The following is a 57671-nucleotide window of genomic DNA, read 5'->3' on the forward strand; positions in this document are numbered from 1 at the left end:
CCCTTCAGTCCGGCCGCGGCCATGGCCCGCGCCTGCGGCCCGGATCCAGTTCCGCAGCGTCTCCGGGTTCACCCCCAGATCGGTGGCGATCGCCTTGATCGTCGCTCCCGGCCTCGACCGGTACAACGCGACCGCGTCCGCTTTGAACTCCGGCGGGTAGTGCTTCATCACCATCTGTGCAGGACTCCTGTCCACCCGGACCATCAAGATCCAAGTGTCTCCGGTGTCCAACATCCGGGGTCAAGGCCCGAAGCGCTATGCCCCCGGAAATCACGCACGGTGACCCGCGGTCAGCGACGGATGCGGGAAGCCGGTCACGCACGACCTTCGTCGCCTCGCAGGTACGCTCCCGCACGCGCTGCAGCCACTGCGGCCTCCGCGGCCTGGTCTGCGGCGGCTGCGTCGAGGCAGTCGCTGCTGGTCAGCAGGCGGTAGTAGAGGGGGGCAGAGACAGCACGGATCACCTCGTGGACATCGGTGCCCTCGGGCACCTCGCCCCGGTCGACGGCCTGTTGGACGCAGGGTGCCCACTCCTTGACGCGGATGTCGTAAAAGCGGTGCAGGGCCTCGGCAGTCTTCGCCTCGCAGGTGGCGGCGGCGATCACTGCCTTGAACAGCGCTCCTTGCCGCGGGTCGGCCAAGGTGCGCTGCACGAGCCGGGCGTTGGCCTTGAGGTCACCGAGCAGCGAGCCGGTCTCGGTACGCGGCAGTGACTGCTCGGCCATGTCCAGCAGCAAATCGGCCACCAGGCTGGTCACCGTTCCCCAGCGGCGGTAGACGGTGGTCTTGCCCACCTCGGCACGGCGCGCGATGTCGGCGAGGTCCAGATGGGCAAAGCCATGCTCCGCCAAGGCATCCCCAGCCGCTTGCAGCACCGCCGACCGCACCCGCGCCGTGCGCCCTCCAGGACGGACGGTCCCCGGATCCGCACCCTCAAACCCCATAACGGGACTCCAGTTTCGTTAATCACTCGCGCCTGCTACGTTGAGGCTCCACACTAACGGAACTCCAAGCCCATTAGTTAGGTACGGGCGGCGAGAGAGGAACAGTCATGGAATACAGGCGGCTGGGTGCATCCGGTCTCAAGGTCCCCGCGTTGAGTTTCGGCGCCGGCACCTTCGGCGGCCAAGGGCCGCTGTTCGGTGCCTGGGGCAACACCGATGCGCAAGAAGCCCGCCGTCTCGTGGACATCTGCCTCGACGCCGGGATCACGATGTTCGACACCGCCGACGTCTATTCCAGCGGGGCCTCCGAGGAGGTGCTGGGCGAAGCGATCAAAGGCCGCAGGGACCAGGTGATCGTGTCCACCAAGACCAGCCTGCCGATGGGCGACGGTCCAGGCGATGCGGGCTCCTCTCGTTCGCGCCTGATCACCGCATGTGAGGACGCCCTGCGCCGGCTCGGCACCGACTACATCGACCTGTTCCAGCTGCACGCCTTCGATGCCGGCACGCCGATCGAGGAAGTACTGTCCACGCTCGACGATCTCGTACGAGCAGGGAAGGTCCGCTACCTCGGCATCTCCAACTTCTCCGGCTGGCAGGCGATGAAGTCCCTTGCGAGCGCGGAGAGATACGGCCACCCGCGCTATGTCGCACATCAGGTCTACTACTCCCTCATCGGCCGCGACTACGAATGGGAGCTGATGCCCCTCGGGCTCGATCAGGGCCTCGGAGCCCTCGTCTGGAGCCCCCTCGGCTGGGGACGGCTCACCGGCAAAGTCCGCCGCGGCCAGCCGCTACCGACCAACAGCCGACTGCACCACACCGCGGACTACGGCCCGCCGGTCGAGGACGAACACCTCTACCGCGTCGTCGACGCCCTCGACGAGATCGTGCAGGAGACCGGCAAAAGCATTCCGCAGATCGCCATCAACTGGCTGCTGCAGCGACCGACCGTCTCCTCCGTCATCATCGGCGCCCGCGACGAGAACCAGCTTCGCCAGAACCTCGGTGCCGTCGGCTGGACGCTCACGCCCGAGCAGATGGCGAAACTCGATGCGGCGAGCGGCAAGACAGCGCCCTACCCGTACTTCCCTTACCAGCGCCAGGAAGGCTTCGCCCGCCTCAACCCACCAGCTGTCGCGCCTCCGCCCGCTGCATGACATCCGCGTCAAGTAGCTGGAGCGGTATAGCCGCGCGTCCCAGACTCGGACTGGGGGCTGTCTCGATCAACGCCTGCCCGGGCCTGGACAGCTGCGGTGACAGCCTCTCCCCCCTGTTGCCAACTTGGCGGCACGACCACAGACGGTCACCAGCGAACCTCATGCAGAGAGGAATACGCGACAGCCGAATACGCGAGGTCGCCAGTGAGGAGCTGCCGCCGTAGGTGAGGTCCGCCTTCGCCTTGTGCGGGAAGGCGAGTGTGCCGCCAGTCGCCGCGTCGCCGCCCAGCTCGCTCAGGGCCGGGCAGCTGATGACGGTGACGTCGTCGTGCTGGGCCGGGCGCGCCGGCTTGGGAAGGTAGCCGCTGCCGAGGTCGCTCGGGTCGAGCAGGCGGGACTCGAGCGCGGCCGAGGAGAGCGCGGCCGGTTTTCCCGTACGGGAGGAGGGGGTCTGGTGCTTGGACCCGGTGGTGTCGGTGGAGCAGGCGGGCACGGCGAGGAGGGCGGTGATGCCGAGTGCGGATTGCGGGCGAAGCGGTGGCACTGTCCCTTCTCTCGGTGATGCGCTGAGGCAGCGTGCCGGCACCCGGCGGGCTCACAGGGTCTTACGCGATGTGTCCTCTCCGCTGCGCTGCCTGCCGGGCGCGGAGGGCCTGGTGGTCGTCCCGCGCGTTGCGGACCGGCGCCTTGCGGTGCTGGTCTCGGGCAGGTGGGAGGCGTCGGCGGGCAGATCGGCGGTCCGCCGCATCCGCCACACGAGCACGTCGCTGACGGAGTCCGCGGTGCCGAGTTCGCGGCGGCCGGCAACGTCGGACAGAAGGACGGCCGCGTCGTGTCCGGCGGCTTCGGCTTCCGCGATGGTCGCCGCCAGGGCGTACCAGCCGGGTTCGGCGAGGATCTGCTCGGCCAGCTCCGGCAGCGCCTCGCGCAGCAGCACGGTCTGCCGCTGGAGCATCGGCCGGCTCAGGCGTCGGCCGCGCTGGTGGAGCACGCCTAGGGGCTGGGCGGCGGCGGCCTGGTAGGCGGTGCGCAGGTGCGCGGCGGCCCGGGTAGCGGCCTCGGCCTGCTGGGCGTGCCCCTTCCTGGCGTGCCAGTGCGCGGCGGCGGTGATGAGGAAGAACAGCATGTCGATGGCCATGGCCGTGGTGGCTCCGTCCTCGCCGCGGCCGAGGGCCGGGCCGCTTTGGACGAGGTCGCGGGCGGCCTGCCGCAGGGCTCGATCGTGCCCGCGCACGGCGCGGACGTGAGAGCGCGAGGCCCGTTCGAAAGCCGTTGCAGCGTCGCGCAGTTCGCGGCGGGTGTGGGCGGCGGAGGTCTTCGCGAGGGCATCCAGGACCTCGCCGGCCGCTGCGATGTGGGCGGCGGCGACCGCGTCCTCGCCGTGCTCGACGACGAGCACGGCCTGCCACACAGCCGAGGCCGTCCCGCGGCGTGCGGCGGCCGGACTGCCCGGCCCGGTACGGATCGCATCCTCTCGCCGGGCAGCCGGAACGTCCTGCGCGTCACCGGCCCAGCGCTCGCGGATGCGGGGCAGCGACAGGTCGGGGGCCAGGCGCACGCCGGGGTAGAACACCGGCTCGCCGTCCTTGTTCAGGTCATCGGGCAGGGCGACCTTGTATCCGAGCAGATCGCCAGAGGGAGCGACCCGCTTCCGGATCAGGAGGCCGGCGGCGGCGAGCCGGTCGAAGAACTCCTCGTCGCTCCTCGCGCCGGCCACCGCCCGTCGTACGGCTTCGCGCAGTTCCTCGCGGGCGGTGCGCTCGCGACCCTGCCGCTCGGCTTTGTGGCGTTCGGCGCTGGTGGGCCGTTGGGCTGCGGTGCCGTCGCCGGGTGCGACCTGGCGGAGGACGAGTTCCTTCTCGATGAGCCGGGCTTCTGCCTGAGCGCGGGCGCCGGAGCGGAAGTCGTCGGGGCGGTGACCGTCCTCGGTGACGAGGGTGGCGACGATGTGGATGTGGTCATCGGCGTGGCGTACGGCGGCCCAGCGGCAGCCGGGCTGTCCGTCGCCGGGGTCGATGCCGGTGGCGGCGACGATGCGGCGGGCGATGCCGACCCACTCCTCGTCGGACAGGATCCGGTCGCCGGGGCCGGCGCGTACGGAGGTGTGCCACACGTGCTTGGCGGGGCGGGCATGCTTAGCGAGGGCCATCACGGGCTGGTCGAGGAGCTGCTGGAGGTCCTTGAGGGTGGCGTTCGGGTCGCGGCCGGGGTCGGGGGACATGCCGTCGAAGGAGGCGACGAGATGGGGGTCGGTGTGATCCTCGTACTTGCCGGTCTCGTAGAGGTAGTAGAGGAGACCTCTGGTGTCCGACCCGGACGGGTTGACGCTGGGGATCATGAGCAGTGATGCTCGATCAGCCGTGTGGCGGCTTCGTGGGCGGTATCGGCGGCACGCCGTACGGCGGCGACGGTCGCTTCGAGCTGAGGAACGTCTGCACCGGAGTTGAGTGCCTTGACTGCCTGGTTGAGATTGCTGCCGGCCCAGCCGAGCCGGCGTCGGCTGTCGAACAGGGCTGTGATGACTTCGCGTTCGTCGGCGATCTCGGCGCTGGTGCGGTTGAGGTCGCGGGCGGCGGCGAGCGCGGAGCGGGCGAGGAACCCGGCGACGGACAGATTGCACTGGGCGGGTCACGTCGGGCCTGCGGATCGGCACTCCCGCCCTGGCCACCCGTGGCTTCCAGGCCGAGGACTTCACCGAGGTCGCGGATGTGATCGCCGAGGCACTCAAGGCGCCTTCTCCCTTCAGGGCGGCCGACGCCGCAGCGCTGAAGCCCGGGTCAAGGCGCTCGCCGACAAGCACCCGCTCTACCCCGGCCTGTAACCGACACCCTCTCGCTGGGGCGTGCCATGACCGCTCGGCACGCCCCACCAATCCCACGGAGTATGGCGTGGCAATCAGCGTCTTCGACCTGTTCTCCATAGGCATCGGCCCGTCCAGTTCGCATACCGTCGGCCCGATGCGCGCCGCGGGGATGTTCGTCTCCCGGCTGAAGCAGGACGGCGTGCTCGCCCAGACCGCCGCGGTGAGGGCCGAGCTGTTCGGCTCTCTCGGCGCCACGGGCCACGGCACCCTCAAGGCGGTGCTGCTCGGCCTGGAGGGCTATGAGCCGCACACGGTCGACGTCGCCCAGGCCGACCTGGACGTCGAACGAATCCGCAGCACCGGACGCATCCGCCTCCTGGGTGCCGAGATCGGCCCGGCCCACGAGATCGACTTCGACGCCTCGACCCAACTGGTCCTGCACCGCAGGCGGTCGCTGCCGTACCACGCCAACGGCATGATCCTCTTTGCGTACGACGGCGACGGCGTGCCGCTGCTGGAGAAGACGTACTACTCCGTGGGCGGCGGCTTCGTGGTAGACGAGGACGCGGTTGGCGCGGACCGCATCAAGGCCGACGACACGGCGCTGGCCCACCCGTTCAGCACCGGCGACGAACTGCTGCGCCTGACGAAGGAGACCGGTCTGTCGATCTCCGCGCTGATGCTGGAGAACGAGAAGGCCTGGCGCTCCGAGGAGGAGATCCGCGCCGGCCTGCTGGAGATATGGCGGGTCATGGCGGCCTGTGTCGCCCGCGGACTGGGCCGCGAGGGCATCCTTCCCGGCGGTGCCGTGAGCACGCGCCCCGACACGCTGGTGGCGGAGGAGCCACTGGAGATCCGGCTCGGCGGCAAGCCGCTGGCCATCACCATGCGCACGCCCGGGGACGACTTCGCGCTCGCCGCAGGCTTCCTGGTGAGCGAGGGCGTCGTGAGCCGGGCCCAGGATGTGGCGAACATCGTGTACTGCTCGGGCGCCACGGACGACGGTTCGAACACATACAACGTGGTCGATGTGCAGCTCGCCCCCGGCGCGCCGCTGCCCGACATCACGCTTGAGCGGAACGTCTACACCACGTCGTCGTGCGGCCTGTGCGGCAAGGCCAGCCTGGACGCCGTACGGACCACGGCCCGGTGGCCGATCGCCGACACGCCCCCGGTCCGGGTCACCCCCGAGCTGCTGGCTGCTCTGCCGGACCGACTGCGGGCCGCGCAGGGGGTGTTCGACCGCACTGGTGGACTGCATGCCGCCGGACTTTTCTCGCCCGAGGGCCACCTGCTGGACCTACGGGAGGACGTCGGTCGGCACAACGCCGTCGACAAGCTGATCGGCCACGCGCTCCGGTCCGGCCGACTGCCGTTGTCCCGGACCATTCTGCTGGTGTCCGGGCGGGCGTCCTTCGAGCTGGCACAGAAGGCGGTCATGGCGGGCATTCCCGTGCTGGCGGCGGTCTCGGCGCCGTCCTCCCTCGCGGTGGACCTGGCGACGGAGACCGGGCTCACTCTTGTCGGCTTCCTGCGCGGCGGCTCCATGAACGTGTACGCGGGCGAGCAGCGGGTCGACGTGTATGCCGGGGCCCCGGACGGAGGGCTGACCAGGTGAGCAAGTTCGTGACCCGTTTCGAAGGACTCCACAGCCGTACCCCCGGCCCGACCCACAGCAAGACCCTCGTCGGCCCGCCCAGGCCGGGGCCACCCGGCGCCCACAGCCGGCCCCGCCGTGTCGCGATGCTCAGCGTGCACACCTCACCGCTGGACCAGCCCGGCACCGGCGACGCCGGCGGCATGAACGTCTACATCGTCGAGCTCGCCAAGCGACTTGCCGTCACCGGAATCGATGTGGACATCTTCACGCGGGCGACCTCCGCCGCGCCCCGCCCGTCGTGGAGCTCGCCCCCGGCGTCCTGGTACGGCATGTGGACGCCGGACCCTACGAGGGCCTGGCCAAGGAGGACCTCGCCGCCCACCTGTGCACCTTCACGCACGGCGTGACCCGGGCCTGGGCCGGCCACTACGACCTGGTCCATTCCCACTACTGGCTCTCCGGCCACGTCGGCCGGCTGACCGCCCAGCGCTGGGGCGTCCCACTCGTTCACACCATGCACACCATGGCCAAGGTCAAGAACGCCTCCCTCGCCGAGGGCGACACCCCCGAGTCGGCGGCCCGCGTTCTCGGCGAGACTCAAGTCGTACGGGCCGCCGACCGGTTGATAGCCAACACGGAGAAGGAGGCGGGGGAACTCCTCCGCCACTACGACGCCGACACGGCCCGGGTCGCCGTCGTCCACCCCGGTGTCAACCTCGAGCGCTTCCGAACTGACGTCCTGGGTGTCGAGGCCGGACGGGCCGCGGCCCGCTCCCGCCTCGGCCTACCGCAGGACGCGTTGATCCCCCTGTTCGTGGGCCGCATACAGCCGTTGAAGGCGCCGGACGTCCTGCTGCGCGCGGTGGCCAGGTTGCTGGCGGAGCGGCCATGGCTGCGCGAACGGATCGTGGTGCCGGTCGTGGGCGGGCCCAGCGGCAGCGGCCTGGCGAGGCCGGGAGGGCTGCAGAAGCTCGCGGCCTTTCTCGGCATTTCCGAGGTGGTGCTGTTTCAGCCGCCGGTCAGCCAATACCGGCTCGCCGACTGGTATCGGGCGGCGTCCGTCCTGGTCATGCCCTCCTACAGCGAGTCCTTCGGCCTGGTGGCCGTCGAGGCGCAGGCCTGCGGCACCCCGGTGATCGCTGCTGAAGTCGGCGGTTTGCCGGTGGCGGTGAGGGACGGGCTGAGCGGCGCCCTCGTACCGGGGCACGACCCGGTGGACTACGCGGCGGCGCTGTCGGGCTTCGCCGACGACCCCGCACGCTCCACCCGGATGGGCGAGGCCGCGGCCCGGCACGCCCGCTCCTTCGGCTGGGATACGGCCGCGGCGACGACGGCGGACGAGTACGCCGCGGTCCTGCACGAGCGTAGGCTCCATCACGTCTCATGACTCTCCCCTGCGGGGAGATGTGTACCGGCAGGTCGTACAGAGCGTCGTAACCGATCACGCCTGGTTCGCCCCGGACAGGAGTTCGCCGGCCTCAACCCGGCACCGTTCCTCAACGAGGAACGGACCGTTGCCACCCGGCCGTCCTTGCCGACGGCACCTCGTCATGCCGTTGGCGGGGCTGGGCACCACGGCACTCACCGCGCATCTCCACGTCCATCCGCTCCCCACACCGGACGAGTCGATCGACGCGGCTGGAGTTCATGTCATGCCCGCTGTCCGGCGAACCGGACGCGGTGGACGAGGACTTCCCGGGACTCGGTCCACACGCCGACCAAGCGCCCGGTGAACCCGCCCGCCACTTCTGTGGAGAGATAACGTCCGTCGAGGCGGGCGAGGACATCAGTAGCGGTTCCGACACCGATGATCAGTTCGATGTCGTCCGGTCCGTTCCAGGTCGGCTCCGTGGACCGGATGCGGAGGGGGACAGGGGAGTCGGGCAGCGGGCGGGAGCCGAGAACCGTCTGGATCTGTCCGATCCGTGCGACGGCCGTGACTTCGCCGTCGGCGACGCGCAGCCCGTACCAATGAGCACCGTCGAGCCGTAGCGCGACGGTGAACGTGCCCTCTCCCGGATCGACGAGGAAGTCGGCCTCCCAGTGGTCTCCGCCGACGCGGGTGAACAGGCCCGAAGGCCCACCGGTCCCGCTCGGTGCGTGACCCACGACCACCCCTTCCGGCACGCTGTGGACGAACCGGTCGGGACGCTGCCCTGGTGAGACCCACCTGGGATCCAGTCCGGGCGCGGAGAAGTCGTCCTCGAAGTCCCGCTGTCCCGTGGGGACATGGCCTCTGGCCGGTTCGAACCGCGGCCAGTCGTCCACCCAGGTGACATCGGCGAGGAACGTCTCACGCCCGTTGACGTGGAAGCGGGGACTGCGGCCCCGCGGCCGTGTGCCGAGATACACCGCTGCCCACGTCCCGTCGGTGCGCTCGACCAAATCGGCATGACCGACGTTCTGGACGGGATGAGCCGTGCTGCGGTGGCTGAAGACCGGATTGTTCGGGGCGGCCTCGAACGGCCCGCGGGGGCTGCGCGAGCGTGCCACCGACACCACGTGGCCCCGGTCGGTTCCGCCCTCGGCGATGACCAGGTACCACCATTCGCCGCGCCGGTACAGGTGCGGCCCCTCGGAATGGGCCAGGCCGGTGCCGTGCCAGACCCACCGCGGCTTCTCGAGGACCACGCCCCGCTCCGGATCGACCGCGACCTGCCTGATGCCGATCGCGGTCTCCGACCACGAGCAGTACGTGACCAGGCACGTACCCTCGTCATCCCAGGCGAGGTCCGGGTCGATGCCGTCGAGTTCGGTCAGACACACCGGCGCGGACCACGGCCCGGCCGGGTCGGTCGCGTGGTAGATCTGGTGACCACCGCGAGCATCGTCGATGTTGGTGGTGATCAGCCAGAACCGTCCCCCGTGGTGGCGCAGCGTCGGGGCGTAGATGCCGCGGCTCGATGGCGACCGGCCCGCGGGGAACTGGTCGTCCCTCGTCAGGGCGTTGCCGATCTGATGCCAGGACACCAGGTCCCGGGAATGCCAGACAGGGATGCCGGGACTGTACTCGAAGGACGAATTCGCCAGGAAGTAGTCCTCGCCGCACCGGCACACCGACGGATCGGGATACATCCCTGACAAGATCGGGGCGGTCGCCGCGTCGGCGCTCCTACCGCTTTCCGGCAGCATCGAACCCATGCGAAAACACCTTCCTTGATTCGAACCCGGGCAGCTCAGCAGCCGTTCGTGGGCACGTTCGCTGGTGAGGCGTCACTGAGGCCCGGCCGATGTGCCGGCCCGGCGGGCCGGGTCGTAGGCGCGCAGGAAACCGCACATGCCCAGGGTCTGCCGGGGCGGTTGGGCGATACGTGAGACGGTCGCCTGGTACAGGTGGTTGAGGTCGCCGTTGCGCAGCGAATCGATCTGCCGCAGCGCCGCCTGCGCGGCGGCCAGCGCACCGTCCTCGACGGTTTTCTCCCAGGCGTCCAGACGCGGCTTGACGAGTTCCACGGCTGCCGCGCAGAAGTCCTCGTAGGCCGAGCGGTTGCCGCGCCGCCACTGCCGCGTCAGCTCCCTGAACCCCTCGACGGCCAGGTCCCTGCGCGCCTGGGCGCGCCCGGGGTCGGGGGCCCCGTCGGCGTCGAGGAGCGAGGCCGCGCCCGGGTAGGTCGCGGGGGAGAGGTACGCGGGCGGGAAGGTCATGACCGCGTCGCCCGCCTCAGGAAGGCCGCTGTTCTGCATGACGACGATCACGCGCAGGTCCTCGTCGTTGATGGCCCGGTGGATTGTGCCGGGCGTGAACCAGACGACGTCTCCGGGATGCAGCTCGGTCGTCGTGATCCCCTGGTAGTTGAGGGTCTCCAGCCGACCGCGGCCACTGACGACGACGTAGCACTCCGCGCAGGTGAGGTGCATGTGGGGCGAGCCGCCGTGTTCATCGTCCGCCGTAGGCCAGGGGTACACCTGGAGCTGGCTGAGCCCCACTGCTCCGGGGAAGTCGGGGAGGGGGGTCACAGCGCGAACCTCTGCGCGATCGGTTCGAGTTCGCGGCGATCCACCATGCGGTCGAGGAACACGAACCGGTGGCTCAGAGACAGCACTTCACCGGGTGCCAGCTTGATCTCCGTGTCGAAGGCGGGCGAGGGGTTGAGGCAGGCAAAGGCGCTGCTGCGGGCGAACCACGTCAGCGGGGTGGAGGCGCTGGTGGTGCCGGCGTAGGCGAGGACCGTGGCACCGCCGTCGAGTTCGTCGTGCTCACCGGTGATGGCCGCCCAGGCGCCCCGGGTGCCCATGACGGCGTCGCCCTCGTGGCCCCCGTCGGCGATGACGTCCGCGCCGGTCCAGGCCCTGGGCCCCCGCCAGAACAGTCCCGTGTAGCCGGCGCCCGGGCGGCCGTGCGTGGTGGGGCTGCCCATCTCCAGCGGTTCGTGGCGGACGTTGGTCAGGGCGGTGGTGAAGTCCAGCGCCCAGACTCCGTCGGCGGTGTCGGCGCTGTGGAAGCGGAGGGTGCGCGTCTCGTCGATCCACACCTCGTCCCGGGAGGAGATCCAGTCCAGGCCCTGGACGACGGACACTTCGCTGCCGCCGAGGTCCTGCGGCTCGAAGGCGCGGTGCACCTGTCGGCCGTGGTTCTCACGCCAGACGTAGCCATGGCCGGGCGCGCCCTGCTGGAAGGTCGGACCGCCCCAGAAGTTGTCGCCGGACAGATGCGACCAGGTCATCTGCAGCCCCTTGTGCCAGCGGTGGTCCCAGGGCCGGTAGACGCCCACGGGTGCGCCGGAGAGGGTTGTCAGCGGATAGAGGTAGGGCTTGGGGGACTCTTCGAGGGGGGTGTCCGGCCGGTACACGTACGTGGCGAGGTCCGTGCCCGCGGCCGAGACCACGAACCGGGTTCCGGCGGCGTCGTGGTCGATGCGGAAGGGGGTGTCAGACACCGGTCTTCTCCTTGGCGGCGTTGTCCCGGGCGGCGCTGGGGCGACCGCTCATGGAGTGGTAGTAGGGGTTGGCCGGGGTGATCATGTCCGGGGTGACTGGGCGTCCGGTCATCGCCGACTCGTACAGGGCGGCGATGAAGGCCAGGGCGCGGCGGCCGTCGTCGCCGCTGGCCTCGGGGCGTTGTCCGGCGCGCAGGGCCTCCAGCAGCACGCGCAACTGCGCGGCATGAGAACTGGCTTCGTCGTCCAGCGGCGCACCCAAATCCGCGGCTGTGGCGTCGGCCCGGTGAGGTGCGGGGGTCCACGTCCAGTGGGAGTTGTCGTAGCCGTAGAGGTGGGACAGCTCGACGGTGGCCTCGGGGAAGTCGAAGCGCAGGTAGCTGGTCTCTCGGGGGGAGAGGAGACTGTTGACCATGGACACCATCGCGCCATTGGCGAAGCGGACCATCGCCATGGAGACGTCCTCGGTCTCCACGTCGCGGGCCAACGTTCCCATGGCGGCGCGGACTTCGGTCCACTCGCCCATCAGGGACAGCATGAGGTCCATCTGGTGGATGCCGTGGCCCATGGTGGGGCCACCGCCCTCGGTCTCCCACTTGCCGCGCCAGGGGACCTCGAAGTAGGCGTCGTCCCGGTACCACAGGGTGTGGCAGACGCCGACCAGAGGAGCGCCGAGGCTGCCGGTTCGGATGTGTTCTCGCAGGGCCCGGGCGGCGGACCCGAACCGGTGCTGGAAGACGTAGGAGACGTAAGGGCCGCCCTCGCGCTCGTGGGCGGCGACGGCGTCGTACTCGGCCACCGAGAGGGTGGGAGGCTTCTCGCACCACACCGACGCGCCGGCGTCCAGACAGGCGGTGATGGCCTCGCCGTGGGCGATCGGGGGCGTGCAGACGATGACCAGGTCCGGGCGCTCATCCTGGAGCATCCGGTCGAGGCTGTCGTAGGCGGCGGGAATGCCCCAACGGGCGGCGAAGGCCTCGGCGCGCTGCAGGTCGACGTCTACGACGGCGATGGCGACTGCCTCGCCGCTTTGGGCCTGGACGGCGGGCATATGGCAGCCGTCGGCGATGTTTCCGGCGCCGACGATCGCCACCCGCGAGGGCTGGTTGTACTCGGTCATGTGGCTCTTTCGTGGAAGCTCGGGCGGTGCCCGGGCGTGGCACCGGCGGTCGTCAAACCGTTGACGAAGAAGGTCGGTTCGAGCTGCTCAGCTCAAGGCGTGCACGCGGGGCCGTGCGGTCGAGGGGGACAACGCTGTCGGATGAACTCGGCTTTCGCCGACACGGGGCAGCAGCCCGAACGTAGTGAACGGTCACCTTCATGGTCAAGAGTTACGGAGTGATCGTTCACATTTTTGCGTGACGTCTTATCGGGACCGCCGCGGATTTCAGTGGGGGGCCGGCCCGCTCGACCCACGCGGCACGAGGTGGAAGAGATCCTCGACCTCGGACTCCGGCGCGGGCTCGCCACGCAGAAGCGCGAGCAGCGACAGCATCGACCGGCGGCCTACTTCTTCCTTGTTGATGTGCACCGTCGAGATGCTCGGCGAGAAGTACCGGGTGAACTCCTCGTCGTCCCAGCCGAAGACGCTCATCTCCTCGGGCACCCGCACACCGCGGTCCTGGAAGCCGCGGAGTACCCCCAGGGCGACGTAGTCGTTGGCGGCCAGCACGGCCGTGACGCCGGAATCGGCCGGCAGGTCCCGCGCGGCCTCATAGCCTGAGCGCACGGACCAGTCCCCGTCGACGACGCGGTAGGACGTGAGGCCCAGTCGCTCGACCGCCTCCACGTAGACCGCCCGCCGGTTGCGTGCCGAGGCCCAGTCCTGCGAGCCGGCGACGTGGAGGAACCGGCGATGTCCCTGGCCGGCGAGGTGACGCAGGATCTTCTCGGCGGGGCGTCCGTCGGCCAGTCGTCCCCGGGACTGGAGGTTGTCGTCGTACTCGCCCAGCACCACCACGGGCCGCTGCCCGGCGCCTTGGCCGCCGGCGAGGTCCCCGAGCGGCACCAGGGACAGCACCCCGTCCGCCTGCCGGGTCTCCAGCAGGGACAGCACGCTGCGGGCGCGCCGCGACTCGCCGCCCTCCAGCCCGACGACGTCGGTCATGTACCCGGCCTCGTGCGCCGCGGCCGAGGCACCCCTCAGCAGGGGAATCGGAACGAAGCCACTCAACTCGGGCAACACGATGGTGATCCGGTGGGACCGCTGTGTGCGCATCGACCTGGCCATGAGGTTGGGCCGGTAGTCCAGCTCGGCGACGGCGCGCTCGATCCTCCCTCGCGTCGCCGGCTTCATGCCGCTGTCGTTCTTCAGGAACCTGGACACGGTCTGGTGCGACACGCCCGCCCGCTTGGCGACCTCCCATATGGTCGGCCGTTTCCTCTCCGGGTTGGAGGCCGCCCCCGGGCCGGCGGCTTTCGCGGCGGATCGACCGGCCTTCCGCGACGGGAGAGGACGCCCCGCCTGCTCGCACAGGAACTCCAGCAGCTCCGCGCCGGACGCCTCCTCGGGCAGCCCGTAGGTACCGGCGAAGCCCGCGACCAGTGGCGCGAGGTCGTCGACGCGCAGCAGGCCACGGGCGGCGGCTTCGGCGACGCACGCGCCCGTACGGGCCGCGTCGGCTCGGTCTTCCAGCAGGTCGACGACGGTACGCGGCACGGTGGTGACGGGCAGCCCGTCGACGACGGTGATGTCCTCGGCGTCCGTGGCCGCGCGGTGCAGCGCGACGGTCCCGTCACGCGTGGTACGGCGTGACGAGACCGTCAGCTCCACGGGGTCTTCGGGCCGGCCGCCCAGGCCGTGCACCGCACACGCGGAGGTATGGGAGACGACGCCCGACCTGGGGCCGAAAGTGCGGCGGTCCCCCGCCGGGGTACCGGGGTCCAGCCGCAGCCAGGCGACCTTGATCCTGAGGTGCTCCGGCGGGGGAGAGGCGGCCAGGCGGTACACCCCGTGGCCCACACTCTCCAGCGCCCCGGACCGCTCCAGCCGCAGGAGCTGGACGCCCTGCACGCCGTCCAGCTTCGCCTGGGCGGTGGTCACCAGACCCCACTGGCCGGCGGCCCTGGCATCCAGAGCCCGCAACACGTCGGCCTGAGTCATGCAGCAATCATTACACGAGCATCCTGTGTCGCCCCCTCCCCCGCGTGTATCGCCTTTCCGGGCTCGCGGGAGAGAGGACGGCGGGGGCGGCTACTTGGGCTGGAACTCCCAGACCGTGCTCGCGTCCTGCGTTCCCGTGTTCCACTTCGCCTCACCCGCGGAGTTCCCGTACAGGTAGGCCCTCCCGGTGTGGGTGTTCCTGACGCGGAGCCCGCCTGCCGAGACCCCTTCCAGATTCCAGAGCGAGGCGGCCGCGACGGTGCCGGTGTTCCAGATGACGTTGTTGTTGCTCGAGCTGGCTTCCAGATAGAAGCGTCCCGTCCGCGCGTTCCTGACGGTCCAGGAGCCGGACGAGTCCTTGGCGACGATCCACTCCTGGTCGTCGTAAGTGGTCCCGGACGCGAGGATGACCGCACCGTCCGCATCGGTGTCGAGGTACTTGCCCGAGGACGTGTTCCTCAGCTTGTACCGCGCGCCGCTGACGAGGTACGAGACTCGCACGCATTCCTCGGCCGCCAAGGTGATTTCGGTGTTCCCGGACACGGTGCTGTACGCCTTGGTGCCGGACTTCACCCAGTTGTCGTTCGAGTCGTACCTGCCGGCCTCGACGGACCGTACGACGCCGGCGGTTCCAGGCATGGTGAACGTGGCCTGGGTCGTGGTGGTGAGGGCGAACTCGGCCGCACTGCGCCTGACGGCGAGTCCTTGCGCACCGGTCGTGGTCGCGAAGCCGATGTCCAGCCCGCCCAGGGTCTTGGTGAAGCTGGTGCTGGCGGTCGCGCCCCGGTTGAAGGTCTGCAAGGTGGTTCCGCCGCGTTCCACCGGAGCCCTGCTGGCGAGGTCTTGGTGGATCTTGTTCAGCGAGCGGTTGAGCCGCGCGACCCTGTCCGAGACGGCCTTACGGGTGACGACCTTGGTGGTGGGGTTGAAGTTGTACAGGCCGTGGTGGCTGCTGCCCGTGCTGCTGTCCGGGTCCAGGGCGGCATACAGGTTGAGCGCGGTGTTCCCGGCGAGGGCGTTGAACTTCTCGACGTCCGCCGCCGCGGATCCTCCGAAGTTCTCCGGGACCATGGGGAAGTTCTTCCCCCGGGCCCAGGTGGCGTCCTTGCCGTAGTTGTAGAGCGTGTCGAGGCCCGTGGTGTACAGGTCCCTTCCGAAGAAGTCGATGGTCGCCGTTCCCTGGCTCCTGAGGGCCTCGTTCTCGGCGACCGGCACCGTGTCCGCGCTGCCGGCGAGGTTGACCCGGGTGTACACCGAGTAGTCCGACTGCTTGATCACCTGTCCCAGCTGGGTCAGGTAGTTCAGCAGCACGTCCTTGCGGAACTTCGTCGTGTCGGTGTATCCGCCGCTGTTCCACAGGTCGGTGCTGTACGTGCTGAAGCTCCGGGCGATGGACTGGCCGCCCTGCTGCTTCGACACGTTCGGTTCGTTCAGCACCTGGATGCCGACGACGGTGTGCGCGGTGTCGGCGGACGCGAGGTGGCTCATGAGCCGGCCGAGTACGACCTTCTCCCTGGCGAGCAGGTTCGGGTCGGTCTTGTCCAGGAGAGGGTGGCCGTTCAGGGTCAGCCTTGAGCCGTCGGACCTCACCACGAACTGGTAGTCGTTCATCACGTAGTCCGGCATCCGGTCCGCGATGGACGAACCGGTCGATTCGTGGCCGAACCACAGGAGTTCCAGCTTCAGGCCGTACTCCTCGCACCAGGCCAGGTACTTGTCGATGTCGGTCCAGTCGAAGGTGTCCTTCGAGGTCTCGATCTGCGACCACCAGATCGGGATGTTCACCACGGTGAACCCGTCGTCGCGGATCATCCCGAGCACCGGCTTCAGCTGGGCGTCCGTCCAGCCGAACGTGTACTTGTGCTTCTCGTACCGGAACTGGACGCCGCTGTGGTAGAAGGGCTTCCCGTCGACCATGAGGGCGATCTTGTCGTACGTGGACCTCGATGTGTCGACGTAGGACACCACGCCGCCGGCCGCGGCGGCCCGCGGGAGACCGCCGGCGAGGTTCAGCGCCATGCCCCCGAGGGCTGCCGCGCCGCTCGTGGCCAGGAATCTGCGGCGCGACCAAGGGCCGGGGTTCGACTTCATTGCACTACCTCCGTGTCGGGTGAACTTCTGCCGGATAGTGAACGATCACGATTGAGAGTTCGATGGCGCCCGTCAGGAACCTTCGAGGCAGGGGTGTCGGGCACAGCGCGATCGAGCCGGCAGGCGATGGCGGGGCCCTGGCGATCAGACGTTGACTGAAACCAACGATGGCGCATATAAGACTGGCTGAAACGCTTGTGTGTCAATGGTGTGAACCAGGAGAGTTTCGCCGCAGCCCAGAGGCGGTCGGCTTTGGTCGCGCCGACGGGTCCCCACGAAGTGAACGATCACCTGCAGACATCTTGACCGCCCAGGTGAACGATCACTAAGTTGCCTCTGCTGTTGTCGGACACCTCGTCCTTCCCGGTACTTCGTGGCTTTTCCGTGCGGCCCTCGGGCCGAGCCGCGGCCGGGGCCTCCTTCCTCCCCGCCGGGCACCGGTCGGTATCACCAGAGATCAAGGGAGATCACGTGTATACGGTCATGCGCAGAACGGGCCGTCGGCCCCGAAGATGGGCCGGCTCCCTGGCCGCCGGCATCCTGCTCCTCGCGGCCTTCCTCACGGCTCCGGCCGCCTCAGCCGCCGAAACCCCCGGCGCGACGTTCATCAACGAGACGTTCGACGCTCAGACGAACCCCGCGAACTTCGGTTTCCCGGTCGGGGCCGCCATCGGCAACGGCGTACTGGATGTCACGAAGGGCATGGGCAACTACACGACGTCCGTGCGGCCGTTCGCGTCGTCGATCACACAGGAGAAGACGCTCGACCTGCGGTTCGACTGGAAGACGGCCATCACCAGCACCGGGATGAAGACCGGTCTGGAACTGCGCGACAGCGCCGGACGCCTGGTCTTCGGCATGGCCGCGACCGGCGCCGAGTTCCGCCACGCCGCGACCGGACCCGACTCGGACTCCACCTCCGCCCCGGACTCGCTCAATCCCACCTGGACCAAGATCAGCTTCGACCGGGCCAAGTGGTACACCGTCGATCTGCACATGGACTTCACCCTCGGCAAGATCCAGTACACGGTCACCAGCAAGGAAGCCGGGCCGAAGGTGCTGGTCTCCACCACGAAGAGCATCACGGGACAGAACCTGGCGAAGCTCGTCGCCAGCAACTACTACGGCACCGGTGTGCAGTCGATCGACAACGTCCGCCTGACCCGCCCCGCGAACCCCGCCTACGGAACCCTCGCCGGCTCGTCCGTCTACGCCTTCGGTGACAGCATCGTCTGGGGGCACCAGTACTCCCGCAGTTTCATGAACTTCGTCGCCGAACGCGAGGGCATGACGCTGACGAAGTACGCCCGCAACGGAGCGACCGTGGGACCGGCGCCCACCGCCAGCGGTGGACAGATCCTTAACCAGGTGAAGTCGGCGAGCTCGCAGGCGCCCGACTTCGTCGTCTTCGACGGCGGCACGAACGACGCGATGGAGATCCACACCTCGCACACCTACGAGGTCGGCACCGTCAGCGGCTCCCAGGACCCCGCCACCCTCGACCCCGGCACCTACGCCGGGGCGCTGGAAACCACCATCCACACCATGCGGCAGAAGTGGCCGACCGCCCAACTGGTCTACGTGGCCGCCCACAAGATGGGCTCGCGGGACTGGGACACCCAGCTCGCCCTGCGCCAGGTGCAGTTGCAGGCCGCCCAGAAGTGGGGCGTGGCGGTGGCCGACGTCTTCGGGGACGCGACGCTCGACACGCGCGTCGACGCTCAGCGAGTGGCGTACACCTTCGACGGACTCGTGAGCGGTTACCCGGGCAGCGGCGGCAGCGGCACGCATCCGAACATCGCCGGGATCACCGACTTCTACGTCCCCGTGCTCTCGTCGGAACTGTCCCAGCTGGCCGACACGACGACGCTCAAGGCGCGGCACTCCGGCAAGTGCGCCGAGGCGGTCGGCTCCTCGACCACGGCCGGGGCCGCGATCGAGCAGGCCGGCTGCTCGGACGGCGACGACCAGCAGTGGCAGCTGCGCGAAGTCGGCGGGGGCTACCACCAGATCCTCTCCCGGCACTCGGGACTGTGCCTGGACGTGGCCGGCTCCTCCACGGCGAACTCGGCCGCGATCATCCAGCAGACCTGCGACGGCCGCCCCAGCCAGCAGTGGCGGCTGACCGACACCGGCACCGGCTACGTCGAGATCATCGCCCGTCACTCCGGCAAGTGCCTCGACGTGGACCGGGCCCTCACGACGGACGGCGCCCGGCTGCTGCAGTACACCTGCTGGAACAGCGAGTCGCACCAGAACCAGCACTGGACCGTGCAGGTCTGACATGAGGAACGCGAGCCGCCGGGTGACGGCGGATTCGGCGGCCGGCCGCACGGCCCGGACAGGAACCATGCGGCCGGCCGGGCCGGACGATCTGCGGGACAGCCGGGCTCGACCGGCCGAAGCGGTCGGCTCCGGCGAGACAGCAAGAGTCAAGGGCCCGGCCTGCCATGGCGTACTGGGCGGTACAGTACCGATGGTTGTGCGGGGCGCGGAGATGCGGCGGGGGGCGGCACGGTGGACGCGGACACGGGACCGGAGAGAGCGGAGCGGGACGTGAAACGGCCGAAGCAGCCGTCCCGAAAGCGTCCCACCATCCTCGACGTCGCGGCGCACGCGGGGGTGTCGCATCAGACCGTCTCGCGCTTCCTGCGGGGCAACGGTGGCATGAAGCCGCAGACGGTGGCCCGCATCGAGCAGGCCGTGGCCGACCTGGACTACCGGCCCAACCTGGTGGCGCGGTCGATGCGCACCCGCAAGTCGAACCGTGTCACCGTGGTCCTGCCGGCCATGACGACCTTCGTGCCGTCGCAGATCCTGCGGGGAGCGTCCGCCGAGGCACAGGCGGCCGGTTACCTGCTGGACATCGTCGGTCTGGAAGGCGACGAACGGGTCAGGGGCGACCGCGTCCGCTCCCTGCTCGACTCCGGTCAGGCCGAAGGAGTGCTGACCTTCACCCCCATCGGTGACCTGGAGAAGCTGGGGCTGGACCATACGCCGACCGTCGTCATAGGCGAGTACGACGACCAGATGCGGTCCCACGGGATCACGGCTGACGGCGAGCCGGCCGCCATGATCATCGATCACCTCGTCTCCCTGGGCCATCGGCGTTTCGTCCATGTCGCCGGCAGCACTGACTGGATGTCGGCACGCAAGCGACGCGAGGTCTATCTGCGGACGGTCGCCGAGCGGGGCCTGGAGAACTACGCCGTCATCGACGGTGACTGGTCCGTGCGCTCCGGATACGACGCGGCCAGGGGCCTGTCGGCGGACTCCGGTGTCACCGCGGTCCTCGCCGCCAACGACGACGTCGCCATGGGCGTCATCCGTGGCTTCCAGGACCGCGGGTGGCGGGTCCCGGAGGACGTGAGTGTCTTCGGCTGGGACAACCAGGAGTTCACCGCGTACTTCAACCCGTCCATCTCCACCGTGGACCTCGACCGTGAGGCCATGGGCCGGCGGGCCATGCGGGCCCTGTTCGCACGCATCCGCGAGGAGACCGAGCCGGAACTGCATCTGGACCTCGACTGCCGCCTCGTGCTGCGCGAGTCGTCCGGACCGGCGAGGACGAACCACCACACCCTCTAGCCCGTCGGCCCCACCAACGAGCCGTCGTGCAACGGGGATTCGGGCGGGCGGGAGCCCCGAACGCCCCGTCCGAACCGGGCGGAACGCGCTGCCCCGGCCTGTTCCCCCTCGGTCCGTGCCGCTTCCGTACCGGCCCGGAACCGGTGAAGTCTCACTAAGTACCCAAGTGTTACGTACGGAGCCCTTGACCGAGATGTAGTCGATTACTACGCTCGCCGTGTGAACGTTCACTATTGCTGACGCACACAGCCCTCAACTCGGTGCGATGCTCGCGGTCAACCCGCGGATCAGCTCGGCACACCGACACAAGGTTCCAGCGTACGTTCACAAGAACCCCTTCCAGAGCCGCTGCAGCCCACCCGGATTCGACGATCCGGGCCGGCTGCCGGCACGCGGGTCGCACGTAACTTTCGCGGCCCGCAAAGCAGCCGAGTTGTGCGGTCCGCCGCCACGCGGCGAGACGGCCGGCGTCGCACGCCGGCTTCTTGAGACGACGTCCCCCCGTCTGGGCGCACCGCCCAGTGATGGCAGCAGAGGAGCCTCACCATGAACCACTCGTCCCGTCCGAACAGACGCACAAGACTTCGTGCGGTTGGGCTGACCTGTTCGGTCTTCGCCCTGGTCCTGTCCGCGGGCTGCGCCGCGGACTCCTCCGGCAGCGACGGCGGCAAGACCGTCATCCGGTTCAACTGGTGGGGGTCGGACGTCCGGCACGAGCAGACCAAGCAGATGATCGCGGAGTTCGAGAAGAAGCACCCCAACATCGACGTCCAGCCCGAGTACTCCAATTGGGACGACTACTGGAAGAAGCTGTCCACCAGCGCGGCCGCCAATGACATGCCCGACGTCCTGCAGATCACGGACCCGTTCATGTACTCGTACATCGACAACGGGCAGCTGATGGACCTGAAGAAGGTCAAGGACACGCTGAACACGGACAGGCTGCCCCCGAACTCGATGTCGATGACGACCGTGAAGGGCGGCCTCTACGGTGTCCCGGCCGGCGACAGCGCGTTCGGTGTCGCCGTGGATCCGGCGGCGTTCAAGAAGGCCGGTGTGCCTATTCCGGACGACACCAAGTGGTCGTGGGACGACTACGTGAAGACCGCCACCGCCGTCGCCAAGTCGAAGTCGAAGCTGGTCGGCAGTGTGATGCCTCTCTACCCCAACATGGTGGGCCCGTGGCTGCGGCAGCACGGTGAGGACTACTGGACCGAGGACGGCAGCGAGATCGGTTTCACCGAGAAGACCATGGCCGGCTACTGGGAGTGGGTCGTCAAGCTGCGTGACAGCGGTGGCACGACCAGCCCCGAGGCAGCGGTCGAGGCCCTGGCCTCAGGAGCCGGCATCGAGCAGAACCTGGTCGCCCAGCACAAGGCGGCCATGACCGAGCTGTCCGTCACCCAGCTCGGCGCGCTGGAGGCCGCCAGCGAGCGCGAGACCAAGCTCCTGCTCTTCCCCGGCGAGGACGGTGCCTCCCAGGTCGGCGCCTACACCAAGCCCGGCGTCTTCTACGGGGCCTCGGCGCGGACCGAACACCCCAAGGAGGCCGCGCAGCTGCTCGACTTCCTGGTCAACTCCCCCGAGGCGGGCAAGATCGGGAAGTTCGACCGCGGTGTTCCCGTCAACCCCGACGTCCTCAAGGCGATCACGCCCGAGTTGTCCCCCGCGGAGAAGCGGATCGCCGACTACCTGCGCCGTGCCAACGCCCTGAAGCCGACCGCGGTGCACCTCCCCAACGCGAAGGCCGGTCCCGCTGTCCCGGAGATCTTCCAGCGTCTCAACGAGGACGTGCTGTTCGACCGTCTGTCGCCGAAGGCGGCGGCCAAGAAGTTCATCTCCGAGATCAAGTCCCAGCTCTGAGCTGCCACACGTAGTAGCGCTTCCGGAAGGAATCCCCGCTGTGTCCGATCCGCGCACGAACGATCCGCGCATGAGCACCTTTCGCAGTCGACTGCCGGGAGTCGTCTACGGCGGGGACTACAACCCGGAGCAGTGGCCGAGGGAGGTGTGGCGGGAGGACGTCCGGCTCATGCGAGCCGCAGGAGTGCGGCTCGTGAGCCTGGGCATCTTCTCCTGGTCCGTGCTGGAGCCGGCCGACGGCCGGTTCGACTTCTCGTGGCTCGACGAGATCATGGACCTGCTGTGGTCGAACGGCATCCACGTCAACCTCGCGACCCCGAACGCCGCACCGCCGCCGTGGCTCGCCACGGACTTCCCCGAGATCCTGTCAGCCGACCGGCAGGGGGTGCGGCACGGCATCGGAAGCCGGGGGCACTTCTGCCCGTCCTCCCCGGTCTACCGGGACCGCAGCCGGCGCATCGCCACCAAGCTGGCCGAGCGGTACGGGAAGCATCCCGCTCTGGCCATGTGGCACATCGGCAACGAGTACCACTCCGACTGCTTCTGTGACCGGTGCGACGACCGCTTCCGCGCGTGGCTGAGACATCGGTACGGCACGCTGGACGAGCTCAATCGACGGTGGGGCACGGCATTCTGGAGCCAGCGCTACGGCGACTGGTCCCAGGTGCACCTGCCCCAGCCCGTGCGCGGCTGGGCCAACCCCTCCCGTGAGCTGGACTTCTCCCGCTTCACCTCCGACAACCTGCTGGAGCTCGTCACGCAGGAACGTGACCTGCTCCACGCGATCACCCCCGATGTGCCGGCGACCACCAACTTCTTCGGCTGCCGGCTGACCGACAGCCACCGGTGGGCGAAGGAACTCGACGTCGTCGCCTTCGACTGCTACCCCGACCCGGGCAAGCCGCACTCGATGGCCGTCGCCGCCTTTCAGTACGACCTGATGCGCTCGCTCGGCAACGGCCGGCCCTGGATGCTGATGGAACAGGCGGCCGGCGCGGTGAGCCAGTGGAAGATCAATCAGGTCAAGCAGCCCGGCCGGATGCGCCTGGGCTCCTACCAGGCCGTCGCGCACGGCTCCGACGCGGTGATGTTCTTCCAGTGGAGAGCCTCACCCCAGGGCCAGGAGAAGTTTCATTCGGCGATGCTCCCGCACGGAGGTGAGAAGACCCGGACCTGGCAGGAGGTCAAGGCGCTCGGCAACGAGCTGCGGGCCATCGACGAGGTCGCCACGGCACGGACCGGCGCACAGGTCGCGATCGTGTGGGACTGGCAGAACTGGTGGGCCGTGGAAGGCTGCGCCCACCCGGACGACGCCTTCGACTACCGCGACACCGTGGCCCGGCACCACCGTGCCCTGTGGAACAGCCAGGTCGCCGTCGACGTCGTCACCCTCGACGACGACCTGTCGCCCTACCGAGTCCTGGTCGTCCCCAACCAGTATCTGATGACACGCCAACACAGCGCGGCGGTACGACAGTTCGTGGAGGGCGGTGGCCATCTCGTCGCCTCGTACTTCTCCGGGATCGTCGACGAGGACGACCGGATCGTCGAAGGCGGATACCCGGGCGCCCTGCGCGAGATCATCGGAGCGCACGTCCAGGAGTTCTCTCCGTTGCCCGTGGAGGCCGCGGTGCCGGTCCGGGCGGCGACCGAGGAGACCGCGCTGAACGGATTCTTCGCAACCGCCTCGGTGTGGCAGGACGACCTGGTAACGGAAACCGCCCGACCGCTCGCCGTCTACCGCAAGGGCCATCTCTCCGGCAAGGCGGCGGTGATCGAGCACGAACTCGGCCGGGGCCGTGCCGTGTACATCGGCACACGTCTGGACGACGACGCCCTCGAGGCGCTGGTGCAGCACGTCCTGGACCTGGCCGGGGTGCGACCGGTGCACGCCGCACCGCGGGGCGTCGAGGTCACCGAGCGACGGACTCGGACGAACGCGTACCTGTTCCTGCTGAACCACCGGCAGGACAAGGCGACGGTCACCCTCGACCGCTCCGGCACCGACCTGATCACCGGACGCCGCATCGAGGCCGGGGAGGCCCTCGTCCTCGACGCGGCCGATGTCGCCGTCGTGCGCAGTCCCCTGGCCGCGGCACAGCACGCCGAACCGTCACCCAGCGGCTCCTGAACCCCGCACCCGATCCAAGAACCCGAGGACGATGACTGTGCTTCGCAGACCCCTGAGCCGGGCGGCCAGGAAAGAAGAACGGACCGCATGGGTCTTCCTGCTGCCGTGGTTCGTCGGCATGGCCGGCGTCATGCTCGGTCCGATGATTGCCTCGCTGTACTTCTCGATGACGGACTACAACCTGCTGAGCTCTCCGCAGTGGGTGGGCTTCGAGAACTACAGCAAGATGCTCGACGACCCCCGATTGCGTCAGTCCCTGAGCGTTACCTTCCTCTACGTCGTCCTCAGCGTGCCGTTGCTGCTGGCGGTCGCCCTCGCCCTGGCGATGGTCCTCAACCGGGGCATCAAGGGACTGGCCTTCTACCGGTCCGTCTACTACCTGCCTTCGCTCCTCGGCGCATCGGTCGCGGTGGGCATCCTGTGGCGACAGGTCTTCGGCACCGACGGCCTGGTGAACAAGTTCCTCGGACTGTTCGGCATCGACGGTCCCGGATGGATCTCCAACCCGGACACCGCGCTGTACAGCCTCGTCGTCCTGCATGTGTGGACCTTCGGCTCCTCCATGGTGATCTTCTTGGCCGGCCTGCGGCAGATCCCCGAGCAGTACTACGAAGCCGCCGCCCTCGACGGCGCCGGCCGCCGGCACCAGTTCCGGCACGTCACCCTGCCGCTGCTCACCCCGATCATCTTCTTCAACCTCGTTCTCCAGGTCATCAGCTCCTTCCAGTCCTTCACCCAGGCGTTCGTCGTCAGCGGGGGGACGGGAGGCCCCTCGGACTCGACCCTCTTCTACTCGCTGTACCTGTACGACGAGGGCTTCGGCCGGCTCCACATGGGCTACGCCTCGGCCATGGCATGGCTGCTCGTGGTGATCGTCGGCTTCCTGACCGCAATCAACTTCTACTTCAGCAAGAGATGGGTGTTCTACGGTGACGGTAAGTGAGATGACACCCCTGAAAGCCGCAGCCCCGGCCCCTTCCCCCGCTCCCGCGCCTGCCGCGCGCCGGCACAGGCGGGCGGCCCGCATACGCTCCACGCTCAAGCACGTCGTGCTGATCGCCTTCGGGCTCGTGATGGTCTACCCGCTGTTGTGGATGATCGCCAGCTCGATCAAACCCGAGGCCCTGATCTTCCGTGATCCCTCGCTGCTGCCCACGAAGACCGATTTCAGCCACTACACCGACGGCTGGAACGCCCTCTCGCACCCGTTCGGGGTGTACCTGCTGAACTCGGCGATCGTCGTGCTGGGGGCCCTGCTCGGCAACCTGGTCAGTTGCTCCATGGCGGCCTACGCCTTCGCGCGGCTGAAGTTCCGCGGGCGGGCCTTCTTCTTCGGCATGATGATGCTGACTCTCATGGTGCCGGTCTACGTGCTCATCATCCCGCAGTACGTCATGTTCTCGAAGATCGAGTGGGTCAACACGTTCCTCCCGCTGATCGTTCCCAAGTTCCTCGCCACGGACGCCTTCTTCATCTTCCTGATGGTCCAGTTCTTCCGGGGTCTTCCCACCGAGCTGGACGAGGCGGCCAAGATCGACGGCGCGGGGTACTGGCGCATCTACTTCCGCATCCTGCTGCCGATCTCGTTGCCGGCCCTGGCCACCACCGCCATCTTCACCTTCATCTGGACGTGGAACGACTTCCTGAGCCAGTTGATCTACCTGACCAAACCCGAACTGCAGACGGCGCCCGTGGCACTGCGCAACTACGTCGACGCCACCAGCGGAGCCTCATGGGGATCACTGTTCGCGATGTCCGTCATCACGCTGATCCCGGTCTTCATCGTCTTCCTCGTCGGCCAGCGCTATCTCGTCAAGGGAATCGCCACCACGGGAATGAAGTAGCCGCCGTCGCAAGCCCCAATCGCGTTCCTGGGGTCGACAGGACGACCGCCGACCAGATCGCCGGGGAGGTCGGGCAGTCGCGAGCCAGTCCCTTCCGGTACTTCGGCACCAGGAGGACATGGTCCTGCAGGGCCTGGAGGAGACCGGCCGTCAGCCGCGGATGAGTTCGCCGCCCGCCCCGACGTCGAGCGTCCATGGGAGGGCGCGCGCGATCCCACGGGGACACACAGTTCCCGATCGCCGTGGTCCTGGTCGACTGCCCGATGAACGCTTGGCGTTCTGTGCGGGGCGTGCGTCGGGCGGCCTGTTGCCATGGAACAACGCCCGCCCCGCCCGGGGGCCCCGGACCCCGGCCACGTGGTTCAGGACGCGGTGTCGTGCGCCTCGCCGAGGCCGAGGAGTGCGGTGAAGCGGGCTTCGGCCCGGTCGATCTCACCGAGCTGAGTGAGGATCGAGCTGGGGGTGGAGTCACCCACCACCTTCTGCATCAGTGGGGTGCGGTCCAGGATCGCGTCCCGGACCGGTTGCAGGGCGCGCGGTGCGTGGTGGAAGAGCTGCCCGAGTACGTAGGCGTGCTGGGACTGCCGGGCGGTGTGCGGTTTGCGGGGGGACTCGAAGGCGTCGAGTGCCTGGCGGACGGCGGCGTAGTCGCTCAGGTCCACCCCTGCCAGGCGGCGGCCGATGAAGTAACCGTCTTCGGTGGCCATACCGGCGCCGTACCCCGCGTACGGGGACGTGGGATGAGCAGCGTCACCGACGAGAGTGGCGCGGCCCTTGGACCACTGCTTCAGCGGCTTGCGGTCGCGGATCACCCAGCGCTGAACGTGCGCGGGGTCGGTCGCGGCGATCAGCTGGGGGAGCGGACGGGCGAAGGCCTGACCGAGGCCGGTCGCGGTCGAGTGCAGGTCCCCCGAGAACTCCCGGCTTGCGTCGAACGCTTCGAGTATCCACCACTGGTGGCCGTCACGTCCCTTGTCGCGGATGGCGGTCCAGCTGCCCTGCACCGTGCGGGTGCGGGAGAGGACGCACATACCGGGCTCGGTCTCGACATCCTCGTCGAAGGTGTAGCCGCCGAAGATGTGCAGGTTGTGCTCGCGCTTGGGGCTGTCGCCCCACAGAGTGCGGCGGACCAGGGAATCGATGCCGTCCGCGCCGATCACGACGTCCGCCTCGTGGACTCGTCCGTCCGCGAGGTGCAGGCGAACACCGCTCTCGTCCTGCTCGACGCGCTCCACCGTGTGGTTGACCCGCAGGACGCCCTGGGGCAGCGCGTCGAGCAGCCGCTCGTACAACTCGGGGCGCAGCAGGCCGACGAAACCGCCGCCGTAGTCGCGGACAACCTGCTCCGGAAGGGCCGCGCGGACCCGGCGACGCCCGCGGGCGTTGCGGAACTCGGACGTACAGGGCGCACCCAGGTCCTCGGTGTTCACACCGAGCAGCCCGAGTGCCTTGATGGGGGGCGGCCACAGGTTGAGGATGTTGCCGGCGGGCCTGGCCTGCGGGTAGCGCTCGAACAGCACGACGTCGTGGCCGGCCTGATGGACGGAGAGTGCGGCGGCCATGCCACCGGGCCCGGCGCCGATGACAGCGACGCGACCGCGCTTGGCGGGAAGCTTCTTCATGGTGGGTTGCTCAGTCCTGGTCGTCGTTGACCTGGTGGATGGTGAGGGCGGGCTTCTCCCCTACATGCTCGGTGCCGACCAGGAAGCCCTTGGTGCGGTCGCGGCAGAAGCCCGCACACGAGGTGTCGGTCGTCGTGCCTCAAGCGGCGGTGTGCAGTTCCGCGGCGGTAGCGGCGGTGATGTCGTGGTGGGTGACACCGGGGGCGGTTTCGACAAGGACCAGGCCGTTGTCGGTGACGTCGATGACGCCCAGGTCGGTGATGACGCGGTGGACGCAGGCCTGGCCCGTGAGGGGCAGGGTGCACTCGTCGAGGATCTTGGGGCTGCCGTCCTTGGCGGTGTGGTCCATGAGGACGACGACGCGGCGGGCGCCGTGGACGAGGTCCATGGCACCGCCCATGCCCTTGATCATCTTTCCGGGGATCATCCAGTTGGCGAGGTCGCCGGTCGCGGAGACCTGCATGGCACCGAGCACGGCGGTGTCGATGTGGCCGCCGCGGATCATTCCGAAGGACAGGGCGGAGTCGAAGAAGGCCGCTCCCGGGAGCACGGTGACGGTTTCCTTGCCGGCGTTGATGAGGTCGGGGTCGACGTCGCGTTCACATGGGTAGGGCCCGGTGCCGAGGATGCCGTTCTCGGAGTGGAGGACGACGTGGACTCCTGGCGGGAGGTGGCCCGGGACGAGGGTGGGCAGGCCGATGCCGAGGTTGACGTAGGAGCCGTCGGTGAGTTCGGCGGCGGCGCGGGCGGCCATCTGGTCGCGGGTCCAGGGCATCAGCTGTGCACCGTCTCTCGTGCCTCGGGCGTGGAAATCGTACGCCGTTCGATCGGTTTGTCGGCGGCCTGCGCGGGCGTGAGGGCGAGGACCCGCTGGACGAAGACGCCGGGCAGATGGATCGCGTCGGGGGGCAGCTCGCCGGGTTCTACGAGCTCCTCGACCTCGGCGATCGTGATGCGGCCGGCCATGGCGGCCAGCGGGTTGAAGTTGGCGGCGGCCTTGTTGAAGACCAGGTTGCCGTGAGTATCGCCGCGCCAGGCGCGGACGAGCGCGTAGTCCGTGGTGATGCCGTGTTCGAGGACATGCGCGCGGCCGCCGAAGGAGCGCTTCTCCTTTGCGGGGGAAGCGAGGGCGATGCTGCCGTCCGCCGCGTAACGCCAGGGCAGGCCGCCGTCTGCGACCTGTGTGCCCACGCCTGCCGGTGTGTAGAAGGCCGGGATGCCGGCCCCGCCGGCCCGTAGCCGCTCGGCCAGGGTGCCTTGCGGTACGAGTTCGACCTCCAGCTCGCCGCTGAGGTATTGGCGGGCGAACTCCTTGTTCTCGCCGACGTAACTGCCCGTCACGCGGCTGATGCGGCCGTCGGCGAGCAGGAGGCCGAGTCCCTGGCCGTCTACGCCGCAGTTGTTGGAGACGACCTTCAGACGGGTGGTGCCCCGGGCGTGCAGGGCGTCGATGAGGGCGGCCGGTATGCCGGACAGACCGAAGCCACCAACGGCGAGTGAGGCCCCGTCGGAGATGTCGGCGACCGCCTCGGCGGCGCTCGCGCTGACCTTGTTCACGTGCGGGTCCTAATCCTTGAGTAAGCGGTTCCGGTTGGCTCCGTCAGGGGCGGTCCGGACTATCGATGTGGTGCGGTTCGCAGCGGCCTCGTGGGCACCGGGCTGACCCCTCTGGGTTCCTGGTCCTCTGAGACCTTCTGAAAGACCGGTGGCGCCCGGTGTCTTCGGGCCGCTGCGAAACTCACCGGCCTGGGCCGAACGTTGACCGTCGTGGTGGTGACCCCCGCCAACTCCGCGAGCCGTCCGAGCTCTGATCGAGACCGGGGCCCGTGCGGTGCGCTGGTGCCACGAACGGCTGGTGAGATGGCGGACCGTCGAGTCCTGGGATTAGGTCGCCGCGTGGCCCGCACAGGCTTGTCACCTGCGCAAACGCACGAAGAGAGGAGAAGGGCTTGAGCGTGTTCTGCGGGATCGACTGGGCCGAGTCGCACCATGATGTGGCCCTGGTCGATCAGGACGGCCAGTTGCTGGCCAAGCGCCGCATCAACGACGACCTCGCCGGATACCGGCTGCTGCTGGACCTGCTCGCCGAGCACGGCGACAGTCCCGAGACGCCGATACCGGTGGCCATCGAGACCTCCAGCGGCTTGCTCGTGGCAGCCCTGCGCACCGGCAAGCGGAAGATCTTCGCCATAAACCCGCTCGCCGCTGCCCGCTACCGGGATCGTCACGGCGTCTCGCGCAAGAAGTCCGACCCCGGCGACGCTCTGGTCCTGGCCAACATCCTGCGCACCGACATGCACGCCCACCGGCCACTGCCCGACGACAGCGACCTCGCCCGCGCCATCACAGTCCTGGCCCGCGCCCAGCAGGACGCCGTCTGGGCCCGCCAGCAGATCGCCAACCAGGTCCGCTCGCTGCTGCGCGACTACTACCCCGTCGCGCTGGACGCCTTCCTCGGCAAGCAGGGCGGACTGACCCGTCCCGAGGCCCGCGCGGTGCTCGCCCTGGCCCCGACCCCAAGCGCGGCAGCCCGGCTGACCCTGCCCCGGCTGCGGGCCGCGCTCAAACGGGCCGGCCGCAGCCGCGGCATCAACGCCGAAGCCGAACGCCTCAAGACCGCCCTGCGCGCCGAGCAGGCCCACCAGCCCCCGCTCGTCGAGGACGCCATGGGGCAGCAACTGCTCGCCCTGCTCACGCAGTTGAACGCGGCCTGCCAGGCCGTCGACGACCTCACCGAGGCGGTGGAGGCGTCTTTTCGCCGGCACCCGGACGCTGAGATCCTGCTCAGCTTCCCCGGCATGGGCGTCCAGCTCGGTTCCCGGGTGCTCGCCGAGATCGGTGACGACCGCGCACGGTTCGCCGACGCCCGGGCCCTGAGGGCATACGCGGGATCGGCCCCCATCACCCGGGCCTCGGGCAAGAAACGCTTCGTCGGACGCCGCTACATCAAGAACAACCGCCTGACCAACGCCGGTCACCAGTGGGCCTTCGCCGCGCTCACAGCCTCGCCTGGAGCAGCCGCCCACTACCGGCGACGGCGCGAACACGGAGACTGGCATGCCCAGGCCCAGCGGCACCTGTTCAACCGCATGATCGGTCAGCTCTACCACTGCCTGCAGACCCGGCAGCACTACGACGAACAACACGCCTTCACCTCCCTCCCGGCGGATCTGGCCGTAGCGGCTTGACTTCTTAGGCACGTGAGATGTCTTTCAGCCGGAGGTCGGCCGGGGGCAAACGGGGGAGCCGGGCAGCACCGTCGACCAGTCGCCGACGGCGACGAGACGGGCGCCGGTGATGTACGAGGCCTCGCCTGAGGCGAGGAGGGCGGCGGCGTCGAGCAGCTCGTCAGGGGGTCGGCCCGGCGGAGTGGGATGTGGCAGCCGATGGCGTGGAGCAGGGTGGTCGTCGGCGAGCAGGCCGCCGCGCCTGGCTCTCGGCGCCGATCATTCAAGGGATGGCCCAGTTGGTCGGGTGCCTGTGTCGCATCGGTGGCGGTCACGGTCGCTCCCGCCCGGGCCGGAGCCTCCCCCGTGCCCTGCCGCGCGCTGTCCCGGTGACGACGACCTTGTCGGCCGGCCTGCTCTCCGCCTCGCGGTTCAGGGGCGCGCTCGCGGGCGGGTACGGGCGCGAGGGACGGCCACCGGTTCGGCACCGGGGACCACGGTGTTGGAGACGGTGCCGATGCCCTCGACCGTGAGGGTGACGGTGTCGCCGGGCTTGAGCGGCGGCGGGTCCTGGCGGCCGCGTACCCCCCAGAGCTCGGCGAGGCAGCCGCCGTTGCCACAGGTGCCGGAGCCGAGAACATCGCCGGGGCGTACGTAAGTGCCCCTGGAGGCGTAGGCGGTCATCTCCTCGAAGGTCCAGCTCATGTTGGACAGCAGGTCCTTGCCGACGACCTCGCCGTTGATCTCGGCGGTCAGCGCCAGGCGCAGGAACCCGTCGCTGTCGCGGTACGGCTCCAGCTCGTCCGCGGTGACGAGGTGGGGGCCGAGGGTCGTGGCGGTGTCCTTGCCCTTGCAGGGGCCGAGGCTGACCTGCATCTCACGGGACTGGAGGTCGCGTGCGGACCAGTCGTTGTAGATGGTGTAGCCGATGATGTGGTCGCGGGCCTGCTCGGGGGTGAGATCGCGGCCCTCGCGGCCGATGACCGCGGCGACTTCGAGTTCGAAGTCCAGTGCCCGGCTGCCCGGCGGCACGGGGACGTCGTCGTGAGCGCCGATGACCGCGTAGGGATTGGTGAAGTAGAAGGTGGGCGCGTCGTACCAGGCGTCCGGGGCGCCCGAGACTCCGTCGATGCTGCGCCGTACACCCTCGACGTGCTCCTCGAACGTGACGAAGTCGCGTACGGACGGCGGTTGGAGCGGCGGCAGCAAGCGCACCTGGGAGACATGCGGGCCGCGCGGCACGTCCAGGTTTGCGTTGCCCGCCTCGCGCAGCGCCTCGGGACCGGCCTGGATCAGGTCGAGAAGCGAGGCTCGGCCGGGGCAGGGGTAGAGGGTGCCGTCGTCCTCGACGGTGGCGAGACGGCTGCGGCCGTGCTGTTCGTACGTGGCGAAACGCATGGCATTCCTAGGGAGCTGGGTGGGTTGACACAGGCCGGGGGCGCGGCGGCACGGCATGGCGGGGGAGTGCGCCGAGCCCCCGGGGGCATGGGGTCAGACCGGCGGAGCGACGAAGACGCCGCGGTCGACATCGTTGAGCATTTCCTTGGCGACCATCTCGTTCATCGGGTTGGACGTGCCCCACTGGTCGGCGTTCTCGGGCTTCGTCAGGTCGTAGATGTGTGGGTGCCAGGTGTCCTCGTCCAGCTTTTCGAGCTCGGTGGTGTACTCCACGGTGTTGCCGTGCGGGTCGAGGAAGTACGTGAAGGTGTTGTCGCCCGCCATGTGCCGCCCGGGGCCCCAGATCTTGCGGGCGCCGGAGCGCATCACGCGGCCGGAGCCGCGCATGTACTCGTCGATGCCGCGCATCTCGAAGGAGAGGTGCTGCAGGGAGGTGTGCGGACCGCTGGCGATGGCCATGGAGTGGTGCTGGTTGCTGATCCGCATGAAGTGCATGACCTCGCCCATGTGCGGCAAGGCCATCGTGTCGGACAGCCGGAAGTCGAGGTGCTGCTCGTACCAGGCGCGGGTGGCGTTGATATTGGGGGAGTTCAGGACGACGTGCGAGAGACGGACGGGGATGGACTCCTTCTCCTCGATACGACGGTGCCGGCGCGCCTCGACGTCGGCCGAGACCTCGATGGTGCGGCCGTCGATGTCGAAGAAGCGGAAGCCGTAGCCGCCGCCGGGGGTGTCGACCTTGCCCGGCTGGGAGATCAACCGCACTCCACCCGCAAGGAGTTGCTCGGCGAGTGTGTCCACGTCGGCGGGGTTCGCCGCACCGTAGGAGATGAGGTCGAGGCGCTTCTCCTCGGCCTTGCGGAGCCGGACGATGTACTGCTCGGGGGAGCCCTCGGCGGCCAGGAAGGAGATGCCGGAGTCCTCGGCTACCTTGGTCAGGCCCCAGACGCCGGCGTAGAAGTCGAGCTGCTTGTCGTAGTCCGGCACGGCCAGGTCGACGTGCCGCAGGTGGGTGAGCAGACGGTTGGTCATGTCGGGCTCCTCAGGTGAGACGCAGCAGCGCTGCCGCGTTACCGCCGCGTACGGCGTGGAAGTGGGGGGCGGGCAGGTTCGTGACGTTGCGCAGAGCACCGAGCGGGTCGTCGGTGCCCATGTCGAAGGGGAAGTCGGAGCCGAGCAGCACCCGGTCGGGGCCGGCTGCCCGGATCAGCTCGCGCAGGACGTCCGGGTCGTGGACAAGGGAGTCGAAGTACAGCTGCTTGAGGTAGCTGCTGGGCGGGTGCGCGCAGCCGCGGGTGTCGGCGCGGGCGAGCCAGGCGTGGTCGGAGCGGCCGATGTGGGTGGGCAGATAGCCACCGCCGTGGGCGGCGACGATGCGCAACCCCGGGTGCCGGTCCAGGACTCCGGAGAAGATCAGATGGGACAGGGCGACGGCGTTCTCGGTCGGCTGGCCGACGGTGTTGGACAGGTACCACCGGTTGAGGCGCTCGTCGAGCGTGCAACCGAAGGGGTGCAGGAAGAGGATGGCGCCGGTTTCCTCGGCCCGTGTCCAGAACGGCTCGTACGCCGGGTCCGACAGTTCGCGTCCCGGCGCGTGGCTCGATATCTCGACCCCGCGCAGGCCAAGGCCGAGGGCGTGCTCGAGGGCTTCGACGGCGAGGCCCGGGTGCTGGAGCGGGACGAGGCCGAGGCCGTGCAGCCGTTCCGGGGCCTGGGCGACGTGCGCGGCGGTGCCCTCGTTGGCCAGTTCCCACACCGTACGGGCCAGGTCATCGTCGGCCCAGTAGTGGTAGTGCGACGGAGACGGCGAGACCAGCTGGACGTCGACCCCGGAGGCGTCCATCGCGGCGAGCCGGGCCTTGACGTCAGTCAGTTTCGGGAAGCGGTCCCGGAACATCGGGCCGCTGACGGCGATGGCCTCGGGGCCGTTGCGGCGGGCGTCGAGATCGCGGGCCGCGGCCAGCCCGGGGTGTCCGGCGACGGCGTCCTCGACCTGAGGGAGCAGGACGTGCGCGTGGACGTCGATCGTGGGTGCGCTGTTCTGGGGACTCACGGGGTTCACGGGGTCTCCTTCAGGGCGGACATCGTGCGGCCCATCAGACCGGGTGCGTCGGCGTCACGGACGCCGTCCAGCTGCCACTGACCGAGTTGCACGGATGCTTCGACCACCATGCGGACACGGTCGATCCGGCGTTCGTAGAAGCCGGTCAGCAGGGCGTCGAGGGAACTCCAGTCCTGCTCCTGGCCCAGCATCTCGGCCAGTACGGAGGCGTCCTCCAGCGACATGGCCGCGCCCTGGGCGAGCGTGGGGGGACAGACGTGGGCCGCGTCACCGATCAGGACGACCCGGCCGCGGTGCCAGGAGCCCTCGACGAGCAGCCGGTCGAACCAGGTGTAGTTGACCTTGGCGGGGTCGGTGATGCTCGCGGCGATCTCCGGCCACGCACCCCCGTAGGGCGCGGCCAGCCGTCGCATCTCGTCCGCGTACGAGGCCGGGTCGATGGAGGCGCGGTCGCGGTTGGCCTCGACGAGGTAGGCGTAGATGGTGTTCTTGCTGGTGGGGCAGTAGCCGGCGATGTAGCAGGTTCCGCCGTAGGCCAGGGTCATGCGCTCCACGCTCTCGGGGCGGGGCACGGGGACGCGCCAGATGGCCATGCCGGTCGGTTCGGGTTTGTCGCTGATGCCGATCACCGCGCGCGTGTGGGAGCCGACGCCGTCGGCGGCGATGACAAGGTCGTAGCGGCCCTCGGTGCCGTCGCTGAACCGGGCGGTGACGCCGGACGCGTCCTGGATCAGCTCCTCGGCGGTGGTGCCGAGGCGTACCGTCGCGCCGCTCTCGAGAACGGCCTCACACAGAATCTCCTGGAGCCGGGGCCGCTGCATGCCGAAGATCGGGGGCAGGTCGTCCCCGCCGGTGCGGATGTCCTGCTGGACATGGAACACGGTCCCGTCGGGCGCGGCCAGGCCGACGGCGTCGACGGCGTAGCCGCTCTCCCGGACCTGGTCCCATACGCCCACCTCGCGCAGCACGCGCAGCGCGTTGCCCTGGAGGGTGATGCCGGAGCCGAGCACGTTCCAGTCGGGTTTGGCCTCGATCAGTTCCACGGCGATGCCCGCCCGCCGCAGCAGCACGGTCACGGCGTTGCCGGACGCGCCGCCACCTATGACGAGGACGGTGCGGGGACGGGGGTCGTTCATGGGTTCTCCCTGAGATGGCGCCGCGACTTCGAGCGGCAAGGGGAAGGTCGCGGGTCGGGCGAGCGGGGGTGGAGCAGCCGTCCGGGCGCGGCCCGCCCGGCCGCCCGGGGCGTTACTTGACGGCGATGGGATTCACCGGTGAGCCGACGGACCCGGTGATGGGCAGCGGCGCGGCGGTGAGCCAGAACTCGTACCGGCCGTCGGCGGCGCAGTGTGTGGCGAGGGCGTCGAGGTCCCACATCTCACCGATGAGCAAGCCGATGTGAGGGATGGCGACCTGGTGCAGCGGCTGGAAGGCGTGGTCGAACTCGTTGGGCCGCACCTCGAAGCCCCAGGTGTCGGTGGCGATCCCGGCGATCTCGCTCCGGTGCAGCCAGCCGGCCGTGCTGAAGCTCAGCCCCGGCGCCGGTCCGCCCGCGTAGTCGCCCCAGCCTTCGTGACGGGCGCGGGCCAGCCGTCCGGTGCGCACGAGGACCAGGTCGCCACGACCGACGGTCACACCGTGCGAGGCGGCGGTGAGGGTCAGGTGCTCCTCGGTGATGGCGAAGCCGTCGGGCAGTTCGCCGTCCTGGCCGATGACCAGGCCCGCGTCGAGGAGGACGCCCCGCCCGGCCACGTGCGGAGCCATGTGCTCGATGCCGGTGACCAGGTCGCCTTCGGAGGTGACGACCTTCTCCGCCGAGCGACCGTTCCACGCCTTGCCGTGATCGAAGATGTGCCCGAGCCCGTCCCATTGGGTGGAGCACTGCAAGGGCATGGCGATCACGTCGTCGGCGCCACCGAAACCGTGCGGAAAGCCCTGGCCACCCAGGGCGGCGTCGGTGCCGGTGGCGAGCATCGTGTGCACCGGGTTCGTGCGCCGCCGCCAGCCTTTCTGCGGGCCGTCCATGTCGAAGCTCTGTGACAAGGAGAAGCTGACGCCGTCGCGGATCAGGGCCGCGCCCTCACGGCGCTTGGCCTCGTCGAGGAAGTTGAGCGTGCCGAGCACGTCTTCCTCGCCCCAGCGGCCCCAGTTCGAGTACGCCTTCGCGGCCTCGGCGATCGCCGCCTCGGGATCCGTACGGTCGATACGATCGGCGCTCATCGGGCCTCCTCCGCGACACAGCGGGTGCGCTGGGCGCCGAGCCCGGTGACCGAGCCGTCCATCACGTCGCCGTCGCGCAGCAGCCGGCCCCAGTGGATGCCGTTGCCGGCCGGGCTGCCGGTCAGGACCAGGTCGCCGGGAAGCAGTCGGGCCGTCTGGGAGATGTACGAGACCAGCCGTGCGACGCCGAAGATCATGTCCTTGGTGGACTCGTCCTGCATGGTCTCGCCGTTGAGTTTGAGGGTGACCTGCAGGTCGGAGGGGTCGGCGATGGAGTCGGCCGGGACGATCCACGGGCCGAGCGGGGTGAAGCCGGGGGCGTTCTTGCTGCGCAGCCAGTCGGTGCCGATCGGGGGCATGTCCCGGCGGAAGACGGTCGCGCGGTCGGTGAGGTCATTGGCGATGGTGTAGCCCGCGACGTACTCCAGGGCTTCCTCCACGGTGACCCGGTAGGCGGGGCGGGAGATCACCGCGGCCAGCTCCAGCTCCCAGTCGGGCTTCTGGGCCCCGGCGGGCAGTACCACGTCGTCGTAGGGGCCGCTGATCGAGGTCGGCAGGCCGATGAAGACGTACGGGAGGTCCTCGGCGGCCCGCTTGTCCATGACCGCCGCGACCTCGGCACGGGCCTCCTCGACGGTGCCCGGGGCGTCCGGGGCGCGGTGTGCGACCGCCAGGTCGATCACGTGCTGCCGGTAGTTGGCGCCGGACTGGAAGATCTGCCGGGGCTCGACGGGCGCGTGCACCGACAGGTCCGCCAGCGGTCGCCAGTCGCGCGTCGGGTCCTCGGCGAGGGTGTGCAGGCGCGGCAACTCCCCCTCCCAGCGCTCCAGGAGCGCGAGCGTGGTCAGCGCGGGTTCACCCAGTGCCGTGCGCAGGTCGAGGACCTGGCCGTCCGGGGCCACGAGGCCCGGGAACCTGGACTCGCCCGGTGCCGAAAAGGTGCCGATGGCGAACGGTCCGGAGAAGGGGGTGAAGGGTGCCGACGTGGCTGCGGATGTCACGGAGATTTCCTCCCGATTGCGGTGCCACTAATCTGGCCCGTAGATTGCAATCAGGGAAATCGATTTCCTGTATATGTGGATCCAGCCGGTGAATACAGATGGTGCCGGCTCCGGAATTGGGACGGTTCGTGAACCTGGCCAGCCTGGACCTCAACCTTGTCGTTGCCCTGCGCGCCCTCCTGCAGGAGCGCAACGTCACCAGGGCCGGCCAGCGCATCGGGCTCAGCCAACCCGCGATGAGCGCGGCCCTGGCCCGGCTGCGCCGTCACTTCGACGACGACCTGCTCGCCCGGGTGGGCGGAGGGTACGAACTGACCGCCCTCGGGCAGGCTCTCCTCGACCGAACCACCACCGCTTGCGACCTGCTGGAGCGCGTCTTCGCCACTCAGGCCGAATTCGACCCCTCCCGTGAGGAACATGAGTTCACGCTGATCGCCTCGGACTACGCGGTTGCCGTCTTCGGCGCCGAACTCGCCCGCGCCGTCCAAACCGAGGCACCAGGCATCCGGCTCAGGTTCAAACAGGTACCGAACGAAATCATCGACAGTACCGGGTCGCTGCTCAGCACCGTGGACGGGCTGCTGCTGCCCCACGGCATCATTCGCGGCTTCCCCACGGTCGAGCTCTACCAGGACAGCTGGGTCTTCCTCGTGGCCGACGACAACCCCGAGGTCGGTGAGCAGCTCACCCTCGACGACCTGGCCCGACTGTCATGGGTGACGTACCAACGAGCCTACGACGCCCCCGCCGCCCGCCAGATTGCCACGCTCGGCATCGAGCCGCGCGTGGCGGTCTCCGTAGACAGTTTCCAGCTGATGCCACTCCTGGTCGCGGGCACCCGCCGGGTAGCTCTCCTGCAGCGGCGTCTCGCCGACGAGCTGGACGGACTCGCACACGTCCGCGTCATGGAACCGCCCTATGACGCCGTGCCGATCCAGCAGGCCTTGTGGTGGCATCCGGTCCACATGCACGACGCGGCGCACATGTGGCTGCGGGAGACGACGGCGCGGGTCGCCGAAGCCGTGGAGGCAGGGCGGCCCACGATCTCCGGTCAGCCGAGTTGAGGATGGGCTGGGGCCTTGCGAGGGCGACGACGCTGCGGGCGAAGAGGCTGATCTCAACGCGGCAGGATCGCCACCTCGGCCCGGTTGAAGCGGGAGCCGTTGCCCCTGGCGTAGAACGGCACGTCGTCAGGGCTGGGGCCCGTACTCGACGTCTCGGCCTGCGGCGAGTACTGCTGGTGCGGGTTGCCGGGGCCCAGAGCGAGCGGAATGGTCAAGCGCCCCTGGGTGTCAGCGGTGGCCGCCCGCACTGAAGCGCCCGCGTGGTCGCGGACGGTGACGTCATACCGGGTGCCCGGTCGAGCCAGTGAAGGCGTCAGTACCGTGGCCGAGCCGTTCCCGACCACCGTGAAGCGGCGCTTGCGGGCCACCTCCAGTGCGCTGAACTCGGTGACGTCCCGCCGCATCCGTACGGTCCAGCCGTAGGCGCTGTACCGCGGCCTCATCGACGAGAAGGTGAACGACCGGGGAGTGGCACGGTGTTGCGCGTGGCGGGCGAAGTAGGCCTTCAGATGCGGTATCCAGGACCGGAGGCCGGCCTGCCAGTAGGGCCATGTGTGGCTGCCGGGTCCGTAGTCGTGCCACCGGTGCCGGATACCGAGATCCTGCAGGCGCTCGTGGAAGGACTCGTTCTCTTGCCGGATCCGTTGTTCCGTGGGGTCCACGGCCTCGCCGTCGTGCCGGGGCTGGCCGTTGCCCGTGTACAGGGACACGTCCGTGTGGGCCAGATTGGCCGCCAGGTCCCAGGGGTTGTCCCCGCGCCAGCGGACCTCCTGCGTCGCCCACGGGCCCCAGAGGGAGGGGTGGAGCTGCTCGATGATCGTCCGCATCTCGACGTTCTGGTGGTCGACGTCTCCGGAGAACGAGCCGACGGCACCGAAGAGGTCGGGGTGCCTGGCCGCGTACGAGACGGCCCCGAACCCGCCCATCGACAGTCCGGCGGCAGCCCGCGCCCCCCGCTCGGGGATCGTGCGGTAGTGCTCGTCCACCCATGGGAGCAGCCTGTTGATGTGGAAGGTCTCCCACATCGGCCGGCCGCGGTGGCCGTTGTTCCACCAGTCGGCATACCACTCCGTGGAGCCGGCGTCCGGCATCACCACGATCGCGGGCAGGCCGGCCGTGATCTCCTCCGCGGCACCGTCCTGTGTCCAGCTCGCAGCGCTCTGCCCTCCCCCGTGGTAGAGGTACAGCACGGGGTAACGGCGCCTCTTCTCCGCGTCGTAGCCACGGGGGAGCAGTACGCGCACCTTGGTCGTGCCGTCGAGAGCGGACGAGGTGAAGGTCAGCTCGCTGAGCCGCGGGGAGAGTCGCTTCTGATTCACCAGCGCGATGCCGGTTTCGGTCTGGGTTGCCGCGGCTGCCTCGGCTGTCCGGGCGGGAGGGTGACCGCATCCGAAGACCATCACCGCCCCCAGAGCGAGTGCCGTGGGGATCCTCACGCGCCTGCCGTGCAAGATCGAGATTGAGATGGACCTTAGCACACGGTTTCAGCCGCATGGGGTCTCAGGCCTCGTCGTCGACGACCCCCGCGAGGAAGGCCTCGATGCCTGTCGGCACATCCACCGCACCCGGGTTGTACAGCCACTGGATCTGGAGCCCGTCGATGACTGCGATGAGCAGGTTCGCGAGGATTTCCGGCCTCGTATCCACCTTCAGGCGTCCGCGACCGCGCAACTCGGCGAAGATCCGGGTCAGGTGCAGGCGCAGGCTGTCGTAGCGGGCCCGGTACCTTTCGTGAGCGGGATGTGTCTCGGCCGTGGCCTCACTCGAGATGATGGTGTGCAGCTGGATCAGCCCGGGCCGGGCCTCGTTGGCGTGCGCGACCCGTAGTTGAGTCTGCAGAACATCCAGGTCATCGGCTTCCCGGACGATCGCGGCCGTCTCCCGCTCGTGTGCGGCGAGTACCTCGACCAGCAGTTCCGCCTTGCTGCCGAAATGGTGCAGCAAGCCGGTCTGGCTGATGCCGGCCCGCTCTGCGATCTCCTTCATGGTGGCGCCGTGAAAGCCTCCCGCACCGAATGCCTCGACGCAGGCGTCGAGAATCTTCTGCCGCACCTCGCCGGTCTTCGCATAGGACCCTCGGGGGCCACGGGGCCCGCTGCTCGCTGTCTTCGCCCGCTTTGTCACAGGTCGAGCATAGGGCGGGCCCCAACGCCTGTCTCAATACAGAAACGTGATTACATTTTTGGATGCGGCGAGGGAACGGTGGCCGCATCCGCCGGCGTCGGTGTCCTGCTGATCCGGGTGTCGTTCGTACTCCTTCGCCTGGGTCTCGTGGCGGACCGCCACCATGGTGTCCGCCGCGCCGGCCCTGCTGGTCTCGGTCGATTGCCGCCGCCATGTCGGGGCACCGCCCTGTTGCCAGAGCGGTGCCCCGACAGGTCTCGGTCAGACGCGGCGGCGGGTGAAGCGCTGGTTGAGGTTGCCGGTGTAGGTGTACTGGGAGATGCGGGCGCCGTCGGCGGTCGAGTACTCCCAGACATCCAACGCCAGGCCGGACTGCCGGTTGACGAGGCTGACCACGCCACCGCCGTGGTCGACGACGCGCCACTGCTGGCCGGTGGCGCCGGTGTCGGCCTGCTGGACGACCTCCGCGCCGTTCGTGGTGCCCGTGGGCTGGAGGAACAGGCCGCTGTGCAGTGCCTTGACGCGGACGTGGCCGTCGCCGGCGGCGACGAACTCGAACTGCTGGTTGGGGCGACTGTTGGTGGTCCGCTGGACGAGCCCTGCGCCGGCGGTGGTGGAGGCCCCGTTGATCTCGGCGGCCTTGCCGCTGTGCTGGGCCAGGAGGACGTAGGGGCCCGGGCCGCTGGGTGATTCGCCCAGCTGAGCCTCCCACCTGGTGTTGGATCCGGACGCGTCAGCCGGGAGGCGGTCCCGTGCGGCGGTGTCGCCGTACATGGTCCAGCGGGCCCAGTCGACGACGGTCCTGGGGAAGCGCTGGTCGCTCCAGAAGCTCGTGTGGCTGCCGCCGACGAAGGTGAGGAACGCCTTGGGCCAGGTCATCTCCGAGTACGCCTGCCGGGCCGAGGAGTACTGCGTGGTCGAGTCCCGGTCGCCGTGCACGAACAGGACCTTGGCCGAGACCGAGCTGGACGGGTTGCCCATGTCCACGCAGGACTGGGGGTTGGCGGAGATGATCCGGCTGTCGGGCCAGGAGGTCAGCAGACCGTGGGTGACCATGCCGCCCAGGGAGTGGCCCGAGACGCCGACGCCGATGCCGGTGTTGATGTGCCCGGCCAGCGGTCCGCTCGCGTTGAGCGCGAGGGTGTTGGTGAGGATCTGCGAGACGTCCTTGGAGGTGTTGCCGTTGTTGACGTCGTTGAAGTTGTGGTTGAAGTGCGGGGCGGGGACGACGAAGCCCGCCGAGGCCAGGGCCCGGATGATGAACAGGGAGTTCTGCGGGCTGCTTCCGTAGCCGTGGGTCATGTTGTAGACGGGGAAGACCCCGCCCGCGACCGGGGCGTCCGTCACCGGGTTGCCGCCGGCGGTGCCGGTGGCCGGGTAGTAGACGTAGGTGGTGCACGGGCGGCTGCCGCGCGTCCAGTTGTACCGGCGCACGCCGACCGCGAACGGCGTGGTGGGCGCCGTGTCCAGCGGCCCGGCGGCGGCCGGTGCCTGGCCTGCGCCGAGCAGGGACAGGCCCACGCCCGTCGCTCCGGCCGCGCTTATGCCGAGGAATGTCCGTCGTCGCATGGTCATGGGATGGCTCCTTGGGTGGGGGATGGGTGGAGCGTTTGGCGTTCCCAGTCGTTGCCGCGTGCCGCGTGCCGGTGGAGTGCGGGACACCACCCGCAGCGCCGGCGCGACCGGGAGGCGATGGAGGCTATGAGGTGGTCGAGTCGTGTTCGCCGCGCCTGGGAACGACGTCGATGACCGCCGTGACCGGTCCTGTGCGCGTCGTGCCGGTGACCGTCACCTCACCCGGCCTGTCGGTCGCGCCGGGTGGCAACGGCTGCCAGCGGACCGGGACACTGGTGATCCTGTTGTCGGCGGTGGTGAGCATGCGGATGGAGGAGGGCAGCCTCGGGGCGGCACCCACCACGGTGGCGGTGTAGAGGGTGTCCTGGAGGACGTGCTTGGCGCGGCTGGCGTTGAAGACGTTGATGGACGCGTGCGGCTCCCACGTGTTCGCCAGTCCGGGCACGGCCCGGAACATCGGCTGGTAGCTGGCCGGCTCCCACACCAGCACACCTGAACCTCGGTTGTCGACCACGTCGTTGGCCGCCTGGAACACCCTCCGGATGGCGTCCGCCTGACCCTGAATCGTTCGCGGGAACGGTGAGTTGGGCACCGGCGAGCCCTCACCGCCCGAGGCGGGGTAGGCGGTTTCGGCGACGTCGATCTCGTAGCCGGGATGGGTGGTGGCCATGGCGTTCAGGTTGCGATCCAGCGCCTCGGGCGTACCGTGCCACTCCGGGTAGTACGAGATGGCCAGCACATCAGGATTCTGGCCCTTCGCCTTCACCCGGGTGAGGAACTGGTGCCAGAACTCCATGGTCTTGTCGAGCCGGTCCTTGCCGACGATCACGTGGATCTCGACCTTGGACTTCGGTGACGCGTCACGGACGGCCTTGATCCCGGCCGCGGCCAGGGTGGTGAACCGGTCCCACGCCTGGTCGTAGAGCTGTCGCTCCGCCGGGTCGGTTGACTTCCAGTACTTCCAGAGCAGGCCACCGCCGGGTTTCGACTGGTAGATATCGGCCTGGTCGACGAAATACGGCGGATTCGTGGTTCCGATCTGGGCCGCCTCGCTGCCGTACATGAAACCGTTGATGATCTCGTTGCCGACGGCCACCTTTTCCGGCGTGGTGCCCTGCCGCTTCAGTCGCTTCAGGTAGTCGGCGGTGTAGTCGTACACGGCCTTGGACAGGTCCGCGAACTCCAACTCGGCCCAGGCGCGTGGCTTTGGTTGCTTGCTCGGGTCCGCCCATGAGTCCGCGTAGTGGAAGTCGATCCCCAGGCCCATGCCCCGCTGCTTGATCCACTTCGCTGAGACCAGTGAGCGCTCCGGACCCTGGCGCGGTATCGGAGTCGGTTGACCGGTGCTCTCGCTGCGCGGTTCGTTGAATATCCGCAGCCGGGCGTACTGCATGCCACGGTCCTTGGCCACGTCGAGCAGGTGTGGGCCGGCGCCGCGGTCCTCGGCCAGGGGATTGACCCAGTACTGCCGGTCCTGGACGTCGTCCACCCAGGACAGATCGGCGCCGAGGGTGAGGTCGTCGCGTAGGTAGTTGAAGACCTGGAGCTCGCTGACCCCGGCCGGGGCACGGTCCGGCCCACCGGTGAACATCAGCCGGACGAAGCGCGTTCCCGGCCGGGTGAACAGGTGCACTTCCCCGCGCGCCACGGCTCGGTTACGGGACCGGTCGGCGATGGTCTTCCACCGGCGACCGTCGGATGAGGCCTCGACCACGTACCGGTGGGCCACGCCACGGTCCGGGAAGATGACCTTGACCTTACGCAGGTTGTCGTAGGTTCCACCCAGGTCGACGGTGAGCCACTGCCGGGCGCCTGCACGATTGGGGTACCAGGACGTCGTCGGGTCGCCGTCGATGGCCAGTCCGGCGTTCGACGAGCCGCTGCCGGCTGTCGCCGAGGCCCAGGCCTTGGCGGCGATATTGCTTTCGATCGGCTTGATGTCCGCGGTTCCGAAGGTCGCATGGGCCGGCGCGGGCACCATGAGTAAAGTCGCGGACACCATGGTGACCAACGTCGTCGTGCCCGCGATGACGCGGGGCAGACGCTTGCTGCTCATGTCCTTCTCCTGACGGTGTGACGTACTTGCGGCGGGTGCTGTTTCCCACGCGGTTGGCCGTCGTTCTCCATGGCACTGGACGTGACCCTGTGCGCTCTGCCGGTCGAAGAGACCGGCAGAGCATGGGATGTCAGCCGGTGGCGGGACCGACATCGAGGTAGTCGACGTTGGGTAGTCCGGCTGCCGTCTGGAACGTGCCTTCGTCAGCGGCCTTCAGATCGCCGGCGGCGGTCATCAGGGCTGTCTTCGCGTCGGCGACTTCCGACTTGCCGGCAGATGTGTCGTCGGCTACCGCGGCCGCGGTCCGCAACGCCTTGGCGAAGGGTTTCCAGGAGTCAGCCGTGTACTTCGTCGGAGCGCGTGTCTCGTAGTCGGACACCAGATACTTGAGGCCGCGGTCCACGACCAGTGCGGCGGCACCCTGGTCCTGGAGCGCCGTTGCCGATGTCTTGGTCACCGGTGTCTTCGTTGCAGGTGTCTCCGCCGCAGCGGTGCCCGCCGAGAGCGGTGCCGCTAACGCCACGGACAACAGTGCGGCGGCGGCCACCTTCCAGTACTTCGAAACGACACGCGATCTGTGCCTCAAGATGTCACCTTCCGTCGTTCTCAAAGGCGCCGAGATCCGGCGCATTTCCACTGAAGGGCAGTCCCACGTCGGTGCCCCTGTCGATGAGGGCACTGTTCGCTGCGAGCCGGAGGTGGGGCAGTACGGGCAGGCTTCCGTCGGTCTGGCGGGGCGCGTCCCAGCCGGACGTCGACACGCTCTGGAACTGGGAGTTCGACAGGGGGACGCCGAGGTTCCAGGTGTTGTACGCGGCGTTCGTTCCGGTCATGTACGACGTCGGCGTTCCGGTGTAGGCGATGTTGTTGCGCAGGTTGCCCCGGCCGACGGCGGCGCCGCTCGAGTTGACTCCCCTCATGTTGAAGTTGGGGTGGTTTCCGTAGCCGGTGTTGTTGAAGAAGTCGTTGGCCACCGGGTGGTGGTTGGCGTAGAAGCCGGCCGCCTTGTTGAGGAATGCCACCGAGGAGCGGACGGTGTGCTTCGGCGCGTTCGCTTCGTAGTCGCCCCCGTAGCCGCCGGACTTGAAGCCGGCTCCGTTGCCGGAGGGCGTCGTGGTCCCCGGCACGTAGCCGTTGCGCCAGGCCCACGAGTTCTCGATGGTCACGGGCGAGTAGGTGGAGATGAGGTCGAACCCGTCATCGGCGTTCCACCACGCGCGGCAACCCCGGAAGACGTTCGCGGCGCGGCCGGCCGGCGTGTAGTGCGAACCGAATCCGTCGGCGTTCTCGCCCGGCCCGTCGTTGCTGCGCAGATCGTAGTTGTCGTGCGAGTCCGAGTTGAGGACGAGGTTGCCGCCCCCGCCGTTGATGAACAGGCCGGTGCCCATGTGGTGGTGGGTGTTGATCTGTTCGAAGACGCCGTTGCTGCCGGAGATCCAGATGCCCCAGGACTCGGCGTTCCGGGTGTTGTTCTGCGGAACGCCCTTGACTTCCAGTCCTTTGAGGTGGATCCAGCTGCCGGTGACGTTGAAGCCCTTGATGCGGCAGTTGTCCGTCATCCGCGAGAAGTCGAAGACCGGCTTCTCGCCCGGATAGGCCCAGTACCGGATCGGGTTGCCCGAGCTGCCGCTCTTGTTCAGGGTGATCGCGTCGACTCTCGCGGTCTGGCTCGAACAGGCGCTGTTCGCGCGGGTGTAGGCGTAGGTGCCGCCCCGGAAGTAGGCCGTGTCGCCCGCCTTGGCGACGGCCTGTGCACGGGCGATCGACCGCCACGGAGCGGCCTGCGTACCCGCTGCGCCGTCGTTTCCGTTCGGGGCGACGTAGTAGGTGTTCCCGGCCGCCGCGGCGCTCGCGGACGCCGAGCCGGGGGCCATGACGATGGAACTCGCCGTGACCACCGAGAGCAGGAGGGCGCGGGTGACGAACTTCGCGGTTCTCACAGCGTCAGCTCCCGGAGTAGGTGATGTTCGGCCGGGGGGGCCGGGTCATGCCGGCACCGAGGAAGTAGTCGACGTGGTGGGACTGCATGTATCCCTTGAGCGTCATGGCGTTGCGGTAGGCGGGGTTGTGCGCGAGCGTGTACAGCCGTGTGCTCGTCGGGTGATCGGTGGTGAAGATGATCAGCTGGTTGTGGCTCGCGTTGGTGTACACGGCTTCCTCACGCCAGTCGCCGAGGATGTCGCCGTAGAAGGTGGGCTGGACGTTCTGGCTCGCGTCGACCGCTCCGTAGTTCGAGGTGGTGAGCAGCCGTGTCAGGCTGTTGGTGGGCTTGGGGTTGTTCGGGTCCCACTTCTCGAACTTGCCGTCGTTGAGCAGTTCCATGGTGATGTCGCCGTCCCACCACAAGCCCAGCTGCGGCCAGGGACGTAGTGAGGTGTTCGGTTCGGTGAGGCGGTTGGCGGGTGCGTTGTAGAGGCCTGAGAAGGACCAGACCTCCATGCCGGGGAACCGCGGGTCGATGTCGCCGGCCATGCCGCGTCCCACGTCGGCGGTGCCGGACGCGGTGTGTCGCCAGATGATGGAGCCGTTGGCCGCGTCGTAGTAGTACTCGCGCAGACCGCTGGGGTTGTCCTGCTGGACGCCGTAGCCCTGCAGGCCCGGCCGGTTGGGGTCCATCTTGGCGATGTGGAAGCGGTCGCCGTGGATGACGCCCGCGGGGCCCAGGGAGTACCGCAGGGTGCCGTCGCCGTTGAGTACGAAGCCTATCTCGGCGACCTCGTCGGTCCCGTCGCCGTTGACGTCGATGACGCGGGTGTTGTGCCCGTCGGGTGTGTTCTGGTTGCCGCGCAGCCACTTCCACTGCTGGGTCAGGGACTGGCCGGTGAACTGCCAGGCGCCCATCATGAGGTTGAACGCCCCGTTGCCCCTCCGGTTCTTCATGAAGGCGACCAGACTGGGCCGGGAACCGTCGAGGTAGCCCACACCGAACCGGGCGTACATCGGGCCGTCCGCCAGGTAGTCCGTCGGCACGGGAGCGGTCGCGCGGGGCGCCCCGGTCATGCCGTCGAGGATCGCGATGAACTGGCGGTTGTTGTCGCTGTGGGTGAATGTGGTGCCGTTGCCGAAGCGGACGCCGTTGGCGATCCGCACGGCGACCTCGGCGCGGCCGTCGCTGTCGAAGTCGTAGACGGTCACGCCGTCGTTGTGGCCGACGTCGATGGTGGACGATCCGCCTTCGATGTTGTTCTGGTTGCTGCTGTTCGGGCCCATGTTGACCGACCAGAGGAGCTGCCCGTCGCGCCGGTAGGCCTCGAGTGTCTGCGGGGATGTCTGGCGGTCCAGGACGAAGTCGTACTCACCGTCACCGTCGAGGTCGCCGACCCAGACGAACTTCACCGGGCCACCGGCGCGCAGTGGTACGCGGAGGGCCGGCTCGACGGCGTGGTTGGCGGTCAGGGTGAAGGCGCCGCTCGGTGGCTGCTCCGCGCCGTTGATCACGGGCCGTACCCGGTAGCTGTTCGACCGGGTCAAGTCGGCCGTCGAGTCGGTGAAGTTGGTGCCTCCGGTCAGGACCGCGGAGTTGAGCCTGACCTCCTGGCCTGAGGCGGTGGACCGGTAGACGTTGAACCCGATGCCGTCCGGGTCGAGCCCCAGCAGCCGCCAGGAGACGAGAACACTGGTGTTGCTCGACCGCACGGCCACGACGCCGCGGCCGAGGTTCTCCATCGGTCTGGCGGCCGCCGCCGCGACGCCGTCCGCCGGCGTCGCGGCACCCGCCTCGACCGCGAGCGTCGTGGCCGCGACCGACAGGAGTACCGCTGTGGCCCCGGCTAACGGAACCTTGATGGACTGTTTCATGGATCCTCCCGTGCAGGGGCAGGGCTCGTGCCTGACTGAAGAACTCAGCGCAGGTGCGAGGACTGCGCGTCGAAAGGCGGGACTACGCGCGTGCTTCTTCGGAACTTCATGGAGCCGGCGGCCAGGTTGGCGATGAAGTGGCGCGAGCCGATCAGGAAGACCCCGATCAGCGGTATCACCGACATGAGCGCTCCGGCGATGACCATCGACTGGTCGGTGGTGTAGAGGCCGTTCAGCTGCTGCACGGCCACCTGCAGCGTCACCTTGCCCGGGTCGTTGATGGTGCGCTGCCCGCCGTAGAAGGGCCGGGGCTCACGCATCTCCGGCCTCGTGAAGGAGCGCGGCGAAGACGGGAACAGCGACATCTCCGTGAACGCCTTGACCTGGTTCTCCGGAGACTGCAGCCAGGTGATGAACTTGTAGGCCGCCTCGGGGTTCTTCGAGTACTTGGTGATCGCCAGGAACGAGCCGCCGACATCGCACGCGCCACCGGGCGGGTCGGCCACCCGCCACTTGCCCTCGGTCTTCGGTGCGGCCGACTCCGGAAAGGCCAGGCCCCACCACACCGCGCCGATACCCACCGGCTGCCGGCCGCTGGTGATCACGCCGTACAAGTCGGTGGAGCCCTCCGGGGCGCCGGCCGACAGGCCGTCCCTGCCGATCCGGTAGGCCAGTTCGAATGCCTCGCGCAGCTCGTCCCGGTCGCCGGCGTACCGGCCGTCCTCGGTCATGAACTCACTGGCCAGCTGGCCGAGCCGGATGCTCCAGACGTGGCGGATGTTGGGGCAGATCACCGCGCGCTCCCGGGACTTCTGCAGCTCCTTGCCCAGGGCGATGAAGCCGTCCCAGTCGGGGCCCGGGCGGCCAGCTCCTCCGGGTCGGTGGTGATCCCGGCTTCCTGAAACAGGTCGGTGCGGTAGAACAGCCCGGTGGGCCCGGTGTCCATGGGGAACGCGATCATCCGGCCCTCGGGCGTGATGCACTCGTTCCACTTCCAGTCCAGGTACCGGCTCTTCAGCTCGGCCGCCCCGAAGTCGTTCAGGTCGACGAACACGTCCTGGTTGGGGAAGTAGGTGGCCACGTCCGAGTTGATGCCGATGATGTCCGGCACCAGCGACTTGCCGGCGAGCGCGGTACGCACTTTGGTGTTGAAATGGCCGCCGATGTTGGTGCGGCTGATTCTGAAGCCCTCGGCCCCGGGAATGCCCCTCGTCTCTGCCCGGGCGACCAGCTCGTCGCTCACCGACCGGTCCCAGGTCCACAGCGTGATCTCGTCCGAGTCGCCGAGCGAGCGCTGCGACCCGCAGCCGGCCGTCCAGTACTCTCCGGCGGCCGCTCCGGCGCCCAGTGCCAGAAGCCGTCTTCGTGACACTGCCATGGGCGTGTGCACCACCTTCCGAGCGAGCGGCCCGCCCCGTGATTGCTCCGGCGGTGACCGAACAGACATCGCGAACCGCTGCTCTGGTTGAACGAGGGGCGGGCGTTCTCGAGGAGGCTCAGCACTGCCGCCGACACACCGCACACATCGCTGCCCACGAGCGGCGGTGTGGACCTCATGGCTCACAGGACGAAGCGGCTGCCGCGCAGCTCCGTACCCGTCGCCGGGCCCCTGGGCCTGCTGTGCGCCAGACGGAAGGCTCTGGCCGGTACCGTGGCTAGCCCACGCCGCTCATGATGGCGTTGATGATGCCCTGCTGGGTCACCGTGAGGGAGCGCCGGTTGAAGAGTCCGAACCCGTACCGATCGGTTGTGCCATTGTCCCAGTAGACGGGGGCCGCCCCGTATTTCTTGGCGGTGGCCGTGACAGCCCGCGCGAAGTCCGCGCGATACCTGTTGTTCGACGAATCGAACGACGACTTGTCGATCGCGCCGTACTCGCCGAGCACTACCGGATACCCCTTCGTGACGAAGGTGTCATGCATCTTTTTGAGCTGGGAATCCAGGTAGTCCTCCTGGCCCCAGGTCGACGTTCTCGATGGATTGGTCGCCGCTCGCCCCCACTGCGTGATGGTGCCGCTTTCCTCTCCGGCGAAGTCCCACGGGCTGTAGTGGTGGACGGAGATCATGATGCGCCGCTCGTTGGCGGGAATGGAGGGGGATCGATACTGGTCGGACGGAAGCTTGAAGCCGTAATTCCCTGCGGTGTAATCGATGTTCGTGTTCCAGCCGGGGACGAGCAGCCACCTCGAGCTGTTGTTTCCGCCGGTTTTCCGCACGGTGTCCACGAAGATCTGGTTGTAGCTGTTGATGTTCGAGTAGCACGGCTGGGTCGGGTTGCCGTACTGCCCGTCAAACTCCTCGTTCATGGACTCCAGGATCAGGCGCTGGTCGTAGTTCTTGAACCGGTTCGCGATTTGCTGCCAAGCTTTCTGGTACTTGTCCTTGATCGTCGTTTGGGAGGGTGAATCGCAGATCAGCCAGGAGCCGTTGATGGTCTTGTATCCGTCACCGTGCATGTTGATCATCACATGCAGGCCCCTGTTGTAAGCGTAGTTGACGACTTCTTGGATTCGGTTCAGCCAGGAGGGATTTATCGTGTAATTCGGGCCGGGTCCTATGCTGCCCAGGTAGGAGACCGGGATCCGGATCGTCTTGAACCCTGCCGCCCTCACTTTGTCGATGAGGGCTTGGGTGACGGTCGGCTGGCCCCATGCCGTTTCGCTGGGGTATCCGTTGGTGGTGGCTTCGAGTTGGTTCCCCAGATTCCATCCCGCGCCCATGTCGGCCACGATCTGCGAAGCGCTCGACTGTGCCACGGTGTCGGCCGATGCCTGATGTGCAGCGCCGTACACGGATGCGGCAACCGTCAACAGGACGGCAAGGAAAACGACTCTGATCTTCCCTGCTAGTGAAACCATGAGCTTTCCTCTCTTCCAGCCTTGAGGGTGTCGGCCCCCATGTGGACCTGTCTGCCCGAGTGTCAGCGGCCGGAGCAGCACCGGGTGTTCAGAGGTGTCGTTCCCGCCCTCTCCCTGGGAACGTACACAGACAATTGAGCCACCCACGGCTTGCCTCGCAGCGTTCCGCGAAGTGGTCGGAGCTGCGAAGCGCCCGCGCTGCGCATGGGGCCGGGCGCCGTGCGTGGTTGATCCTCAGCTCAGGGCGGATTCCCAGGTGGTGGTGCTGGAGGTGGTGCCGGAGCGAAGGAGGTCGTGGGCCGCGGTGTCGCCGTACAGACTCCACCGCATCCAGTCCACGAAGGTGTTGAGGGTGCGGGAGTCGCCGAGGTAGTTGCTGTGGCCCGCATAGCGGAAGGCGACGAACGCCTTGGCGGCGGGCAGTTCCCGAAACGCCTGACGAGCGGAGGAGATCGGGGCACGCTCCGTCGCGGTCGCCGTGCATGAACAGGGCCTTGGCGCGGACCGACGGGCTCGGGTTGCCCACGCCCACACAGGACATGGGGACCATGGGCCGTGATCCGTGCGTCCGGCCGGGCCGTCAGCAGGCCGTGGGTGGTCATGCCGCCCATCGAGTGGTCGGAGACGCCGACTCCGACCGCGAACCGCTGGGGCGGAGCTCCGGCCCTCGCAGTGGCAACCGCTGGTCCCGTGCCGAGCAGGGACATGCCTACGCCCGCGGCTCCGGCTGCGCTCAGGGGCAGGAAGTTACGCCGTTGCATGGTCATGAGGACTCCTGGTGTGGGGGTTTGCGGAGCGCTGCTCGATCACGCGCCGGGAAGGGGCATCGGTGATGCTGCGGCGGTGACGCTGACCGAGGTGGTGGGGGGGAGTAACCGTGGGGGGTGGTCAGGTCGGCGTTTTGCGCACGGTGGAGGACGTACCGGCCTTGCCCATGGCAGCGACCGTGGTGGCGATCGATGTGGCGTGGTCTTGCGAGCAGAGACACGGCGAGCCGGTGAACACCGGCCGACCGGTGACTCGATCATGGCGAAAGCCCTTCGCACCCATCTGCCCGCCCATCTGATGGGGGATGGGAATTCCACGGAAGCGTCGCAGAGGGTGCCTCTCCTTCCACTCGTCGTGCGCCGGGCGCTTCTGGGAGCGTTCCCATGGGGTCTTGCAACAGTCAGAGTCCCGATCGGGTGCCTATCTGTCAATCATCGGAGCTCAACTCTGTTGCCTTCGACGCGCATTCGACGGATCGCAGGGTGGGAGGCGCTGTGTGGTGTCTCCGCGGTCCGCCCGGTCCCGCCCGCGGCGGTCCGTCGTCAGCCGTGACCGATACCCGCACTCATGCCGGCGATCGTATGGGCCCTGATGTCGAGATGCGGCCCCTCCGCGCATCGGGTCACCACAGCGCGGACATGGTCCTGGGCCGGCTGGAGGAGACCGTCGTACACCGCGACGCAGACTTCCCGCGCCCGTGACCGGGGCCAGCCGGGCGGCAGCAGCCCGATGGGGAGCAACGGGTCCAGGATGGGGAAGTGCCGGTAGGCATGCATGACCTCGGTCCGGGCGCGCACCGCGTCGGCACCGGTGACGTCGTCGGCGCTGATGTGTGGCAGCAAGCCGCTCCATCGGCTGATGAAAGCCTGGTAGTGCTCGGCGATGCCCGGCAGGTCCCAGGCCTGGACCGGGTTGCGGTCAACCTCCGTGTCCAGATCCTCCTGCCGCGCGCGGAACACGGTCACCGCTCCCCGCGCCAGGTCTGCCACCTCGATCCGCCCCTTGGGGGTCAGGGGGTGCGGCGACACCCAGAGCGCGTCGTACAGCGGCGCGAATCCGCGCCAACGCAGCGCGGTGCGCAACGCGCGCCGCCGCGTGCTCTCCTGTTCCGGGACGGAGAAGGCGATCAGCGTCCACTGCCCGTCCCATGAGTCGGGTTGAGTGGTGAAGGTGGCGATCGAGCTGGCGCCGCTCCACAGGTCGACGGTGGCCTGCGACGTCAGTCGGTAGGAGCTGTACCGCCCTTGCCGACTGCTCTCCAGCACCCCTCGGCGCATCAGCCTGCTGATCGTCGTACGGGCGGCGCCCGCGGTCACCTGGAACTCGCCGAGCAATGCCACGATCGCCGCCGACGGCAACCAGGCCCGAACGGGGAACGTGTAGTCGGCGATCAAAGTCACCGCGAGTCCCTGCGGCGAGACGCTGCTCTGCCAGCCGGGCGACTGCACGGGTCCGGCGGCGCCGTCACCCTCGTCGGAGAAGATCTCCTCGAGGTGGGACAGGTTCGGCAAGGTCGGCTCCGACGCGGAGGGCACGGTCGGCACCACTGTAACGGTTGTGAAATCGCCGGGCGGAGCCCTGCCGCGATTGCTCCACCCTGCGGGACCTGCGGGCACCGGTGCCTGCTCACCGAACACCGCGCCGGCCTGGAACTTCTGCGGCTCGCCCTGAACGACGACGGCTCGCCCTGGGTCCACGTCCTGCCGCGGCGCGTGGCGATGCCGATGAGGCGGTCCTCCTCGTCCACCACGGGCAGCCGCTCGACGCCCCGTCGCTCCATCAGCCGTGCCGCGTCCGGGACGCACGACGACGAGGTCGCCACCCACCTGGATCTCGGCGCCGGCGGACCAGGGAACGCGGCCGCCCTGCGGGCGGCTCACATCGGCGTCGCCATGGGCGTCACCGGCACCGACGTCGCCAAGGAAGCCGCCGACATGGTGCTGACCGATGACGACTGCTCCACCATCGTCCGCGCCGTGCGCGAAGGCCGTTCCATCTACGACAACATCGTCACCTTCGTCTGCTTCCAGCTGTCCACCAACATCGGCGTCATCCTCACCCTGCTCGCCGCCGTGCCGGCCGGGCTGCCGGCGCCCATGTCGGCGATCCAGCTGCTGTGGGTCAACATGTGGGAGCCGTCCTGCTCTCCAGATCATCGCCGTTCAAGTTCCCTTCGCCCACGGCGTCTTCGACACCTTTCCCCTCAGTCCCCTTCAGTGGGCCGTCTGCCTGGCCACCGGCTCCACCGTGCTACTGGCCGAACACGCCTGGCGCACCGGACGCGCACGGCTCGGCCACAAGGACTGACCGTCTGGGACAGCACGCGATCACCGCGGTACGCGGCCAGGCAGGCAGCGCGAAGGCCACACGAAGCCATCGATCGTCGGCGGCCGCCGACACGCCCAGGTGGCGCCACGGGCGTGGCGCGAGAGATCGGGCATGAGGTGCCGTCATTCCTCGGCTGTGCGGCGCGACCACGGGAGGTCCGGGCGGCGCGCCCTGTGGTAACGTTTCGCGTTTGCAGCGTCGCTGTGTCGGTCTCCGTTCGGTGTCTCTGGCTGGTGGCTGCGTCCCTGCCGCGCCTTCCTCGGTACGGTCCCTTCGGAGGAAGGCTCTCTGTGAGCGAATCAGCACGTGCCGATGCCCGGCAGCGGGACGACGCGTCCGAGGCCTCGGGCGCCGTTTCGGCGCCGCCCGCGGCGGCGTCCTTCGCGCGGCTGGGGCTGCCGGCCGAGCTTCTGCGGGCGCTCGACCAGCACGGTGTGACCGTGCCCTTCCCCATCCAGGCTGCGGCGCTGCCGACCGCGCTCGCGGGACGGGACGTCCTGGGCCGAGGCCGCACCGGGTCCGGCAAGACCCTCGCCTTCGGCCTGGGGATGCTCGCCCGGACGGCCGGGCGGCGTGCGCAGCCCAAAGAGCCGCTGGCGCTCGTCCTGGTCCCCACCAGGGAGCTGGCCCAGCAGGTCGGTGAGGCGCTCACCCCGTATGCCGAGGCGCTGCGGCTGCGGCTCGCGACCGTCGTGGGCGGATTGTCCATCGGACGGCAGACCGCCGTGCTGCGGGACGGCGCCGAGATCGTCGTCGCGACGCCCGGTCGGCTGCACGACCTCATCGAGCGCAAGGGCTGCCGGCTGGGACGGGTGCGCATCGCGGTGCTGGACGAGGCCGACCAGATGTGCGACATGGGATTCCTGCCGCAGATCACCGAAATCCTGGACCAGGTGCGACCCGACGGGCAGCGGATGCTGTTCTCCGCCACACTCGACCGCGACGTCGACGAACTGGTGCGGCGCTACCTGCGCGACCCCGTCGCCCACTCCGTGGACCCCTCGTCCAACGCGGTCTCCGCGATCGAGCACCACGTCTTCGTCGTACACGGCCCGGACCGGTACGCCGTGTCCACGGAAATCGCCGCGCGGGACGGTCGTGTCCTGCTGTTCTTGGACACCAAGCACGGCGTCGACCAGCTCACGCGGCATCTGCGGGCCAGCGGCGTGGCCGCCGCCGCACTGCACAGCGGGAAGTCCCAGCCGCAACGCACCCGGACCCTGGCCCAGTTCAAGAACGGACAGGTCACCGCGCTGGTGGCGACGAACGTCGCCGCACGCGGCCTGCATGTGGACGACCTCGACCTCGTGGTCAACGTCGACCCGGCCACCGACCCGAAGGACTATCTGCACCGCGCGGGCCGCACGGCGCGGGCCGGCCGCTTCGGCACCGTCGTGACACTCGTCCTGCCGGGACAGCGCCGCGAGACGAGCCAGGTCATGGCGGACGCCGACGTCGCTCCCAAGGTCACCAAAGTGCGGTCGGGCGAGGCCGAGTTGAGCCGGATCACCGGCGCCAAGGCCCCCTCCGGAACGCCTCTCGACGGCGGGCCGGCCGTACCGCGGCCCAAGAATCACAACGCCCCGTTCCGCGGCCTGGGCAGCACCAAGGACGTGAAGGGTGACTCCGGCGGCAGGCCGTCCCGCAAGAGCAGCGAGGCCCGCAAGCTGGCGGAGGCCCGCAAGGCGGCCCGGGTGCGGCGCGGCGGCTGAGACCGGCTTCCCGGACTGCCGGGCGGTGTCCACGCTGCTGGACGGATACGCGTGACCGGAGATCGGCTGGGGCGCACGGGACGGCGTGACGTGAAGTGACCGCGTGTGAGTTGCCGTACGGGGGCGCCGCGCGTTCCGGCGACCGGGTCGGAACTCGTCCGGGACCGTCCCGGCCCGGGGCTGCCTCCGGCACGGCGGGCGCACCTGATCGACCATGCCGGCCATTGCGCACCCTGACGCCGACAGGCCGCCGGCCTGGTGACGGCTACTGAGCGACCGGTTTCCTGATGCGGTCCGTCTCGTCCTGGACGAGCAAGGAGAGCAGGGAAGCCACGGACAGGCCCGCTTCGGCCGGGTGGCGCAGCACCTTGTTCGGCTCGATGCGGTAGGTGTTCGTGCGCCCGTCCCGGGTGTGGGACAGGTAACCGTCCTGCTCGAGGTCGGAGATGATCCGTGAGACGGCGCGCTCCGTGAGCCGGCAGCGGGCGGCGATGTCGCGGATGCGGGCGTTCGGGTTGTCGGCGATGGCTGCCAGAACGCGCGCGTGACTGGTGATGAACGTCCAACCGGTGTGGGACTCGGGCACTCCGACCATGCGCTGCATTTTAGGGGACACCGTTGCCGGAACGCGGATACGTGACATACTTTTCATGCAACAGATGACGTGCTCCCATCGGGGAGAGCCACAGAAGGAGCCCGAAGGTGCCCTGGGACGAGGCCGGCATGCCCGCGCTCACGCGTGGCACCAATGCCAAGCCGCTGCCGCAGCCGGCCCCCGCGCATGCCCGTCCGGGGGCTGTACTGTCGCAGTACGAACGGCACGGGGCCTGGGTCGTCGTCGCTCGCGGCGCCTACGACATGGACTCGATCGCGCCATTGGCGCAAGCCCTGGACGCCGGGGTCAGAAGGCATCCGAAGGTGATCCTGGACGCCTCCGGCATCACCTTCGCGGACTCGACGCTGCTGAATCTGCTGATCCTCACTCACCAGGCGGGCGCCCTGCGCGTGGTCGCGCCGCCACCGCAGCTGAAGCGGCTCTGCGAGATCACCGGAGTCGACAGCATTCTTCAGACGCGGGATTCGGTCGATGACGCCGCCTTCTCCTGAGCCGCCTCGGCGTGCTCACGTCTTCTTCACAGAAGAGGACCGGCGTCATGGCCTGCGGAAGATCCGTCCGGAGGTGGTGGAGACGGGGTGCGCCCCGGTCTGTGCGGCACTGTCGTAGGCATGGATTCAGCCTCGCCTGAGGGCTCGTTACAGGGCGCCGCTGTTCGGCCGAGGGGACGGTTCCTGCTTTGTTCGGGGCTCGAAACGTGAGTTAACCTGCGGCGTATTTCCACATCACATACACATCCGTGACCGCGGAGATGCATGCATGACAACCGGGCCACCCATCGGTCCGGCGGGTTCCGAGTTCTCGGCTGACGAGGGCTCTTGGGGAGCGGAACGAGGGTGCGAATGACCAGCGACAGCACTGGCGTCGTCGATGCGGTGCCGGGCGACCAGGAGTTGCGACGACTGCTGGCCGGCCTGACAGCCGTACGCGACGGGGACTTCGGCACCCGGCTGCCGGACGACGCGGACGGCCTCATGGGCGATATCGCCAAGGTCTTCAACGGCATGGTCGACCAGCTGTCCGTGTTCACCTCCGAAGTCACCCGGGTGGCCCGCGAGGTCGGCACCGAGGGCACGCTCGGCGGGCAGGCGGAGGTGCCGGGGGTCTCGGGCACCTGGGCCGACCTGACCGACTCGGTGAACGCCATGGCCGGCAACCTGACCACCCAGGTCCGCGACATCGCACAGGTGGCCACCGCGGTTGCCAAGGGCGACCTCTCGCAGAAGATCGACGTGCCCGCCCGAGGCGAGATCCTGCAGCTGAAGGAGACCGTCAACACGATGGTCGACCAGCTGTCC

48 protein-coding genes and 3 pseudogenes (1 of these 51 running past the window's edge) are annotated in these 57671 nt (G+C 68.8%); 17 read left to right on the forward strand and 34 right to left on the reverse strand.

The window, feature by feature from the left end; translation table 11 throughout:
• Both C1J00_RS00470 and C1J00_RS00475 read right to left on the reverse strand, forming a co-directional pair.
• Positions 1 to 234, reverse strand: a 234-nt coding sequence (locus C1J00_RS00470; RefSeq protein ID WP_219728296.1) for a transposase, incomplete at its 3' end; no start/stop codon positions are given.
• A gap of 80 nt (positions 235 to 314) precedes the next feature.
• The gene (locus tag C1J00_RS00475; RefSeq protein WP_102907043.1) at positions 315 to 944 is read right to left on the reverse strand and encodes a TetR/AcrR family transcriptional regulator; all 630 of its coding nucleotides are present in this window, start codon (positions 942 to 944) and stop codon (positions 315 to 317) included.
• A 107-nt stretch (positions 945 to 1051) separates the two neighbouring features.
• Here C1J00_RS00475 and C1J00_RS00480 point away from each other — a divergent pair, with 107 nt between their 5' ends.
• Entirely contained in the window at positions 1052 to 2104 is a 1053-nt protein-coding gene (locus tag C1J00_RS00480; protein ID WP_102907044.1) for an aldo/keto reductase, read from the forward strand.
• Here the strand turns inward: C1J00_RS00480 and C1J00_RS46190 are convergent.
• Positions 2067 to 2648, reverse strand: a complete 582-nt coding sequence (locus C1J00_RS46190; protein ID WP_245936113.1) for a hypothetical protein — start codon at positions 2646 to 2648, stop codon at positions 2067 to 2069. The two genes, C1J00_RS00480 and C1J00_RS46190, sit on opposite strands and share 38 nt — an antisense overlap.
• A 51-nt stretch (positions 2649 to 2699) precedes the next feature.
• Positions 2700 to 4442, reverse strand: a complete 1743-nt coding sequence (locus C1J00_RS00490) for a relaxase/mobilization nuclease domain-containing protein (RefSeq protein WP_102907045.1) — start codon at positions 4440 to 4442, stop codon at positions 2700 to 2702.
• Positions 4443 to 4450: 8 nt separating this feature from the next.
• On the opposite strand from C1J00_RS00490, the gene C1J00_RS46195 reads away from it, so the two are divergent.
• The 4 genes and pseudogenes from C1J00_RS46195 (at position 4451) to mshA (ending at position 7894) form a co-directional block, all read left to right on the forward strand.
• Positions 4451 to 4816: a hypothetical protein gene (locus tag C1J00_RS46195; protein WP_245936114.1), complete on the forward strand. Its 366-nt coding sequence runs from the start codon at positions 4451 to 4453 to the stop codon at positions 4814 to 4816.
• A gap of 245 nt (positions 4817 to 5061) precedes the next feature.
• Positions 5062 to 5412: pseudogene (locus C1J00_RS46205) on the forward strand (serine dehydratase beta chain); the annotation flags it as partial.
• 246 nt (positions 5413 to 5658) lie between these two features.
• Complete coding sequence (gene fdhD / locus C1J00_RS46210; protein WP_245936123.1) at positions 5659 to 6525, forward strand: formate dehydrogenase accessory sulfurtransferase FdhD; 867 nt, start codon at positions 5659 to 5661, stop codon at positions 6523 to 6525.
• 125 nt (positions 6526 to 6650) lie between these two features.
• Positions 6651 to 7894: pseudogene (gene mshA / locus C1J00_RS00505) on the forward strand (D-inositol-3-phosphate glycosyltransferase).
• Positions 7895 to 8157: 263 nt separating this feature from the next.
• Here mshA and C1J00_RS00510 read toward each other — a convergent pair.
• The 6 genes from C1J00_RS00510 to C1J00_RS00535 form a co-directional block, all read right to left on the reverse strand.
• Positions 8158 to 9648, reverse strand: coding sequence for a glycoside hydrolase family 43 protein (locus C1J00_RS00510; protein WP_219728293.1), 1491 nt, complete (start codon positions 9646 to 9648; stop codon positions 8158 to 8160).
• A gap of 72 nt (positions 9649 to 9720) precedes the next feature.
• Positions 9721 to 10464 carry a cupin domain-containing protein gene (locus C1J00_RS00515; RefSeq protein ID WP_245936116.1) on the reverse strand — a complete coding sequence of 248 codons (744 nt, stop codon included), beginning with the start codon at positions 10462 to 10464 and terminating at the stop codon, positions 9721 to 9723.
• Positions 10461 to 11384, reverse strand: coding sequence for a DUF6807 domain-containing protein (locus tag C1J00_RS00520; RefSeq protein WP_102907048.1), 924 nt, complete (start codon positions 11382 to 11384; stop codon positions 10461 to 10463). The genes C1J00_RS00515 and C1J00_RS00520 overlap by 4 nt, the downstream gene beginning before the upstream one ends.
• The gene (locus tag C1J00_RS00525; protein WP_102907049.1) at positions 11377 to 12504 is read right to left on the reverse strand and encodes a Gfo/Idh/MocA family protein; all 1128 of its coding nucleotides are present in this window, start codon (positions 12502 to 12504) and stop codon (positions 11377 to 11379) included. Before C1J00_RS00525 ends, C1J00_RS00520 begins: the two co-directional genes overlap by 8 nt.
• A gap of 267 nt (positions 12505 to 12771) precedes the next feature.
• Positions 12772 to 14487: a substrate-binding domain-containing protein gene (locus C1J00_RS00530; RefSeq protein WP_102907050.1), complete on the reverse strand. Its 1716-nt coding sequence runs from the start codon at positions 14485 to 14487 to the stop codon at positions 12772 to 12774.
• 90 nt (positions 14488 to 14577) lie between these two features.
• Positions 14578 to 16578, reverse strand: a complete 2001-nt coding sequence (locus C1J00_RS00535) for an RICIN domain-containing protein (protein WP_102907051.1) — start codon at positions 16576 to 16578, stop codon at positions 14578 to 14580.
• 471 nt (positions 16579 to 17049) lie between these two features.
• Here C1J00_RS00535 and C1J00_RS00540 point away from each other — a divergent pair, with 471 nt between their 5' ends.
• The 6 genes from C1J00_RS00540 to C1J00_RS00565 all read left to right on the forward strand — a co-directional run bounded on the left by C1J00_RS00540 (position 17050) and on the right by C1J00_RS00565 (position 26004).
• Complete coding sequence (locus C1J00_RS00540; RefSeq protein ID WP_146046109.1) at positions 17050 to 18861, forward strand: RICIN domain-containing protein; 1812 nt, start codon at positions 17050 to 17052, stop codon at positions 18859 to 18861.
• A 273-nt stretch (positions 18862 to 19134) separates the two neighbouring features.
• Positions 19135 to 20166: a LacI family DNA-binding transcriptional regulator gene (locus C1J00_RS00545; RefSeq protein ID WP_102907080.1), complete on the forward strand. Its 1032-nt coding sequence runs from the start codon at positions 19135 to 19137 to the stop codon at positions 20164 to 20166.
• Between the two features lie 546 nt (positions 20167 to 20712).
• Positions 20713 to 22029 carry an ABC transporter substrate-binding protein gene (locus tag C1J00_RS00550; protein ID WP_102907053.1) on the forward strand — a complete coding sequence of 439 codons (1317 nt, stop codon included), beginning with the start codon at positions 20713 to 20715 and terminating at the stop codon, positions 22027 to 22029.
• A 70-nt stretch (positions 22030 to 22099) separates the two neighbouring features.
• Positions 22100 to 24160, forward strand: a complete 2061-nt coding sequence (locus C1J00_RS00555) for a beta-galactosidase (RefSeq protein ID WP_146046110.1) — start codon at positions 22100 to 22102, stop codon at positions 24158 to 24160.
• A gap of 31 nt (positions 24161 to 24191) precedes the next feature.
• Positions 24192 to 25103 (forward strand): carbohydrate ABC transporter permease, encoded by a 912-nt coding sequence (locus C1J00_RS00560; RefSeq protein WP_102907055.1) that lies wholly within the window; start codon positions 24192 to 24194, stop codon positions 25101 to 25103.
• 1 nt (position 25104) lies between these two features.
• Entirely contained in the window at positions 25105 to 26004 is a 900-nt protein-coding gene (locus C1J00_RS00565; protein WP_102907056.1) for a carbohydrate ABC transporter permease, read from the forward strand.
• A gap of 362 nt (positions 26005 to 26366) precedes the next feature.
• On the opposite strand, the gene C1J00_RS00575 is transcribed toward C1J00_RS00565, so the two are convergent.
• The 3 genes from C1J00_RS00575 to C1J00_RS00585 form a co-directional block, all read right to left on the reverse strand.
• Positions 26367 to 27626 carry an FAD-dependent oxidoreductase gene (locus C1J00_RS00575; RefSeq protein WP_102907057.1) on the reverse strand — a complete coding sequence of 420 codons (1260 nt, stop codon included), beginning with the start codon at positions 27624 to 27626 and terminating at the stop codon, positions 26367 to 26369.
• A gap of 139 nt (positions 27627 to 27765) precedes the next feature.
• Positions 27766 to 28401, reverse strand: a complete 636-nt coding sequence (locus tag C1J00_RS00580; protein ID WP_102907058.1) for a CoA transferase subunit B — start codon at positions 28399 to 28401, stop codon at positions 27766 to 27768.
• Entirely contained in the window at positions 28401 to 29183 is a 783-nt protein-coding gene (locus C1J00_RS00585) for a CoA transferase subunit A (RefSeq protein WP_102907059.1), read from the reverse strand. Before C1J00_RS00585 ends, C1J00_RS00580 begins: the two co-directional genes overlap by 1 nt.
• 392 nt (positions 29184 to 29575) lie before the next feature.
• On the opposite strand from C1J00_RS00585, the gene C1J00_RS00590 reads away from it, so the two are divergent.
• Positions 29576 to 30814: an IS110 family RNA-guided transposase gene (locus C1J00_RS00590; protein WP_102907060.1), complete on the forward strand. Its 1239-nt coding sequence runs from the start codon at positions 29576 to 29578 to the stop codon at positions 30812 to 30814.
• Between the two features lie 411 nt (positions 30815 to 31225).
• Here C1J00_RS00590 and C1J00_RS00595 read toward each other — a convergent pair whose 3' ends face one another.
• The 6 genes from C1J00_RS00595 to C1J00_RS00620 all read right to left on the reverse strand — a co-directional run bounded on the left by C1J00_RS00595 (position 31226) and on the right by C1J00_RS00620 (position 37474).
• Positions 31226 to 32191 carry a fumarylacetoacetate hydrolase family protein gene (locus C1J00_RS00595; protein ID WP_102907061.1) on the reverse strand — a complete coding sequence of 322 codons (966 nt, stop codon included), beginning with the start codon at positions 32189 to 32191 and terminating at the stop codon, positions 31226 to 31228.
• A gap of 93 nt (positions 32192 to 32284) precedes the next feature.
• Positions 32285 to 33223, reverse strand: coding sequence for a VOC family protein (locus C1J00_RS00600; protein ID WP_102907062.1), 939 nt, complete (start codon positions 33221 to 33223; stop codon positions 32285 to 32287).
• A 10-nt stretch (positions 33224 to 33233) separates the two neighbouring features.
• Positions 33234 to 34253: an amidohydrolase family protein gene (locus C1J00_RS00605; RefSeq protein WP_245936118.1), complete on the reverse strand. Its 1020-nt coding sequence runs from the start codon at positions 34251 to 34253 to the stop codon at positions 33234 to 33236.
• Positions 34250 to 35389, reverse strand: a complete 1140-nt coding sequence (locus tag C1J00_RS00610; protein WP_102907063.1) for an FAD-dependent oxidoreductase — start codon at positions 35387 to 35389, stop codon at positions 34250 to 34252. The genes C1J00_RS00605 and C1J00_RS00610 overlap by 4 nt, the downstream gene beginning before the upstream one ends.
• Positions 35390 to 35501: 112 nt before the next feature.
• Positions 35502 to 36473, reverse strand: coding sequence for a cyclase family protein (locus C1J00_RS00615; protein WP_102907064.1), 972 nt, complete (start codon positions 36471 to 36473; stop codon positions 35502 to 35504).
• A complete protein-coding gene (locus C1J00_RS00620) occupies positions 36470 to 37474 on the reverse strand; it encodes a fumarylacetoacetate hydrolase family protein (RefSeq protein ID WP_102907065.1) in 1005 nt (334 codons plus the stop codon). Before C1J00_RS00620 ends, C1J00_RS00615 begins: the two co-directional genes overlap by 4 nt.
• 128 nt (positions 37475 to 37602) lie before the next feature.
• Here C1J00_RS00620 and C1J00_RS00625 point away from each other — a divergent pair, with 128 nt between their 5' ends.
• Positions 37603 to 38538, forward strand: coding sequence for a LysR family transcriptional regulator (locus tag C1J00_RS00625; protein WP_102907082.1), 936 nt, complete (start codon positions 37603 to 37605; stop codon positions 38536 to 38538).
• Between the two features lie 53 nt (positions 38539 to 38591).
• Here the strand turns inward: C1J00_RS00625 and C1J00_RS00630 are convergent, their stop codons facing one another.
• The 14 genes and pseudogenes from C1J00_RS00630 to C1J00_RS47555 all read right to left on the reverse strand — a co-directional run bounded on the left by C1J00_RS00630 (position 38592) and on the right by C1J00_RS47555 (position 53845).
• The gene (locus C1J00_RS00630; RefSeq protein WP_180989341.1) at positions 38592 to 39857 is read right to left on the reverse strand and encodes an alpha/beta hydrolase; all 1266 of its coding nucleotides are present in this window, start codon (positions 39855 to 39857) and stop codon (positions 38592 to 38594) included.
• A 181-nt stretch (positions 39858 to 40038) separates the two neighbouring features.
• Positions 40039 to 40662 carry a TetR/AcrR family transcriptional regulator gene (locus C1J00_RS00635; RefSeq protein ID WP_102907067.1) on the reverse strand — a complete coding sequence of 208 codons (624 nt, stop codon included), beginning with the start codon at positions 40660 to 40662 and terminating at the stop codon, positions 40039 to 40041.
• A 261-nt stretch (positions 40663 to 40923) separates the two neighbouring features.
• Positions 40924 to 42237, reverse strand: coding sequence for an RICIN domain-containing protein (locus tag C1J00_RS00640; RefSeq protein WP_102907068.1), 1314 nt, complete (start codon positions 42235 to 42237; stop codon positions 40924 to 40926).
• Between the two features lie 124 nt (positions 42238 to 42361).
• A complete protein-coding gene (locus C1J00_RS00645; protein WP_180989342.1) occupies positions 42362 to 44293 on the reverse strand; it encodes a glycosyl hydrolase 53 family protein in 1932 nt (643 codons plus the stop codon).
• Between the two features lie 130 nt (positions 44294 to 44423).
• Positions 44424 to 44750 carry a hypothetical protein gene (locus C1J00_RS46215; protein WP_245936120.1) on the reverse strand — a complete coding sequence of 109 codons (327 nt, stop codon included), beginning with the start codon at positions 44748 to 44750 and terminating at the stop codon, positions 44424 to 44426.
• A gap of 133 nt (positions 44751 to 44883) precedes the next feature.
• The gene (locus C1J00_RS00655; RefSeq protein ID WP_102907070.1) at positions 44884 to 46233 is read right to left on the reverse strand and encodes a right-handed parallel beta-helix repeat-containing protein; all 1350 of its coding nucleotides are present in this window, start codon (positions 46231 to 46233) and stop codon (positions 44884 to 44886) included.
• A gap of 4 nt (positions 46234 to 46237) precedes the next feature.
• Complete coding sequence (locus C1J00_RS00660; RefSeq protein WP_180989343.1) at positions 46238 to 48091, reverse strand: rhamnogalacturonan lyase family protein; 1854 nt, start codon at positions 48089 to 48091, stop codon at positions 46238 to 46240.
• Positions 48092 to 48135: 44 nt separating this feature from the next.
• Complete coding sequence (locus C1J00_RS46220) at positions 48136 to 48885, reverse strand: extracellular solute-binding protein (protein ID WP_219728298.1); 750 nt, start codon at positions 48883 to 48885, stop codon at positions 48136 to 48138.
• Positions 48882 to 49469, reverse strand: a complete 588-nt coding sequence (locus tag C1J00_RS47550) for an extracellular solute-binding protein (RefSeq protein ID WP_219728294.1) — start codon at positions 49467 to 49469, stop codon at positions 48882 to 48884. Before C1J00_RS47550 ends, C1J00_RS46220 begins: the two co-directional genes overlap by 4 nt.
• Positions 49470 to 49746: 277 nt before the next feature.
• Positions 49747 to 50949 (reverse strand): glycoside hydrolase family 5 protein, encoded by a 1203-nt coding sequence (locus tag C1J00_RS00675; RefSeq protein ID WP_102907073.1) that lies wholly within the window; start codon positions 50947 to 50949, stop codon positions 49747 to 49749.
• A gap of 234 nt (positions 50950 to 51183) precedes the next feature.
• Complete coding sequence (locus C1J00_RS45815) at positions 51184 to 51483, reverse strand: hypothetical protein (protein ID WP_219728295.1); 300 nt, start codon at positions 51481 to 51483, stop codon at positions 51184 to 51186.
• Between the two features lie 776 nt (positions 51484 to 52259).
• Entirely contained in the window at positions 52260 to 53252 is a 993-nt protein-coding gene (locus C1J00_RS00685) for a PaaX family transcriptional regulator (protein WP_245936121.1), read from the reverse strand.
• 170 nt (positions 53253 to 53422) lie between these two features.
• Positions 53423 to 53518, reverse strand: a pseudogene (locus C1J00_RS00690) (CBS domain-containing protein); the annotation flags it as partial.
• A gap of 195 nt (positions 53519 to 53713) precedes the next feature.
• On the reverse strand, positions 53714 to 53845 hold the full coding sequence (locus tag C1J00_RS47555) for a hypothetical protein (RefSeq protein WP_281262739.1): 132 nt from the start codon (positions 53843 to 53845) through the stop codon (positions 53714 to 53716).
• A 26-nt stretch (positions 53846 to 53871) separates the two neighbouring features.
• Here C1J00_RS47555 and C1J00_RS47560 point away from each other — a divergent pair, with 26 nt between their 5' ends.
• Positions 53872 to 54024 carry a hypothetical protein gene (locus tag C1J00_RS47560; protein ID WP_281262738.1) on the forward strand — a complete coding sequence of 51 codons (153 nt, stop codon included), beginning with the start codon at positions 53872 to 53874 and terminating at the stop codon, positions 54022 to 54024.
• Between the two features lie 311 nt (positions 54025 to 54335).
• Entirely contained in the window at positions 54336 to 55757 is a 1422-nt protein-coding gene (locus tag C1J00_RS00700) for a DEAD/DEAH box helicase (RefSeq protein ID WP_102907075.1), read from the forward strand.
• Positions 55758 to 56022: 265 nt separating this feature from the next.
• Here the strand turns inward: C1J00_RS00700 and C1J00_RS00705 are convergent, their stop codons facing one another.
• Positions 56023 to 56352 (reverse strand): helix-turn-helix transcriptional regulator, encoded by a 330-nt coding sequence (locus C1J00_RS00705; RefSeq protein WP_102907083.1) that lies wholly within the window; start codon positions 56350 to 56352, stop codon positions 56023 to 56025.
• 107 nt (positions 56353 to 56459) lie between these two features.
• Between C1J00_RS00705 and C1J00_RS00710 the strand changes: the two genes are divergently transcribed.
• On the forward strand, positions 56460 to 56864 hold the full coding sequence (locus C1J00_RS00710) for an STAS domain-containing protein (RefSeq protein WP_245936122.1): 405 nt from the start codon (positions 56460 to 56462) through the stop codon (positions 56862 to 56864).
• 351 nt (positions 56865 to 57215) lie between these two features.
• Positions 57216 to 57671, forward strand: the 5' end (the start) of a protein-coding gene (locus C1J00_RS00715; RefSeq protein WP_102907076.1) for a HAMP domain-containing protein. 3816 nt of this gene lie beyond the right edge of the window; the window shows 456 of its 4272 coding nt (coding positions 1-456); the start codon lies at positions 57216 to 57218; its stop codon lies off the right edge, out of view.

This window comes from Streptomyces cahuitamycinicus, from assembly GCF_002891435.1.
GTDB classification, from domain to species: Bacteria; Actinomycetota; Actinomycetes; order Streptomycetales; family Streptomycetaceae; genus Streptomyces; species Streptomyces cahuitamycinicus.

What these genes read in the sequence shown, in the direction of transcription:
- C1J00_RS00705 (WP_102907083.1), bottom strand. Translation starts at nt 56,352, where the DNA reads ATGGTCGGAGTGCCCGAGTCCCACACCGGTTGGACGTTCATCACCAGT.
- C1J00_RS00535 (WP_102907051.1), bottom strand. Translation starts at nt 16,578, where the DNA reads ATGAAGTCGAACCCCGGCCCTTGGTCGCGCCGCAGATTCCTGGCCACG.
- C1J00_RS47550 (WP_219728294.1), bottom strand. Translation starts at nt 49,469, where the DNA reads ATGGCAGTGTCACGAAGACGGCTTCTGGCACTGGGCGCCGGAGCGGCC.
- C1J00_RS00615 (WP_102907064.1), bottom strand. Translation starts at nt 36,473, where the DNA reads ATGAGCGCCGATCGTATCGACCGTACGGATCCCGAGGCGGCGATCGCC.
- C1J00_RS00490 (WP_102907045.1), bottom strand. Translation starts at nt 4,442, where the DNA reads ATGATCCCCAGCGTCAACCCGTCCGGGTCGGACACCAGAGGTCTCCTC.
- C1J00_RS00555 (WP_146046110.1), top strand. Translation starts at nt 22,100, where the DNA reads ATGAGCACCTTTCGCAGTCGACTGCCGGGAGTCGTCTACGGCGGGGAC.
- C1J00_RS00600 (WP_102907062.1), bottom strand. Translation starts at nt 33,223, where the DNA reads ATGACCAACCGTCTGCTCACCCACCTGCGGCACGTCGACCTGGCCGTG.
- C1J00_RS00530 (WP_102907050.1), bottom strand. Translation starts at nt 14,487, where the DNA reads ATGACTCAGGCCGACGTGTTGCGGGCTCTGGATGCCAGGGCCGCCGGC.
- C1J00_RS00525 (WP_102907049.1), bottom strand. Translation starts at nt 12,504, where the DNA reads ATGACCGAGTACAACCAGCCCTCGCGGGTGGCGATCGTCGGCGCCGGA.
- C1J00_RS47555 (WP_281262739.1), bottom strand. Translation starts at nt 53,845, where the DNA reads ATGTTGACCCACAGCAGCTGGATCGCCGACATGGGCGCCGGCAGCCCG.
- C1J00_RS46195 (WP_245936114.1), top strand. Translation starts at nt 4,451, where the DNA reads ATGCTCGATCAGCCGTGTGGCGGCTTCGTGGGCGGTATCGGCGGCACG.
- C1J00_RS00575 (WP_102907057.1), bottom strand. Translation starts at nt 27,626, where the DNA reads ATGAAGAAGCTTCCCGCCAAGCGCGGTCGCGTCGCTGTCATCGGCGCC.
- C1J00_RS00560 (WP_102907055.1), top strand. Translation starts at nt 24,192, where the DNA reads ATGACTGTGCTTCGCAGACCCCTGAGCCGGGCGGCCAGGAAAGAAGAA.
- C1J00_RS00660 (WP_180989343.1), bottom strand. Translation starts at nt 48,091, where the DNA reads ATGAAACAGTCCATCAAGGTTCCGTTAGCCGGGGCCACAGCGGTACTC.
- C1J00_RS00640 (WP_102907068.1), bottom strand. Translation starts at nt 42,237, where the DNA reads ATGACCATGCGACGACGGACATTCCTCGGCATAAGCGCGGCCGGAGCG.
- C1J00_RS00510 (WP_219728293.1), bottom strand. Translation starts at nt 9,648, where the DNA reads ATGGGTTCGATGCTGCCGGAAAGCGGTAGGAGCGCCGACGCGGCGACC.
- C1J00_RS00645 (WP_180989342.1), bottom strand. Translation starts at nt 44,293, where the DNA reads ATGAGCAGCAAGCGTCTGCCCCGCGTCATCGCGGGCACGACGACGTTG.
- C1J00_RS00595 (WP_102907061.1), bottom strand. Translation starts at nt 32,191, where the DNA reads ATGCGTTTCGCCACGTACGAACAGCACGGCCGCAGCCGTCTCGCCACC.
- C1J00_RS00580 (WP_102907058.1), bottom strand. Translation starts at nt 28,401, where the DNA reads ATGCCCTGGACCCGCGACCAGATGGCCGCCCGCGCCGCCGCCGAACTC.
- C1J00_RS00480 (WP_102907044.1), top strand. Translation starts at nt 1,052, where the DNA reads ATGGAATACAGGCGGCTGGGTGCATCCGGTCTCAAGGTCCCCGCGTTG.
- C1J00_RS00675 (WP_102907073.1), bottom strand. Translation starts at nt 50,949, where the DNA reads ATGGTTTCACTAGCAGGGAAGATCAGAGTCGTTTTCCTTGCCGTCCTG.
- C1J00_RS00550 (WP_102907053.1), top strand. Translation starts at nt 20,713, where the DNA reads ATGAACCACTCGTCCCGTCCGAACAGACGCACAAGACTTCGTGCGGTT.
- C1J00_RS00610 (WP_102907063.1), bottom strand. Translation starts at nt 35,389, where the DNA reads ATGAACGACCCCCGTCCCCGCACCGTCCTCGTCATAGGTGGCGGCGCG.
- fdhD (WP_245936123.1), top strand. Translation starts at nt 5,659, where the DNA reads ATGGCGGCCTGTGTCGCCCGCGGACTGGGCCGCGAGGGCATCCTTCCC.
- C1J00_RS00565 (WP_102907056.1), top strand. Translation starts at nt 25,105, where the DNA reads ATGACACCCCTGAAAGCCGCAGCCCCGGCCCCTTCCCCCGCTCCCGCG.
- C1J00_RS00475 (WP_102907043.1), bottom strand. Translation starts at nt 944, where the DNA reads ATGGGGTTTGAGGGTGCGGATCCGGGGACCGTCCGTCCTGGAGGGCGC.